The organism is Streptosporangium sp. NPDC051022 (assembly GCF_040683035.1).
GTDB lineage: Bacteria > Actinomycetota > Actinomycetes > Streptosporangiales > Streptosporangiaceae > Streptosporangium.
The window spans coordinates 228,490-269,058 of sequence record NZ_JBFBCF010000009.1 but is presented as its reverse complement, the minus strand read 5'-3'; the positions used below and the strand labels follow the sequence as shown (position 1 = coordinate 269,058).

34 protein-coding genes (1 of these 34 only partly in view) are annotated in these 40,569 nt (G+C 71.2%); 12 read left to right on the top strand and 22 right to left on the bottom strand.

All coding sequences use genetic code 11. The features are described 5' to 3' along the window. Positions 1-419: 419 nt before the first annotated feature. Positions 420-1,499, bottom strand: coding sequence for an ion channel (locus AB0N02_RS18320; protein WP_363947550.1), 1,080 nt, complete (start codon positions 1,497-1,499; stop codon positions 420-422). Between the two features lie 183 nt (positions 1,500-1,682). Here AB0N02_RS18320 and AB0N02_RS18315 point away from each other — a divergent pair, with 183 nt between their 5' ends. Continuing rightward, positions 1,683-2,231 carry a TetR/AcrR family transcriptional regulator gene (locus tag AB0N02_RS18315; protein ID WP_363947547.1) on the top strand — a complete coding sequence of 183 codons (549 nt, stop codon included), beginning with the start codon at positions 1,683-1,685 and terminating at the stop codon, positions 2,229-2,231. Then, the gene (locus AB0N02_RS18310; RefSeq protein ID WP_363947544.1) at positions 2,228-2,764 is read left to right on the top strand and encodes a DUF2867 domain-containing protein; all 537 of its coding nucleotides are present in this window, start codon (positions 2,228-2,230) and stop codon (positions 2,762-2,764) included. The genes AB0N02_RS18315 and AB0N02_RS18310 overlap by 4 nt, the downstream gene beginning before the upstream one ends. Here the strand turns inward: AB0N02_RS18310 and AB0N02_RS18305 are convergent. The 6 genes from AB0N02_RS18305 to AB0N02_RS18280 all read right to left on the bottom strand — a co-directional run bounded on the left by AB0N02_RS18305 (position 2,742) and on the right by AB0N02_RS18280 (position 8,471). After that, complete coding sequence (locus AB0N02_RS18305; RefSeq protein WP_363947542.1) at positions 2,742-3,134, bottom strand: Rrf2 family transcriptional regulator; 393 nt, start codon at positions 3,132-3,134, stop codon at positions 2,742-2,744. The two genes, AB0N02_RS18310 and AB0N02_RS18305, sit on opposite strands and share 23 nt — an antisense overlap. 4 nt (positions 3,135-3,138) lie before the next feature. Beyond that, positions 3,139-4,029, bottom strand: a complete 891-nt coding sequence (locus tag AB0N02_RS18300; protein ID WP_363947540.1) for an ABC transporter permease — start codon at positions 4,027-4,029, stop codon at positions 3,139-3,141. Next, positions 4,019-4,810, bottom strand: a complete 792-nt coding sequence (locus AB0N02_RS18295) for an ABC transporter ATP-binding protein (protein WP_363947537.1) — start codon at positions 4,808-4,810, stop codon at positions 4,019-4,021. Before AB0N02_RS18295 ends, AB0N02_RS18300 begins: the two co-directional genes overlap by 11 nt. A 29-nt stretch (positions 4,811-4,839) precedes the next feature. Then, positions 4,840-5,913 carry an ABC transporter substrate-binding protein gene (locus AB0N02_RS18290; RefSeq protein ID WP_363947534.1) on the bottom strand — a complete coding sequence of 358 codons (1,074 nt, stop codon included), beginning with the start codon at positions 5,911-5,913 and terminating at the stop codon, positions 4,840-4,842. Positions 5,914-6,450: 537 nt separating this feature from the next. Beyond that, positions 6,451-7,014, bottom strand: coding sequence for a hypothetical protein (locus tag AB0N02_RS18285; protein WP_363947531.1), 564 nt, complete (start codon positions 7,012-7,014; stop codon positions 6,451-6,453). Between the two features lie 86 nt (positions 7,015-7,100). Beyond that, positions 7,101-8,471, bottom strand: a complete 1,371-nt coding sequence (locus tag AB0N02_RS18280; protein WP_363947529.1) for an LCP family protein — start codon at positions 8,469-8,471, stop codon at positions 7,101-7,103. 266 nt (positions 8,472-8,737) lie between these two features. On the opposite strand from AB0N02_RS18280, the gene AB0N02_RS18275 reads away from it, so the two are divergent. Next, positions 8,738-9,622: a hypothetical protein gene (locus tag AB0N02_RS18275; RefSeq protein WP_363947527.1), complete on the top strand. Its 885-nt coding sequence runs from the start codon at positions 8,738-8,740 to the stop codon at positions 9,620-9,622. 130 nt (positions 9,623-9,752) lie between these two features. Here AB0N02_RS18275 and AB0N02_RS18270 read toward each other — a convergent pair whose 3' ends face one another. Genes AB0N02_RS18270 through AB0N02_RS18250 form a run of 5 tightly spaced genes read right to left on the bottom strand, consistent with a single transcriptional unit; the run spans position 9,753 to position 15,428 of the window. Next, the gene (locus AB0N02_RS18270; RefSeq protein WP_363947525.1) at positions 9,753-10,670 is read right to left on the bottom strand and encodes an NAD-dependent epimerase/dehydratase family protein; all 918 of its coding nucleotides are present in this window, start codon (positions 10,668-10,670) and stop codon (positions 9,753-9,755) included. Between the two features lie 51 nt (positions 10,671-10,721). Continuing rightward, positions 10,722-12,566, bottom strand: coding sequence for an AMP-binding protein (locus AB0N02_RS18265; protein WP_363947523.1), 1,845 nt, complete (start codon positions 12,564-12,566; stop codon positions 10,722-10,724). Continuing rightward, complete coding sequence (locus AB0N02_RS18260; protein ID WP_363947521.1) at positions 12,563-13,684, bottom strand: cytochrome P450; 1,122 nt, start codon at positions 13,682-13,684, stop codon at positions 12,563-12,565. The genes AB0N02_RS18265 and AB0N02_RS18260 overlap by 4 nt, the downstream gene beginning before the upstream one ends. After that, positions 13,681-14,436, bottom strand: a complete 756-nt coding sequence (locus tag AB0N02_RS18255; protein WP_363947519.1) for a glycosyltransferase — start codon at positions 14,434-14,436, stop codon at positions 13,681-13,683. The genes AB0N02_RS18260 and AB0N02_RS18255 overlap by 4 nt, the downstream gene beginning before the upstream one ends. Before the next feature lie 29 nt (positions 14,437-14,465). Beyond that, positions 14,466-15,428: a ketoacyl-ACP synthase III gene (locus AB0N02_RS18250; protein WP_363947516.1), complete on the bottom strand. Its 963-nt coding sequence runs from the start codon at positions 15,426-15,428 to the stop codon at positions 14,466-14,468. An 845-nt stretch (positions 15,429-16,273) separates the two neighbouring features. Here AB0N02_RS18250 and AB0N02_RS18245 point away from each other — a divergent pair. The 4 genes from AB0N02_RS18245 (at position 16,274) to AB0N02_RS18230 (ending at position 21,521) form a co-directional block, all read left to right on the top strand. Beyond that, entirely contained in the window at positions 16,274-17,461 is a 1,188-nt protein-coding gene (locus AB0N02_RS18245) for a hypothetical protein (RefSeq protein WP_363947513.1), read from the top strand. A gap of 307 nt (positions 17,462-17,768) precedes the next feature. Further along, on the top strand, positions 17,769-18,995 hold the full coding sequence (locus tag AB0N02_RS18240; protein ID WP_363947511.1) for a hypothetical protein: 1,227 nt from the start codon (positions 17,769-17,771) through the stop codon (positions 18,993-18,995). A gap of 445 nt (positions 18,996-19,440) precedes the next feature. Further along, positions 19,441-20,883 carry an MFS transporter gene (locus AB0N02_RS18235; RefSeq protein ID WP_363947508.1) on the top strand — a complete coding sequence of 481 codons (1,443 nt, stop codon included), beginning with the start codon at positions 19,441-19,443 and terminating at the stop codon, positions 20,881-20,883. 332 nt (positions 20,884-21,215) lie between these two features. Continuing rightward, positions 21,216-21,521: a metalloregulator ArsR/SmtB family transcription factor gene (locus tag AB0N02_RS18230; RefSeq protein WP_363947505.1), complete on the top strand. Its 306-nt coding sequence runs from the start codon at positions 21,216-21,218 to the stop codon at positions 21,519-21,521. On the opposite strand, the gene AB0N02_RS18225 is transcribed toward AB0N02_RS18230, so the two are convergent. Continuing rightward, entirely contained in the window at positions 21,493-22,491 is a 999-nt protein-coding gene (locus AB0N02_RS18225; RefSeq protein WP_363947502.1) for a helix-turn-helix domain-containing protein, read from the bottom strand. The genes AB0N02_RS18230 and AB0N02_RS18225 overlap by 29 nt on opposite strands. A gap of 102 nt (positions 22,492-22,593) precedes the next feature. Here AB0N02_RS18225 and AB0N02_RS18220 point away from each other — a divergent pair, with 102 nt between their 5' ends. Further along, positions 22,594-23,814: a peptidoglycan-binding protein gene (locus AB0N02_RS18220; RefSeq protein ID WP_363947499.1), complete on the top strand. Its 1,221-nt coding sequence runs from the start codon at positions 22,594-22,596 to the stop codon at positions 23,812-23,814. Positions 23,815-24,033: 219 nt separating this feature from the next. On the opposite strand, the gene AB0N02_RS18215 is transcribed toward AB0N02_RS18220, so the two are convergent. The 3 genes from AB0N02_RS18215 to AB0N02_RS18205 all read right to left on the bottom strand — a co-directional run bounded on the left by AB0N02_RS18215 (position 24,034) and on the right by AB0N02_RS18205 (position 30,024). Beyond that, positions 24,034-25,332 carry an ATP-binding protein gene (locus tag AB0N02_RS18215; RefSeq protein ID WP_363947496.1) on the bottom strand — a complete coding sequence of 433 codons (1,299 nt, stop codon included), beginning with the start codon at positions 25,330-25,332 and terminating at the stop codon, positions 24,034-24,036. Positions 25,333-25,473: 141 nt separating this feature from the next. Then, complete coding sequence (locus tag AB0N02_RS18210) at positions 25,474-28,440, bottom strand: AAA family ATPase (RefSeq protein ID WP_363947493.1); 2,967 nt, start codon at positions 28,438-28,440, stop codon at positions 25,474-25,476. Positions 28,441-28,611: 171 nt separating this feature from the next. After that, positions 28,612-30,024, bottom strand: coding sequence for an LCP family protein (locus AB0N02_RS18205; RefSeq protein WP_363947490.1), 1,413 nt, complete (start codon positions 30,022-30,024; stop codon positions 28,612-28,614). A gap of 185 nt (positions 30,025-30,209) precedes the next feature. Between AB0N02_RS18205 and AB0N02_RS18200 the strand changes: the two genes are divergently transcribed. Then, positions 30,210-30,728, top strand: a complete 519-nt coding sequence (locus AB0N02_RS18200) for a GNAT family N-acetyltransferase (RefSeq protein ID WP_363947488.1) — start codon at positions 30,210-30,212, stop codon at positions 30,726-30,728. Positions 30,729-30,846: 118 nt separating this feature from the next. Then, positions 30,847-31,416 (top strand): NAD(P)H-dependent oxidoreductase, encoded by a 570-nt coding sequence (locus AB0N02_RS18195; protein ID WP_363947485.1) that lies wholly within the window; start codon positions 30,847-30,849, stop codon positions 31,414-31,416. Positions 31,417-31,527: 111 nt separating this feature from the next. Here AB0N02_RS18195 and AB0N02_RS18190 read toward each other — a convergent pair whose 3' ends face one another. After that, positions 31,528-32,634, bottom strand: a complete 1,107-nt coding sequence (locus tag AB0N02_RS18190; protein ID WP_363947482.1) for a glycoside hydrolase family 16 protein — start codon at positions 32,632-32,634, stop codon at positions 31,528-31,530. On the opposite strand from AB0N02_RS18190, the gene AB0N02_RS18185 reads away from it, so the two are divergent. Both AB0N02_RS18185 and AB0N02_RS18180 read left to right on the top strand, forming a co-directional pair. After that, the gene (locus tag AB0N02_RS18185) at positions 32,617-33,192 is read left to right on the top strand and encodes a hypothetical protein (RefSeq protein WP_363947479.1); all 576 of its coding nucleotides are present in this window, start codon (positions 32,617-32,619) and stop codon (positions 33,190-33,192) included. The genes AB0N02_RS18190 and AB0N02_RS18185 overlap by 18 nt on opposite strands. A gap of 84 nt (positions 33,193-33,276) precedes the next feature. After that, entirely contained in the window at positions 33,277-34,380 is a 1,104-nt protein-coding gene (locus AB0N02_RS18180) for a hypothetical protein (protein ID WP_363947476.1), read from the top strand. Here the strand turns inward: AB0N02_RS18180 and AB0N02_RS18175 are convergent. The 5 genes in view from AB0N02_RS18175 to AB0N02_RS18155 are tightly spaced (at most 59 nt apart) and all read right to left on the bottom strand, a layout consistent with a single transcriptional unit that may run on beyond the window. Then, a complete protein-coding gene (locus AB0N02_RS18175; RefSeq protein WP_363947473.1) occupies positions 34,331-35,092 on the bottom strand; it encodes a hypothetical protein in 762 nt (253 codons plus the stop codon). The two genes, AB0N02_RS18180 and AB0N02_RS18175, sit on opposite strands and share 50 nt — an antisense overlap. After that, positions 35,092-36,084: a MinD/ParA family protein gene (locus AB0N02_RS18170; protein ID WP_363947471.1), complete on the bottom strand. Its 993-nt coding sequence runs from the start codon at positions 36,082-36,084 to the stop codon at positions 35,092-35,094. Before AB0N02_RS18170 ends, AB0N02_RS18175 begins: the two co-directional genes overlap by 1 nt. Positions 36,085-36,143: 59 nt before the next feature. Beyond that, a complete protein-coding gene (locus AB0N02_RS18165; protein WP_363947468.1) occupies positions 36,144-38,213 on the bottom strand; it encodes a hypothetical protein in 2,070 nt (689 codons plus the stop codon). After that, the gene (locus tag AB0N02_RS18160; RefSeq protein WP_363947465.1) at positions 38,210-39,976 is read right to left on the bottom strand and encodes a hypothetical protein; all 1,767 of its coding nucleotides are present in this window, start codon (positions 39,974-39,976) and stop codon (positions 38,210-38,212) included. Before AB0N02_RS18160 ends, AB0N02_RS18165 begins: the two co-directional genes overlap by 4 nt. A 30-nt stretch (positions 39,977-40,006) precedes the next feature. Beyond that, positions 40,007-40,569, bottom strand: partial view of a hypothetical protein gene (locus tag AB0N02_RS18155; RefSeq protein ID WP_363947462.1) — the 3' end only. 859 nt of this gene lie beyond the right edge of the window; only the last 563 of its 1,422 coding nucleotides appear in the window; its start codon lies beyond the right edge, outside the window; its stop codon occupies positions 40,007-40,009.

The following is a 40,569-nucleotide window of genomic DNA, read 5'->3' as shown; positions in this document are numbered from 1 at the left end:
CGACTCGCGACATACCTCGCGAACAACCCCGACAGGGTCGTCTTGCCGCTGCCGCCCTTACCGACGAATGCCACCCTCACGACGACGATCCAATCTGATTATGAAAATCATTGCAAGGACCTGGAAGTGATAATCATGCCACGGCCGATGAGGGGGAGTCGCGGGTATGAACGGGATGGGCGCGGGAGGTTCGGTGATGGCGCGGTCGATAGTGGTGCTTTTTAGTGCTTTATGGTGATTTTCCGGCAGGCGGAGACGGCGTGATCGGGGTGACGGACGCCGGGGTGGATCCGCCCGGCGGGGTCTCGGCGGCGGCCGGGATCTCGGGATCGCCGCTGGTCGCCGCCAGATTCACCGGGTTGGTGGGGTTCCGGGGAGTTCGCCGGGGGGTGTTGGAGTCGCCGGGAAGGTCAGGAGTGTCAGGGGCGCCGAGGACCGTCAGAGGTACCGGGTTCACCAGGAGCACCGGGTTCACCAGGAGCGCCGGGGGCACCGGGGGTGTCGAGGGTGTCGAGGGTGTCGGGCTCGTCGGTGCTGTCGGAGTTGTCGGAGTTGTCGGAGCCGTCGGAGTCGGTGGAGTCGTCGGGTCTGAGGCGCCTGACCGATCGGCGCAGCTCCCGTAGCTCCGCCACCGTGGCGCGCAGTTCCTCCACCGCGCCGCGCAGCAGGCGGAGGGCCTCGGCGCCCGGCGACTCGCCCTCCCGCCTCTGTTTCTCCTCCGGCCCCTGCGCCTCCTCACGCCGGGCCTCCGGGAACTCCTCGCGCCGGGCCTTCTCCGGCGGGACCGCTTCACCGGGGGACTCCTCGCGCGGGCTCTCCCCGGGCGCGGTCTCTCCGCGCGGGGCCGTTTCGCCGGGAGTCTTCGGGCCCGCGAACATGTCGGCCGGAGATCCCGTGCGCGGGCCCCTTTCGTGGAGATCGTCGAAGCGGGAGACGAACCAGGACGCGAAGGAGGCGGTGACCACGCCCAGCAGGCCGATCCCGCCGAACATCAGGACGCCGCCGACCCACCTGCCCTGCCCCGTGACCGGATACAGGTCGCCGTAGCCCACGGTGGTGATCGTGCTGACCGCCCACCACAGGGCGTCGCCGAAGGTCCTGATGGTCGCCCCGGGCGCGCCGCGCTCCAGGCGGAGCACGCCGAGGGACACGGTCAGCCCGAACAGCAGGGATGTGAGCCCGGCGTAGGCCGCGACCTGCGCGTGGAACTCCAGCCGGCGCCGCCGATGCCGGATCGTCGCCCTGCTGATCATGCCGACCGCACGCAACGGGCAGAGCGTGGGAACGGCGAGGGTCACCAGCGCCAGCCAGTTGCCCAGCAGGAACGCCCTCCGGTCGGGGGCGAGCGTCAGCCGTACGGCGATGTCGGCCGCCAGCGCCGCCCAGGTGCCCAGCACGACCGTCCAGCACACCGCGCTCAACGGCCGGGGCATGCCGGGAGCCAGCACGAGCGCCGCGAAGGCGGCCAGGAAGGCCAGGGAGGCGAGGATGAGCGGCACCTCGCTGGCGCGCTCCCAGCGCTCCAGCCGCGAAGGGGCGCTCTCCCGGTGGGGCGGTCGGCGTTTCGTCGGAGACTCCCCCTCCCTCGGTGCTTCTCGTGACGTTCATCGTACGGAGAGTCACCGAAAGATTTCCCCGTGCCCGGGCCAACGACATACCAAACCGTATGGCATGGTGGAGACATGGCCACAGAACAGGACTGGCTGGACGAGGGGCTGGTGATCCTGGCCGCTCACGGAGCTCCGGCGCTGACCATCGAGCTGCTGTGCGAGCGGCTCCGGCTGACCAAGGGATCCTTCTACCACCACTTCCGGGGGATGCCCGCCTACCGCACCGCGCTGCTCGACCACTTCGAGAGACGGTTCACCACGGAGTTCATCGAGACCGTCGAGTCCGGGGCCCACGCTCCGGCCACGATCCGGCTGGAACGGCTCTTCGAGCTGGTCGCGGGCATCGGCGACTCGCCCGACCTGGAGATCGCGGTGCGGGCGTGGGCCCAGCAGGACGAGCAGGCCCGTGCCGTACAGGCGCGGGTGGACCGGCGCAGGATCGACTACCTGCGCATTCTGTGGGAGCAGCACGGCGGCCAGGATCCGCAGACCATGGCGCGGCTGCTTTATCTGATCCTGATCGGCGCGGGCCACCTCGTCCCGTCGCTGACGGCCGGGGAACTGCGCGGGGTCTACGACCTGGCCCTGCGTCCCTACTTACCCGCACGGGAGCGATCGTGACACGAACCGTGGAACCGTCCCCGACCCACGCCCTGCTCCACACCCTGACCGGCGACCTGCCGGGCCTTCGCGAACTGGTCCGCGACGCCGACCACGTGGACGTCAAGACCGTCGAGGGAGACCTCACCCTCAGGGAGTTCCTCCACGGGCTCGTCTCCTGGGATCCGGGCTGGATGCGCTTCCTCTACCGGATCCGCGCCGGGTTCGTGCGCCTGCTCGGCATGCGGCAGCGGGGGATCCCCTCCGCCCCGGACATCCGCCCCGAGGACGTCTCGTTCACCCCCGGTGACAAACTGTCGTTCTTCACCGTGATCGACGCGGAGGAGGACCGCTACCACGTGTCGGGTGTCGCCGAGTCGCACCTCACCGCCTGTCTCGCGGTCGTGGCCGAGCCCGGGCGCTTCCACGTCGTCACGATCGTGAAGTACCACCGCTGGACGGGGCCGGTCTACTTCACCGTGATCCGGCCCTTCCACCATCTCGTGGTCCGCGGCATGGCGAGGGCGGCCGTCAGGGCAGCGCGTTCTTCGTGATGTGGGCGAGGGTGATCTCGCTGAGCAGCGTCTTCTCATACTCGCGCAGCGCGCTCCACACGTCGGCCAGAGGCCCGGCGACCCCCGGATAGTCGGCGCGCTCGGAGTGCTCGGGACTGCCCTCGACGACCACGATCACGTCGGCCAGGGTGATCTTCTCGGCGGGCCGGGCCAGCCAGTAGCCCCCCTCGGGGCCGCGCTGGCTGTGGATGATCCCGGCCCGCCGCAGTTGTAACAGGATGTTGTCGAGGAACCTCCGGGGGATGTTCTGCGCCACCGCGATCTTCTCGGCGGGCACGGGGCCGGGAGGGGCGGCGGCCAGTTCGGCGACGGCTCGCAGCGCGTACTGGGTTCTGGCGGAGATCCGCATGTCGTCAGTTGCGCACCTGCTGGAGGCCCCAGCGGCGGCGCAGCGCGTTGTCCGCCGCCTCGAACAGCAGGTCGATGCCGATGCCGATGACAAGGATCACGATCATCGTGCCGAGCAGGCCGGCCGAGTCGGCCAGCTCGCGGTCGAAGAAGAGCCGCTCGCCCAGCGAGGACTGGTGGGCGATGATGACCACCAGCTCACCGGCCATCAGCGAGCGCCAGGCGAAGGCCCAGCCCTGCTTGAGCCCGGCGAGGAACGACGGCAGCGACGCCGGAAGGATCACGTGGCGGTAGAGCTGCAGGCGGCGGAAGCCGAGCACGTGGCTCGCGCGCAGCAGGATCGGCGGCGTGTAGTCGACGCCGGTGATCAGGCCGTTGGCGATGGACGGAGCCGCGCCGAGGATGACCACGAAGGTGATCGCGCTCTCGGTCAGTCCGAACAGCAGGATGGCCAGCGGGAACCACGCGATCGACGGCATGGTCTGCAGACCGGTGATCAGCGAGCCGAAGGCGGCCCGCAGCACCTTGATCCGGGAGACCAGGGCGCCGATGACCAGTCCGACCAGCACGGACACCGCGAAACCGGTGATCGCGCGGCGCATCGTCACCGAGATGGCGTGCCAGTACTCGGGGTCGGAGAGGCGTTCGCCGAGCCTGCCGAAGGTCTCGGCGGGACCGGCGAAGACGTACTCGGGCCAGCGCCCGCTCCACACGATGGCCTGCCAGATCACCAGCACGATGGCGACCGCGAGGAGCATCGGCCAGAGGCGTCCCCAGAGGCGGACCGCCAGCCCGCTGCTCGTGCCGCCGCCGAGTTCGAGGGCGTCGAGGCCGGCGAGCTGGGCGGCGTGGACGTCGGCCGACCGGCCCGTGGGGGATGCCTGGTCAACGGCCATGGCGAAGAACCTCCTGGCGTAGCCGCTGGGTGATGGTCGAGGCCAGTTCGGCCACCTCCGGCGAATCGGTGAGGCGAGGCCGGTCGATCTCCACCGGGAACTCCTCGGCGACCTTGCCGGGCCTGCTGCTCAGCAGCACGACCCGGTCGCCGAGCCGTACGGCCTCGCGGACGTTGTGGGTGACGAACAGCACGCTGAGCCCGCGCTTCTGCCAGATCCGCTCCAGCTCGTCGTGGAGCAGGTCACGGGTCATCGCGTCCAGCGCGCCGAACGGCTCGTCCATCAGCAGCACGTCGGCCTCCTGGGCGAGCGCGCGGGCCAGGGAGACCCGCTGGCGCATGCCGCCGGACAGCTCGTGCGGGCGCTTGGCGCCGAAACCGCCCAGGTGGACGATCTCCAGGAACTCCGCGGCCCGCTCCCGCCGTTCCTTCTTGGCCACGCCCTGCACCCGCAGCGCCATCTCGACGTTGGCCGCGACGGTGAGCCAGGGGAACAGCGCGGGTTCCTGGAACATCATGGCGATCTTGCGGGTCCCGGTGTCCAGCGTGCCGGCCGTCGGCTTGTCCAGTCCGGCGACCAGGGAGAGCAGTGTGCTCTTGCCGCAACCCGAGGCGCCGAGCAGGCTGACGAACTCGCCGGGGGCGACGGACAGGGAGATGTTGTCGAGAGCCAGGAGCCCGTTCCTGCCCTGGCCGTAGATCTTGGAGACGCCGTCCAGCCGGACCGCGGGCTCGGAGCCCTCGGCCCGGCGGGACGCCCGCTCCGTGAGCGGAGCTGTCACTTGCCCTCCTGGTGATTCGGATCAGGTGGTTACTTGTCGGCTACCTCGGGCTGGCCCTGTGCCTTGAGAACCTCGTTGAGGGGCTTGAGGTCGTAGATGCCGTTCAGGTCGACCGGCTGGAGCAGTCCGACCTTGATCGCGTGGTCCGCGCTGCCGAGCAGGGAGGAGGCGATCGGGTCGTTGGTGAAGGTGATGTTCTTGAACGCGCTGTCCAGGACCTCCTGCTTGAGCGGCTTGCCGCTCAGCTTCTCCAGGGCGGCGTTCACGGTCTTGGCGGCGTCCGCCGGGTCGGCGTTGATCGCGGCGTTGGCCTCGACGTGGCCTTCGAGGAGTTGCTTGACCGCCTCCGGGTGCTGGGCGGCGAACTCCTGGCGGACGATCAGGTGGGTGATCACGAACTGCTTGTTCGGCCAGAGGTCGCGCTCGTCGACGAGGATCTTGCCCTTGCTCTCCTGGACCAGGCGGCTGGCGAACGGCTCGGGGACCCAGGCGCCGTCGATGTCGCCGGTGGCGAAGGTCTGCAGGGTCTGGGAGTTCTCCTGCGGGACGATGTTGACGTCGCCGCCGCCCTTGGTGTCGGTCTTCAGGCCCTTCTCCTGCAGCCAGTACCGCAGGGCCACGTCCTGGGTGTTGCCGAGCTGCGGCGTGGCGATCTTCTTGCCCTTGAGGTCCTCGGCGCTGTTGATCTCGGGCTTGACGACCAGGAAGACGCCACCGGAGGCGGCGCCGGCGATGATCTTGATCGCCTTGCCCTTGGACTTGGCCCAGGCGTTGATGGCCGGGTTGGGGCCGATGTAGGTGGCGTCGATCGCGCCGGAGAAGATCGCCTCGACCGCGGCGGGGCCCGCGTTGAAGGTGGTGGTCGTGAGCTTGGTGCCGCCGAGGTGCTTGGCGAAGAGGCCCTTCTCGACGCCGACCAGCGCAGTGGAGTGAGTGATGTTCGGGAAGTATCCGAGCCGGACCTCCGCGAGTTTGTCACCGCCGGCGGAGGCGCTGCTGCCCGCCGTGCCCGTCCCTCCCGAGCTCCCGCAGGCGGTTGCCAAGGTCGTGAGTGCCAGTGCGGCCAGCGCCGCCACCACCCCGCGAGCCCTGCGAGCGTTCATGACTACTCCCTAATTCCTACTTAATAAGTCGGTTAGGTGCATATAAGAGCCGAGCGGGGGTGGATGTCAAGCCGAAAAGGTAGGGAGGGGGGCACTGTTACCGCTTCGTGTTCTCTCGTGTGGTATCAGTAACCACTTTGGGGTTTAGTGCGATAGATGCGGACTGGTGTCCCTGGTAGGCCCCGGGTGGCCTTCGGTGAGCCGGGTGGCCGGTTGGCGGTGGCGCGCCTGTGGGATCCTGGCCGGCTGGAGCCGCCGGGTTTCGGTCCACGCTCGCCGACCGAAACCCGGAACGCCGGAATCCTGGGGGGCGCGCGCGGAGGGCGCATCGGGCGGCGTGCGCGAGCGATGCGTCGAAGTGGCGTGTCCGGGGAGGCGCGTCGGGCGGCGTGCGTGAGCGGTGTGCCGGGCGGCGTGCGTGAGCGGTGTGCCGGGTGGTGAGCGTGAGCGGTGCGCCGGGGTGGCGTGTCCGGGGGTGCGTCGGGCGGTGTGTGCGGGCAGTGTGCTTTGGGTGGAATGTTCGGTGTGCCGGGTTTGTCAGGTCTCCCGGGAATGACGGTGGCGGCGACGGCGGCGGATCAGGAAGACGATCCCGACCAGGGCGCCGCCCACGACCAGCGAGAGCGGCAGGAGCCACCTCGGTGACCTCTCCTCCTGGATCACCATGGTGTCGATGTCGGTGGCGCACACCAGCACCGGCCCGCCGTCGCCCCGGCGGGCGCACGCGGTCGTCGCCAGGTTCGGCACCTCGTCCGCCGTCGGATCGCCGACCCGGGCGCTCAGGTGGACGACGGTCTCCCGCCCCGCCGGGACGTCCACCGTCCACGAGACCGTCCCGTCCTGGGCACGGCCTCCGGCGTCGGCGCTCACGAAGAACAGCGAGGGGGGCAGCGTCTGGGCGAGGGTGATCCCCTCAAGGGCGGTGTCACCCCGGTTGGAAACGCGCAGCGTGTAGGTGCTCTCGCTGCCGGGGGCGGCCTGCCGTACGCCGTCGTCGAGGATGATGGAGATCGCGGCGGGCGGATCCGCCCAGGCGGGAAGCCCGCCGGGAGCCAGTACGGCGGCGGCGAACAGGGCCGCGCTCGCTGGGGGACACCTCATCCCGGAACCTCCGTGATCACGTTGAGTCACCGATCCATGACATCATCCATGGTGACTCGCGCGCCCTCGCTTCGCCGGGCTTTTGCTCAGCCGCAGACGGTGTCGAGGCTGGTGGGACCGTTTCCGGGGTGCCGCTGGGCGTTCCCGGAGGAACCGGAGGGGGCGGAGGAGCCGGAGGGGGCGGAGGGGGCGTCATCCGACCTCGACAGGATGGCGGCCACCTTGTGCTTGATCAGACCGTAGTCGGGGTTGCCGGTGTCGATCAGCGGGGGTACGAACTGGAAGCTCTTGATATTGGAGCTCTTCACCTTGTCCGAAAGTTCGATGAGGTTCGGCAGCAGTTCCCGTGGAATGTCGGTGGATACCGCGTTCATCGTGGCGTCGGCCAGTTTCTCGAAGCTCCTGAGCACCGTCACCGGATCGGCCTGTTTGGTGATGGCGTTCATCAGGCACTTCTGCCTGCCCATCCGGACATAGTCGTCGCTGTAGGTGCGGGCCCTGCCGAACCAGAGCGCCTCCTCACCCGACAGCCTGCGTGTCCCGGGCTGGATCAGGCCCTCGTTCTGCCTGCCGTACACGATGGGGGCCTTGATGGTGACCTTCACCCCGCCCATCGCATCGATGATCTTCGCGAAGCCGTACATGTCGACCATCACGTAGTTGGATATGTCGAGACCGGTGAAGTCGCTGATCGTCTTCTTCAGCAGCGCCGGCCCGCGCTGGCCCTTGGGGACGCCGGGAACCATCGCGGGGTAGTCCTCGGCGTACTGGAAGATCTCGTTGAGCATGCCCGGGGTGTACGGCGGCTCGCCCCCGAAGCCGAAGGGGAAGCGCTCATGGGCCGGACCCGGGGGCATCGGGACGTTCTCCAGGTTCCTGGGCAGGCCGAACAGCATCGTCGCGCCGGTCCTGGTGTCGATGCTGGCCACGGTCATGCTGTCGGTGCGCACGCCGATGCGGTTGGCCGCGGCGTCCGCGCCGATCAGCAGGATGTTGAGCCGTTCGCGACCCCTCCACGGATCGACCGGGATCGGCGTCGCGCTCGCGCCGAAGACGGAGGTCACCACGCTCCGGGAGAGGTAGGCCAGCCGGGCCGCGTAGGCCATCGGGGCGATCACCAGCGCGCACAGCAGGCCGACGGCGAGGGCCGACAGGTAACGGGCGGGGCCGGACAGCGACTCGGGACGGACCAGCTGGTAGGACCGGACGACCACGGCCACCGTGGCGGCGGCGAACAGGATCCCGCCCAGCGTGAAGGCCCACAGCCAGCCGGGCTGCACGATCAGGGAGAGCAATTCGGCCCCGGCTCCGAAGAGGGCGGCCACCACGGCCGTGACGGCGCTCAGGTAGACGCCCATCAGCAGGGCGCCCGTGACGCGTCTTCCCGTCCACAGATGCGCCAGGCCCCACAGCGCGGCGGAACCCAGCGTGAGAGCCAGGCCTGTCCCGACGCTCAAGCGATCCCTGTTACCTGCCATCTGTCCAACATCTCCCGTCCTCCGGCCCCCCACCTCGCAGGTTAGTAATGGTTTTCGGATAAATGAGCTAGGTACCCCCACGACGCGCAGGGAAGCCTGAGTCAAGATTCGGTGTACGGATTCTCGCTGGTTTTCCCACTCGTTCAGGGGATTGCGGTTTTTCAAATCACGGTCAAAAAGAACGTCTAATGGGTTTTGCCAGATGAATAAGGGGATTCCCGGTTAGGGCGGGTGAGGAGGATGCCGTGCGGAGAGCGATCAGTGTGATCTTCATCGTGCTCGGCTGTGTCGCGGCTCCGCTCGCCCTCGTCGGGCTCTGGGCGACGAGCGAGCTGGGCGACACCGACCGTTACGTCACGGCGGTGACCCCGCTGGCCGGCGACCGGGCGGTCCAGGAGGTCGTCGCGGACCGGGTCACCGCCGTGACCACCAAGCCGTTACGGGAACTGGACGCCTCCCTCTCCGGTGACGTCATCCGCGGGCCGGTGGACTCCGTCGTCGTCGGCGACAGGTTTCCTCCCGTCTGGGAACGGATCAACCGGGTGGCGCACCGGCACCTGTCGGCCGTCCTGTCAGGTCAGGGCTTTCGCGCGAGTGCCGCGGGGGACGGGACGGTCAGCCTCGACCTCACCGCGGTGTACGAGGCCGCCAGGCGGGTGATGGTGGAGTCCGGGGTCGTGGTCGCCGCCCGCCTGCCCGACCTGCACCCGAGGATCGAGCTGTTCTCCACGGCGGCCTTGGTCAGGGCCCGGGCCGTCTACACCTGGCTGACCAGGCTCAAGTGGGTGCTCCCGATCCTCTCGGCCGTCCTGCTGGTGGCGGGGGCGCTGGTCGCCAGGGACCGGTGGCGCGCGTCGATCGGCGTCGGCCTCGGTCTGGCCGCCGGGATGGTCGTGCTGGCCGTGGTCCTGGTCGTCGTCCGGGACGTCTCACTGCCCGGCCTCGCCGGCAACGACGGGGCGTGGACCGCCGCCGCGACCGCGGTCTTCGACGCGCTGACGCGGTCTCTGTGGATCGGCCTGCGCGTGCTGTTCGTCGTCGGCCTGATCCTGGCCGGGGTGGCCTTCGTGGCCCGTCACAGGCGGCTCTCCCGGACCGGCACCGGCTCCCCGGGCACGGGCTCCCCCTGACCGCTCCGCGTCTCCTCGTCGTCTCCTCGTCACCGGCCCGCGGCCCCGGTCCTCGTCGTCCGCCTCACCGCTCACCGGACGGTTCCCCTCTCACCGGTCCGCGTTTCCCCGTCGCCGGCCCGCGGCCCTCTCACCAGTCCGCCGCGCCCGCGAACGACGTCGCCGCTGGGCGGTACCCCAGCCGGTCGCGGGCGGCCGTGATGTCCAGGGTCCGCTCCACGGCCAGATGACCCACCGCGTAGCGGGTGAGCCGGGGCGGACGCGCACGGCCGAGCAGCCGGAACGCGCTCTCGGCGACCACGGCCAGGGGCTCGACGAGAGCGAGGGGCAGGTAGTAGGGCTCGGCGTCGATCCCGCGTTCCCGCAGGATCGCCCGCAGGGCGTCGTCGAGGACGACGGGCTCGGCGTCGGTCACGTTGAAGACTCCCCGCTCGACGGGACCGGCGGCGGCGAGCAGACAGGCCTGGACCAGGTTGTCCACCGAGGTCAGGCTGATCCGCTGCCGCCCGTCTCCCACCGCCAGGAGCCTGCGGCCCCGGACCGCGCCGAGGACCCGGGGGAGCAGGGTCGTGTCGCCCCTGCCGTAGATCGCGTGCGGCCGCAGGACGACCGCCCGGTCCAGGACCCCCTCCGCGGCGGCCTTCGAGGCGCCGTAGGCGTTGACGTACCCGCGGGCGGGAGCCCGGTCCTCGGTGGCCATGACGGTCGGCAGGAACGGGTCGTAGACGCTGGCCGTGCTCACGTGGACGAACCTGGCCTCCGGGAACGCCGCGGCGGCGTTGCGGGTGCCGTCCACGTTGGCCGCCCAGATGGCCGAGGGCGCCCCCCAATCGGTGACGCTCCCGGCGCAGTGGACCACCGCGTCCACCTCGGGCAGGCGAGACCGGTCCCCCAGAAGGTCCCAGGAGGTGTACGGCGCGCCGCCCACGTGCCCCGGTTCGACGGACGGCCGCCTGCCGAAGGCCCGCACCTCCCATCCCCGCTCCACGGCCGCGCGGCAGACCGCCCCGCCCACGAACCCGGAGGCACCCGTCACCCCGAGCCGCACCGCGCCACCCCCTCCTCGCGCCGCCCTTCGGGGACGCCGACCGCGCCGGGTTCAGGCACGGCGGGCGACCAGTTCGCGGAGGGCGGCCCGGTCGAGTTTGTCGGCGCGGCCGGAGCGGGGGAAATCGTCGAGAGGCTCGACGCGGTCGGGGAGCGCGGCGGCGTCCACGATCTCGGGAAGGGCCTTCCTGAGCAGGCCCTCGTCGTAGTCGCCGGTCGGTATGACCGCCAGCACGACCTCCTCGTCCCCCGTCTCGGGGTCGCCGAGCCCGACGATCGCGGCCTCGGCGATCCCGGGCAGGGCGGCGATCGCGGGCTCGTAGAGGCCGGGGTAGATGTTCACCCCGTCACGGAGGATCATGTCCTTCTTCCGGCCGAGCAGTACCAGCCTGCCCTCCTCAAGACGGGCCAGGTCCCCGGTCGCGATCTCCGTCAGCGGCTCCTCGCCGAGGTAACGCCGGGCCAGGTGCGGTCCGGAGACGAACAGCTCGCCGTCGTCCGCGATCCGGACGCCCACCCCGGGAAGGGGCGTCCCGAGGAGGTCTCCCTCGGCCTGCTCCAGCTTCTCCCGCGCCGAGGCGATCGCGATCGGCAGTGCCTCGGTCATCGCGTAGACCGACAGCACCTCCGGTCCGGCCTCGATCGCCCTGCGGAGCACGGCCGCGGGCGCGGGGGCGGCGCCGAGCAGCAGGTAACGCAGCGTCCGGGGAAGCCTGGGCGTCCGGCGGAGCAGCCTGTCCAGGTGAACGGGGACGGCGAAGGTGTGCGTGGCCCTCCTGGCGGCCAATTCCTCGGCGAGGTCCCCGCCTCCGGGCAGCGACCAGGTCGCCCCGGCCATCAGCGCGGGCAGTCCCAGCATCAGCTGGTCGGTGTGCACGACGTCGCCGGGTCCCAGCGGGAAGACGCTGCGGAACAGCTCCAGCCCCGCCGCCAGCGACCCCCTGGTGTGCACCACACCGCGCGGGCGGGCGGTGGTCCCCGAGGTGAAGATCACCGCCGCCGGCTGCCCCGCCGCTCCGCCCTCCCCCCATCCGGCTCCCCGTCCGGCTTCCTGCCCGGTTCCCCGTCCGGTTTCCTGCCCGGTTTCCTGCCCGGTTTCCTGCCCGGTTTCCTGCCCGGTTTCCTGCCCGGTTTCCTGCCCGGTTTCCTGCCCGGTTTCCTGCCCGGTTTCCCGTCCGGCCTCCTGCCTGGCTGGAGCGCGCTCGTCGGGCGCCGGTACGGCGGGCGGTGTCGCGGGCCCGTCCGGCGCCGATGCGCGGTCGGCGACCCGGCGGACGGCGCCTGCCGGGTCCGCCGGACCGGAAGGGCCGGACGCCCTGAGAATCCGGGACAGGCGAAGGGCCCCCCGGGGCACGCCGGGCAGCCAGGGGCCCGTGTGGAGGTGGCGGACGGGCCGTCCGGGAAGCGGGTCGCGGAGGTTCGGCAGCAGCAGGCCGCGACGGCGGGCCGGCCCCTTGAGCGGGCCGCTCAGCGTGTAGAGCAGGGACTCGGCGACCACCCAGCCGGGACGGGTGGCGGTCATGCGGGCGGCGAGGACGTCGGGGGCCAGCCCGGGGTCGGCGAGCACAAGGGTCCCGCCCGCGGCCACGGCCCCCAGCGCGAGCGCCACGGCGTCCACGCCGGGCCGTACCGCGAACAGCACGCCGTTCTCGATCTCCCCGCTCTTCCCGATCTTCTCGGTTTCCCCGGTCTCCCCGGTGCCCCGTTCCCGCGCTCCGGGTTCCCGCGCTCTGGACGGAGAGGTTCCCCCGGGATGGCCGGTCATCGCGTCGCGGACCGCCCTCACCCGGCGGGCCAGCTCGCCGTAGGAGATCTCGCGGCCCCGGCCGTCGATGAGGGCGACCCGGTCCGGTTCCCGTTCGGCCGCGGACAGGATCCCGGTGACGATGTCGTTCATGCCGCCGTGATCCACAGGTGCTCGTAGGTGGGAATGAGGACTCCTCTGGCCGCGCGCCGCCGTACGACGCGCACGTTGTGGGAGAGCAGGACCGAGGCCACCGCCCGGATCTCGGCGAGGGCCAGCGGGTAGCCGATGCAGAAGTGCGGGCCCGCGCCGAACCAGATCCGCCGCAGCTCGGGAGGATGCCTGCGCGCGGGGTCGAACGGGCCGTAGGCGCGGGCGCAGTTGTGCGTCACGATCAGCACCCTGTCGCCGGGCCGTACCGCCACCCGGCCGACCCGGGCCGCCGAGCCGACCGAGCGCAGCATCACCGGCGTCGGCGTGGTGACCCGCATGGCCTCCTCGATCACCCGGTCCAAGTCGTCGACCGGCGTCCGGTGGTCGTGCAGGAGGGCGATCAGCCTGGGGACGAACGTGGCGACCGTCTCGGTACCGGTCAGGAAGAACGCGCCCGCCGCGCCGCGGGACTCGGCGGCGGACAGTCCCTGTGCCCGCATCCGGCCCATGACCGTGGACTCGTCCCCGGCCTCGTAGGCGGCCTGCGCGATGTCCCCGATCCCGTCCAGCACCCGTCCGGCGATCGCCACCTGCCGCTCGTTCAACCGCCGGGAGCGCAGCGAGACCATCGAGACGATCCGCTCCCCGTCCGCGAACAGCTCCCTGGCCCGCGCCTGCGAGACCTCGCCCAGCCCGATCACCCGGCAGATCACCGCCCCGGCCATCGTCCGCATGGAGTCGACCAGGTCGACCGTCTCCCCCCGCTCCAGACGCGCAGAGAGATCGTCGAGCGGCTCCCGCAGCACGTCGGTGACCAGCGCCGAGACGTACGCCGGGGTGAACAGCGGCATCAGCTTCCTGCGCAGCGCCGCGTGACCCGGCCCCTCCATGTTGAGCAGCACCGAGGGGCCGAGCACCGGTGTCCACAGGTCGCCGGGGGATCCGGGGCCGTCCTTGCGGAAGCGCTCGTCGTTCAGCACGGCACGCGCGGTGGCGGCGTCGTTCACCACGACCCCCAGCCCCGGGACCCGGACCACGGGGCCGAGACGGGCCAGCAGCCGCATCAGGGGATAGGCGAAGGGGTGCGCGGCCAGGTGGAGACGGGTCTCGTGGTTCACCGGATGTCGATCACTTCGGGGCGGTAGCGGTGATCGGCGTACCAGGCCAGGGTGCCCGCCAGGCCGTACGCCCGCAGGCGGCGGACCGAACCGTAGACGACGACGTCGCGGCGCGAGCCGTACGCGGAGGTGATCTTTCGGACTCGGTTGACCAGGGCGCGGTCCTCGTGGACCTCCTCGATCGCGGTCCTCGGGAAACCCCCGGCCCGCTCGTACAGCGAGGCCGTGATGGCCATGGCGCAGCCGGGCATCATCACGTAAGGCCCGAGATACTCCGGAGACCGGTTGCCGGGGCGGAAACGGCCGAACGTCGCGGCCACGTCCACCACGAACGGGATGAGCCGCCGCTCCCAGAACCTCAGCGGGAACTCGTCGGTCCTGGGCAGCAGCCTGCCGCCGATCATCTCCAGCCCGTCGCCGAACGCGCGCCGGACGCTGCGCACCCAGTCTGCGCGGGGCAGGCAGTCGGCGTCGGTCCTGGCGATGTGGGTCGCGCCGTTGGCGACGGCGTGGCGCACGCCGGTGTCGGAGGCGGCGCCGGTGCCCTTCCTGGTCTCGGTGATCACCTGGACGCCGTGCCGCCGGACGATCTCGGCGGTCCCGTCGGTGCTGGCGTTGTCCACCACGACGAGCGTGAAGTCGCGGTCGTCCTGGCCGGCCAGCGCCCTGAGCGTCGCCTCGATGCCCGCCGCCTCGTTGTAGGCGGGGACGACCACCCACAGGTTCATCGCGTCCTCGCCGGTGTCGGGCACGGGCCCTCCGATCTCACGCCCGTCCTCGGTCACATCTCCGCCAGCATCACGCCGGTGCTGATCCCGCCGCCCAGGCCGAGCAGCGCCACCCGGTCACCCGGCTTCCACTCGCCCAGCGCGAGCTGCAGCGGCAGCGTGGCGGAGGCGCAGTTGCCGTGCTCGGGGAGGCTGACCACGAGCCTGTTCTCGGGGATGCCGAGCGCCGTGGCCAGATAGTCGAGGTACGGCACCGCCACCTGGTGCACGGCCACGACGGCGAAGTCGTCCCAGCCCAGGCCGGTGCGCTTGAGCGCGTTGAGGAAGATGTCCGGCCCGGCCAGTGCGAACGCCTCCTTCAGCCGCCGCCCGTCACCCCGGAAGTAGGAGTACTCCGGGTCGCGGGGGTGCACCGAACCACCGCCGGGCAGGGTGCCGATCGCCCAGGCCGTCGAGTCCGCCGCGAAGTCGCGGTAGAAGATCCCGCGTTCGGCGTCGGCGGTCACCAGCACGGCGGCTCCGCTGTCCGACAGCGTGTATCCGGCGAAGGAGTCGACGAACTGCGCGTGGTCCCGCACCCGCCAGCGGATCGCCCGCGACGGCACCTCGCCGGAGCAGACCAGCACCTTGCGGTGCGCTCCCGTCAGAATCAATGCCTCGGCCACCTGGATCCCGTTGAGGACGCTGTTGCAGGCGTTCTTGACGTCGAAGACCGGGCACGACATCCCGAGTTTGGCCGCCACGATGTGCGCGGTCGCGGGCTCGACCATGTCCTGCGAGGCGGAGGCGAAGATCAGGAGGTCGGCGTCCGCGTGGTCGCCGAGGCGGCGGACGGCCCCCACCGCCAGGTCGGAGGCCTGCTGGTCGTCGTCGGCGACGTGGCGCGACCGGATGCCGGTCAGTCGCTCGATGACACCTCGGTGGGGGATATATCCCTCGATCCGCCGTTCGACCTCCGCGCTGGTCATGATCCGTTGCGGCAGATACGTCGCGACGCCCGTGATCCGGGCCTTCATCGCTCCCCCTAGCTGGCAGTACCTCGCCTCACCCAATATCCGCGCAATGTACCGAAAAGGTGGGCATATTGTCCCGGTTGCCCGAGGCGGGGAGTCTTGACCGCCCTGGAACGGGGAATTCCGGCTGTCCGGGAGGGGGGATCCGGGCTGTCTGGGGCGGGAGATCCCGGCTGACCGGGGTGGGGGGCCGTACCGGCCACAGGGGGCTGTGGCCGGTACGGGCGGCGTCCTCGCGAACACGCGTCCGGCGGTGCCGTACGGGTGTGTTCTCCGCAAGTGCGAGGAGGCCGCGTCGGAGTGCGGCCTGGGCCTCTCCTTCCCGAGCCGCACGTCGTACGGCGCGGCGGTGGACGCCGGGGAAGGGCCGCCGCCGCGCCCGCTCGTCGGCCGTCGGCCGTCGGCCGTGTCCCACGCGACGGCGCGCAGGGCGGCCTCCTCCTGCTGGAGGATCTCGGCTCGCAACTCGTCAAGGGTGTCGGCGTCCACGGTCCGGTACGGCGGGCCGTCCCACTCGCAGCCGTCAAGGAAGGGCTGTCTCCGGGACGGGGGACGCGGTGCCGGGGGCCGGTCACGGTGCAGGGGCCTTTCCGGTCGGAGTTTCGTGGCCGGCGGACGGATCCACCGTTTCCCGGGGCTTTTCGCCTCGCGGATGTAATAGTGGAAGAGATTTGGATTTCCTCGAAGGGAAACGTCATTGGGGTGCCATTGGGGGCGGTGCCCCAACGGCACCGTCAAGCGGAGCGGACATGCCATACACCTCTCACCTCGTTGATCCGCAGGAATCCCCGTGGCATCTTCTGGGTGCTTTGATGCGCCATTGGCGGGAAGAAGTCAGAGGCGTCTCAATGCGAGAAGTCTCCCAAAAGGCATATGTCGACAATGGTGAGCTGTCGCGCTGGGAGCGCGGCCTCGCCCGTCCACACGCCGACCACGTACGGGCGATTGACGAGGTTCTCGGAGCCAACGGTCAGCTTGTGGCAATTCGCGCTCTTGTGGTTGATATGGAAAGGCTGGCCGGGAGTACCATCGAAAACGAACCCTCGATCCGCAACGAGGAGGACGCCGTGGAGCGTCGTCGACTTCTGCGACTCGCGGTAGCCGGAATCGGAACGCTCGGCATTTCCGGTGAGCCGATCCGTCGCCTTCTTGATTTGTCCCTCGACGAAGGTTTCCGCAGCGTGGAGGACTGGAACCTGGCCTGCGCCGACCATCTGCACGCGCTGCGGACACGCCCTCCCGAGCAGGTGGCGGCCGACCTAGTCGTCGACCTGTTCACGCTGCGGCGTCAGCTGGAGGGCTCGGCCCCCGCCGAGGCGCCGGGACTGCAACGGGTCATCGCCGTGCTCTCCAACCTTCAGGCCAACAGGATGACCTGCCTGGGCCAGCACGGATCCGCCATCCGCTGGTCGCAGACGGCCCGCCGGGCGGCCGACGCCTCCGGGGATCTGGAGACGCGCGTGCTGGTCCGCGCGGAGGAAGCGGCAGGCGGTCTCTACGGACAGCGCACCGAGAAGACGATCCTGCACCTTCTCGGCGAGGCCGAACGGCTCGCGGGTAAGCCCTCTCTCACCCTGCTGGCCACTCGGGCGAAGGCGCTGTCTCTGTCCGGCAGACACGACGAGGCGCGTCAGACGCTGAACGCCCTTCTCGACCTCGCAGAAAAGGGGGTATCAGGGGATTCATTCGGTTTCTGGACGGCGAGCCAGGTCCATTTCGCAGAAAGCTGGGTCTACGCTGGCGCGGGCGACGAAACCAAAGCGGACACCGCCCGAGACAACACCCTCAGGATCACTGGAAGCCATCAATATCAGATGAATGTCAGGCTTCACGAGGCACTGTGCGCGGTTGTCAACGGAGGCGTGGAAGAGGGAATGCGCCGAGCGGTAGCGGTGATCGATTCCCTGCCCGCCGACCGTCGCGACACCTACATCATTGAAACCGGACAGATGGTACTGCGTGCCGTACCCTTCGAGCGGCGGAATCGTCCTGTCGTCGGTGAGTTTCGCAAGGTGCTGGGGGCCGGAGTTCTGTAGGACACTGGGATCCGTCCACCGCTCGTGTCGCGCACAAAATACGAATTAATCGAAATGCCGGACTCGTATAGATCTTTGTCGGAAGACAGATTGAAAACAATCTTGTCACCGGAGTTGCCGAGTCCCGCCGACCGCGCTGGAGCCCGTCGTCCTTATGGCCCACCCGTACCCCACGCCCTCGCCACTGCCGACGGCCTCCCCGCCCCCTCGGCCGTCCCTGGCCGCTCGACGTCCCGCCCAGCCGCCGGCATCCCCCGCCGCTCCGCCCTCACCCATGCCGCACCCCTCCTCGACCACGCTCCCGGGTGTGGACGGTGAGTACTCGGGGATCGATCCGGCCGCGATGGACGAGCTCGAACGAGGGCTCGGCATGGCGGAGGAGATCCTCGGCCGCAACGAGCCACGGGTCCGTGGCACCCTGCAGAAACTCGACCTGGACACCTCCGGCCTGAACGCCCTGCGCGAGGTCCGGAGCTGGATCGGCACCAGCCGCCCCGACCTACGCCGCCGCAGCGAGACCATCCGCGCCGAACACACCGCGTGGGGAGCCTCCGCCACCGTCCCCGCCGGCCTGGCCGCCTTCGACGAAACCCTGTACGGCAAGGCCGCCCACGACCCCGACGTCTACGCCGCGACCCTCAAACTGACCGAGGCCGCCGAGAACGGCGAGGTCGACGAGAAGACCGTGGCCGAGCTGGAAAAGCGCACGGGAAACACGACGTTCGCCACGGGGCTGATGAACGCACTGGGCGCGACGAGGTTCCGCGAACTGATGACGAAGGCGGTGGAACGGGGAGAAGACAAGAAGGCGACGCGGCTCCAGGTCGCCCTCGGCAAGACACTGGGCACGGCGAGCTCGAAGCTGAGCGACGCCTGGCGTGACGAACTCGCTTCCAGGCCCGCTCTCGGCTGGCCGGGCAACGAGTACCAGGCGGTCGCGCTGGCACTCGAGCACGGCACCTTCGCCTCCCCGTTCCTTTTGGCGCTCGCCAAGAAGATCGACGCGTGGGATCGGGAGCCGTTCCCTCCCGGTGTGAAGTCGAAGGTCATGGTGCCTCTCATGGAGGCACTCGGTAAGAACCCCGCAGCGGCCCAGGACTTCTTCGCCGGCGATCCCACCGCCCTGAAGCACTTCCTGACCGACTGGAGTATGAGCGACGGCGGAGAGGCACTGGGCAAGGCACTGGAAGCCGCGACGCTCGTCTTCCGCGACCACGACAGCTCACCGCAGAACCCGTCGCGGGGCTACCTGTCGGCGAAACTGGCCTCCGAGTTCGTGCATCTAGGAGCCGAACAGCTCAAGGCAGGCGACTCCCTAACGACAGAGGCGCCCTTCCGGGCTCTCCAGTCCGGCGCGGTGTGGTCGGGACCGGCCGCCAAACGTTTCGACGGGCAGTTCACCCAGTACCGTACGCGTCTGCGTGGTTCGGCGGACCGGATCGTTTCCGACCTGCGTCAGGTGCTGGCTCGCACGCCGCGTCAGGTGTCCAAGGAGGAGGCCGAGGCGATCAGGAAAAAGTACGGCCTGCCCTGAAGGCCCACTCCGGTCAGGAAAATTCTCCCGGCCGGGAACCCGCCCGGTCGTCGCAGGGGTCAGACGGGGTCCGGGGGTTCCAGACGGATTCGTCGTTTCGCTTCACGGATGCCATGGTGCACGACAGCCGGCGTCCTCGGCAGGGAAACCTCGTTGGGAGACCGTTCCCAACATCTCCCATCATCTTTCGTCGACGCCCGGCACGCGGAACGGAAGGAGTCCCCGTTCCCCTGGGGGCCGGGCACGAGAGGACTCCGGGAACCGTGCGCCCTTCGCTGACCGGCGTCGGCGGGCGACGGGGACGGGCCGTCCGGTGTCCTCCGGGGGCGTCGTGACATCGCCCCTACGGCTTCGCGATCCGATCGCGGAGCCGTACGACCATGTTGACCTGTGACAAGGGGATCGCCGGGAATGGGGGGATCCCCCAGGGGTAGCCGGTCGCGTCATGAGCGACGTTGAGACGGGGACGGTGACCACGAAGGTCCCCGCGCGGTTGGATCGGCTGCCCTGGTCACGGTGGCACTGGATGATCATCATCGGTCTCGGAACCGTCTGGATCCTCGACGGTCTCGAAGTGACCATCATCGGCAACCTCTCCGCCCAGCTCGCCAAGCCCGGTAGTGGCCTGGAGATCACCCAGACCCAGGTGGCCGGTACGGCGGCCGCCCTCTACGTGGCCGGGGCATGCCTCGGGGCGCTGTTCTTCGGTCACCTCACCGACAGGTTCGGCCGCAAAAGACTGTTCATCATCACGATGGTCGTCTACCTGGTCGCCACCGCCGCGACCGCGCTGTCGTTCTCGGCGTGGTGGTTCTTCCTGTTCCGCTTCCTGACCGGCTTCGGCATCGGCGGCGAGTACGCGGCGATCAACTCCGCCGTCGACGAGCTCATCCCCAGCCGTCACCGCGGCCGGATCGACATCGTCATCAACGGCAGCTACTGGCTCGGCGCCGCGGGCGGAGCCCTGCTGACCGTGCCGTTGCTCGGCGGCTTCGCGGCGAACATCGGCTGGCGCATCGCCTTCGGCCTGGGCGTCGTTCTCGGTCTGGGCATCCTGCTCGTACGGCGGCACGTGCCGGAGAGCCCACGCTGGCTGTTCATCCACGGCCGGGACCGGGAGGCCGAGGAACTGGTCGACGACATCGAGGCGCGGATCGAGCGGGAGAAGGGGGTGCGTCTCGACGAGCCCGAGCGGTCCATGACCATCCACCAGCGCGGATCCATCGGCTTCGGGCGGATCGCCCACACCATGGTCGCCCGCTATCCCAGGCGTACGATCCTCGGTTTCTCCCTCTTCGTCGGGCAGGCGTTCCTCTACAACGCCATCACCTTCGGATACGCGCAGATCCTGTCGACCTTCTTCAAGATAGACACCACCACCGGCTACTTCTTCGCCGTCATCGCGGTCGGAAACTTCCTCGGCCCCCTGCTGCTCGGGCACCTGTTCGACACCGTCGGCCGCGTTCCCATGATCTCCGCCACCTACGTCGGCTCGGGGGTGTTGCTGCTCGGCACGGCCTGGCTGTTCGACCAGGGGATGCTGACCGCCTTCACGCTGACCGCCTGCTGGTGCGTGGTGCTCTTCTTCGCCTCGGCCGGGGCGAGCGCGGCCTACCTGACGGTCAGCGAGATCTTCCCGATGGAGACGCGGGCCATGGCCATCGCCTTCTTCTACGCGGTCGGCACCTTCGTCGGCGGCATCGCCGGTCCGCTGGTCTTCGCCAACCTCGTGGAGAGCGGCAGGCCGGGTGATACGGCGCTGGCCTTCTGCGTCGGCGCCATCCTCATGATCGCCGCGGGGGTGGTCGAGATGTTCCTCGGCGTCAAGGCGGAGGGCAGGAGCCTGGAGGACATCGCGGAGCCGCTGAGCGCCGCCCCTGCCGCCTGACGGCCTTCTGCCGGCTCCGTCGACCGTGCCGAACGACTGTGCCGAACGACTGTGCTGGACGACCGCGCCGGATGACCGTCGGCGGTGACGGCGTCAGACGACGGCAGGTGACGGCAGGTGACGGTGGCGGGTGACGGCGGGGGCCTTGACACGAGTGGGAGGCGTGGTTCGCGCGTTCCGTAAAACCGGATGGAGAACGTTCCATAACCCGGATGGAGAACTTGATATGATAGTGATTATCATTTGAGCATCTGTTCAGGAGTTCGCCCATGGATGCCGCCACCGCACTCGACACACGCGCTCCCGCGGAGTCTGACGAAACCGAGCCGGCAGTGACACAAGACGGGCTCGTCACCGCGGAGGAGGCGACCCAGCTCGCCGACCTGTTCCGGCTGCTGGGTGACCCGACCAGGGCCCGGCTTCTGTACGCCCTGCTCGAAGCCGGTGAGCTGTGTGTCTACGACCTGACGGAAACGGTCCAGGTCAGTGACACCGCCGTCTCGCACGCGCTCAGGCTGCTGCGGACCGCGGGCATCGTGGCCAGCCGCCGGGCGGGGCGGATGATCTACTACCGCCTCGCCGACGTCCACGTCCGGATGCTGCTCGATCTCAGCCGCGAGCACCTGCGCCACGGCTGACCGGCTGGTCGGCCGACGGCCGGAACGTACGGCGGTAGGCCATCGGTGAGACGCCGACGGTCGCCTGCAGATGCTGCCGCAGTGAGGCGGCGGTGCCGAACCCCGCCTGCTCGGCGACGTCGTCCACGGGGAGGTCGCTGGTCTCCAGCAGGCGGCGGGCCAGTTCGAGCCGCTGGAGGGTGAGCCACTGGCCAGGGCTGAGGCCGACCTCGTCGCGGAAACGCCGGGTGAAGGTGCGGCGGCTCATCCGGGCATGGGCGGCCAGTTCGGCGAGGGAGAGCGGCCGGTTCAGGCGTTCCAGCGCCCAGGTCCTGGTCGCGGCGGTCGCGGCCGTGGGCTGTTCGGGGATCGGGCGTTCGATGAACTGGGCCTGGCCGCCGTCACGCCACGGCGGTACGACACAGCGCCTGGCCACGTGGTTGGCCACCTCGCTGCCGTGGTCGCGGCGGACGATGTGCAGGCAGAGGTCGATCCCGGCGGCGACCCCCGCCGAGGTCAGCACGTCCCCGTCGTCGACGAACAGCACGTCGGGGTTGACCTTGACCTCGGGGAACAGTTTCTGGAACGCCTCCGTGCTGCTCCAGTGCGTGGTGGCGGGGCGGCCGTCGAGCAGCCCGGCCGCCGCGAGCACGTAGGCGGCGGTGCAGATCGAGACCAGCCGGGCGCCCGGCCTGATGCGGCCGATCGCCTCGGCCAGCGGTTCCGGAAGCCTTCCCTCCCGGGAGATCGGGCCGAGCCTGTGGGTGGCGGGGAGCACCACGGTGTCGGCGGTGGCCAGTGCCTCGGCTCCGTGGTCGACCGAGACCGAGAAGTCGGCGTCGGTGCGGACCGGGCCGCCGTCCACGGTGCAGGTGACGACCTCGTAGAGCCGTTCGCGGGCCGCTCCCCTGGCCAGGCCGAAGATCCGCGCCGGAATGCCCAGTTCGAAGGGGATGACGCCGTCCAGAGCGAGCACCACGACTCTGTGCATGGCCCAATTTTTGCACACGAACGGCTCGGGCCATCACGGGCTGGGCGATTCTTTGCGATCCCCGCCACGGCGGCCTTCGACCGAGAGGGTAATTATCGCCATGTGATCAAGTACCTGGCGGGAACAGTGGCTGTGTCCCTCGGGGTGCTGGGGTTCGCGGCCCCGGTGCCGACCGGAGGCAGGCACCTGCGTCCCGGTGACTACAGCCAGCCCGTGGAGCGGCTACAGCGCAGGCTGCAGAAGCTGAGGTTCGCACCGGGCCTGGTGAACGGCTACTACGGCGCGGAGACCCAGTCCGCCGTCTGGGCCTTCCAGAAGTCCCAGGGACTCGAACTCCGGGACGGGGTCGGGCAGGAGACCTGGCGGGCCCTCGCCCGGCCGCGAACGCTGCCGCCGCTCATTCCCGACGGGGAGCCCCGGCGGGTGGAGATCGACCTGGACCGTCAGCTCCTCATCGTCTACCGGGAGCGCCGCCCGATGCTGATCTCCCACGTCACCGTCGGTGACGGGGCCTCCTTCTGCCAGTACGGCGGAAGCACGGCGGCGACCACCCCGGTCGGCGACTTCAGCGTCGTCAGGCGTGTCCCGCACCTAGGCACGGATCCACTGGCCTCGGTGTACGAGACGTTCTCCTTCGAGAGCGGTCCCCGGGCAGGGCTCCCCGGTGCCACCGGAAACGAGGCGCGGGGTGGCGGTCCCACGGGAGAAACGACCTCCGCGGGGTCCGCCAGGTCCGCGGGATCCGCCGGGGCGGCCGGTTTCACCGGGGCCACCGGGCCCGCCGGATCCGCAGGTTCCGTCGGTGAGGCAGGGCGGGCGTCTGTCTCCCCCACCCCGGCTCCCCTGAGCGGTTCCCCCTCTCCGGCTCCCCTGGGCGGGCCGGCCCACCCGGTCCGACCGGCGCGTCCCATCCTTCTGAAGCTTCCGGTCAAGCCGGTGCGCTGGGTGAAGGAGCCCGTGTACGCTCTGCCGCCCGTCGAGCCCGCCGACCCGCCACGGTCCACCGGCCTTTCCCCCTCCTTCGGTCCGGTCCGTCATTCCGGCCGCTCCCACCCGGTCGGACCGGCTCCGGCGATCGGCCCCGCTTCCACGGGTGCCTCCCCCCTGTTCGGAGGCTCCGGCCACGCGCCCACGTCCAGGCCGTCCGGCGGCTCCGGCCTCCCGGCCGGTGTGATCCCCACAACCGGGCCCGGTTCCTACGCCGTGCCGTCTCCGGCCGGCCGCCCCGCCTACGGATGTGTCAGAGTTCCCTCGCACGTCGCCGAGCGGATCTTCCGCCTGGTCGAGGTCGGCGACCCGGTCCACGTCCGGCGCGACGACTGAGGCTCACGCCTGCGATCCGGTCGCCGGGACCGGGGCGTGCCCAGAGCGGAAACGCACCAGGAGCGGGGGTACCCGGCGGGTTGCGCGCCGTTTCCGGCGCCGGACGTCTTCGTGACGCTGCTCGCCGTACCGGTGCCCGGGGGCCTCTCGGGAGAGGACAGCGGTGGGAGGGGCTTGAGGACGGGGGCGGCAGGAGGGAATTGAGGATGGGGGGTCGGGTCAGAGGGGGGACAGGGGGAGGCGTAGGACGAGACGGGCGCCGTGGCCGGTTCTGCTGTCGGTGGCGTACAGGCTGCCCTGGTGAGCCGAGGCGATGTCCCTGGCGATGGGCAGGCCGAGTCCGGTTCCCCCCGCGTCGCGGCTGCGGGCAGAGTCGAGGCGGGTGAAGCGCTGGAAGATCCGCTCGCGGTCCTCCGGGGCGATGCCCTGGCCGTCGTCCGCGACCTCCACGACGGCGTCGCGGCCCTCCCTGCCGACGTGGACCGCGACCTTGTTCACCGCGTGACGGTCGGCGTTGGCGAGCAGGTTGGTCAGTAGCCGGGAGAGCTGGATCCTGTTGCCCCGGACGACCACGTCGCGGTCCAGGTCGGTGAGCACCTCGTGCCGGGCCGGCCGTCGTTTCACCTCGCCCGAGACCAGTTCGGCGAGGTCGATCCGCTCCGGTTCGGCGTTCACCCCGGCGTCGAGGCGGGCGAGCAGTAGCAGGTCGTTCACGATGGCCTGGAGGCGCTCGGCGTCGGCCAGCGCGGAGCGCATCGTGCTGACCGGGTTCTCGACGTCGGGGTCGGCCAGCGCGAGTTCGAGCTTGGTGCGCAGTCCGGTCAGCGGGGTGCGCAGTTCGTGCGAGGCGTCGGAGGCGAAGCGGCGCTGCTGCTGCACGGCCCGGTCGAGCCGTTCGAGGGTCGCGTTTATGGTCCGGGTGAGTTCCGTGATCTCGTCGTCTCCGTCGGAGACGGACATCCGGCGGCTGAGGTCGGAGGCGGTGATCTCGGACATCTCCCTGCGGATCCGCTCCACCGGTTCCAGAGTCCTGCCGACCGCCTGCCAGGTGCCCCACCCCAGCAGCGCGAGGAGTGCGGCGGATAGGCCGAACAGCCCGATCTCCAGGGTGTGGCCGGTGAGCAGTGGCGGTTCGGGCGTCGCCGCGTAGACCATGACGTCGCCGTAGGGGGCCTCGAGGCCCCGGAAGCCCACGACGATGAGACACGACTGCCTGCCCTGGGCGGACGTGGTGCAGGATCTCGTCTCCACCCGGGTGTCGCCTTCGGGCGGCCACACGCGGCTGATCGCGGGCTGTCCCTCCAGTGCCGGACTGGCCGCGACGACCCGCCCGTCGCGGGTGACGATCTGCAGGCGGTCGACCTGCTGGGTCGGGAGGAGGCCGTCGATCCTGTGGTCTATCTGGTGGATCTGCCGGGCGGCCCGGGCCACGGTCTCGGTCGTCCGGTTCAGCACGCTGGCGCGCACGCCCAGTGAGGTCGCGATTGAGCCGATCGCCAACACCACCGCGAAGATCATGATTGTGGTGAGTGTCGCTCGGGCTCGGATCGAGCGAGGTCCTCGCCGTGACGCCACCGTTCCCCCCGAGAAGCCCTTTTCCCCTTTATAGGTGCCGGGTCTTCATCGGTATGCAAAGGCGAAATAAGCTCTTATGTTCTTTTAGTCGGACAAGGTAATCGAGCCCAATTCGCCGCGGGAGGCGACTCCGAGCTTGGGATACGCCTTGTAGAGGTGGTAGCCGACCGTCCGCGGGCTGAGGAAGAGCTGGGCGGCGATGTCGCGGTTCGACAGGCCCTGCGCGGCCAGCCGTACGATCTGCAGTTCCTGTGAGGTGAGCCGGGCCAGGATGCCCGGCGCCGACGTCGCGGGGGCGGCGGAGCCGGTGGCGTTCAGCTCCGCCCGCGCCCGTCCCGCCCACGGCGTGGCCTCAAGTCGCTCGAACACCTCCAGCGCGGCGCGCAGGTGAGTGCGGGCGTCGGCCTTCCTGCGGGTACGGCGCAGCCACTCCCCGTAGAGCAGCTCGGTCCTGGCCCGTTCGAAGGGCCGTCCTCCGAGTCCCAGCGCCGAGACGAAGTACTCCTCCGAGTCCTCCAGCAGGGCCCGGCAGCGCAGCACCAGGGCCTCGGCCCACGGCTGTCGCGTTTCACCGGCCCACTTCCGGTAGAGGTCGAAGGGCCCGGTGGCGCGTTCCGGGACGCCGAGCCGTACGGCCGCCTCCACCAGGTCCGGCACGCACCGGGTTTCGGCCACCTGATATCCGCCGGCCCTGGGCTCAAGGCGGGACAGTGCGGCCTCTACCCGGCCGTGCCCGAGGTCGAGGACGCCCAGCGCCCACATGGTCCATCCGCTTCCGGCCGAACCGGAGGCGAGCGCCTCGTCCACGAGCCGGTGGCAGCGCTCGTCGTCGCCTCCCAGCGCGGCGAGGTAGGCCAGGAAACCGTTCATCTGGCCCGCCCACTGCAGTTGACCGGTGTCCCGCGCGATGCGCAGGCTCTCGGTCGCGGTGACCAGCGCGTCGCGGTGCAGCCCGCCGAACAGTTCGGTCTCGGAGAGGAAGAACAGCAGCGTCGGCAGCACCCCGATGTCGCCCAGCGTCCTGGCCTCGGCGACCAGCGTCCTGGCCGTTTCGCGGACCTCGTCGTCCTGTCCGGCGGCCAGCCCGGCACCGCAGACCTGGACTAGGTCGCGGGGACTGTCCGCGCCCGCTCGCCGGGCCGCGGCGACCACCTCACTCAGCGAAAGCGGCGCCTCCCCTGCGCCGCCTCCGCCGTGCTCTCGCCCGTGTCGCTGCCCCTTGGGGGCGCCGGTACGGCGAGCGGTGGAGTCGAGCGGATCGGCGCCGGTGAACGGCGTCCGGCCCGGCGGACGTTCTTGGCCGTGCCACTGGCTCGACGGCAGTGTCGTCGTGATGAACGCGACGATCGGCGCCAGTGGATCCCCGCCGGGCAGGGACAGCGCGCGGAGCCTGGCGACGGTGCGGTCGAGCTCCGGCGCACCGATGTACCAGGCGGTGTGCAGAGCCTGGAGCAGCATGCGCGCCGCCCGCGTGCTCTCGGCCGCCGCGGCGCCGTCGAGCAGCGCCTCGTGCGCGGTGTGCGGTGCCCCCCGCAGGAAGTCGGCCGTCGCGCGGGCGTGCGTCAAACGGGCCAGGAGCTCCGCGTGTCCCGTGCCCTCGGCGTGTTCGGCCTCGGAACGTCCCGCGCCGTGGGTGTGCTCGGCTTCGTGATGTCCCGTGCCTTCGACGTGCTCGGCCTCGGGACGTCCCGCGCCTCCGGCGTGTTCGGCCTCGGGGCGTCCGGGGCCACCGGCCTGCTCGGGACGTCCCGGGCCGCCGGCCTGCCTCGTGTCCTGGGGGCGCTCGGCCGTGGTGAGCGTGGCGAGTCGGCGGGCGGCCTGTTCGGCGAGGACCCCCGCGCGCTCCAGCTCCCCGGCCCACGCCGCCGTCTCCGCGGCGAGCGTGAGCCGCCGCGCCTGGCTGCCGGGCCGCGTGCTGAGCCGGGCCGCGCGCTCGTAGGCGGTGGCCGCGGCGGCGTAACCGTTGCGGTCGTTCGCCCGTACGGCGGTGCGCTCCAGCTCGGCGGCCACCTCCTCGTCGGGGCCGGTCGCGGCCATGGCCAGGTGCCAGGCGCGCCGGTCGGCGTCGTCCGGCCCGTCCAGCGCCTCCGCCAGCGCCCTGTGCACGGCGAGGCGGAGACTGGGCGGGATCCCCTGGTAGACGGCGGCCCTGACCAGGGGATGCCGGAAGATCACGGTGCCCGCGTTGACCCGGACCAGGTCCGCGCTCTCCGCGGGATGGAGGTCCTCCAGGTGGTCGCCGAACCCGGCCGCGGCCCGCAGTACGATCTCCAGGTCGCCGGTGTCCTCCGCGGAGGCTACGGCGAGCAGTCCCTGCGTCGCCTCGGGCAGTCGCTTGACCTGTCCGAGGAAGGCGTCCTGGACCCGGCCGGTGAGCGGTAGCGCGGTGCCGTCTCCGAGCGCCGCCTTGGGCAGTTCGATCAGCGCCAGCGGGTTGCCGCGTGCCTCGGCCAGCACGCGGTAGCGGACGACGGGGCTGACCTCGCCGCCCAGCAGCGCCGCGGCCGCCGTGGCGTCGAGCCCTTCGAGCGGGAGCTCGGCGATGCCCTGGGCGGCGAACGGCTCGCGTGCGGCGAGAAGCAGCGCGATCCCCTCCGCGTCCAGCCGTCGTGCCGCGAACAGCAGCGCGTCGGTCGAGGCCCGGTCGAGCCACTGGGCGTCGTCGATCAGCATCAGCAGTGGGCCGTCCTCGGCCAGCTCGGACAGCAGGGACAGCACCGCGAGACCGACGAGCAGCCGATCTCCGGCCTGTACCGAGGCCAGCCCGAAGGCGGCCCGCAGGGCCCGCTTCTGCTGTTCGGGCAGCGCGTCCGCCCGGTCGAGCACCGGGCGCAGCAGCAGGTGCAGCCCGGCGAACGGCAGCTCGGCCTCCCACTCGACCCCGGTGCCGCGGATCACCCGCATCTCTCCCGAGGAGGCGGCGTAGTCCAGCAGCGCCGTCTTGCCGATGCCCGGTTCGCCCCGGACGAGCAGGGCGCCGCTGCGGCCCGCCCGGGCGTCCGCAAGCAGCCGATCGATCACGGCCTGTTCGGCGGCCCGCCCGTGCAACATGCTTCGCACCCTACTCAATGGGGACGATCGGCCCTCGGCCTCAATGAAGACGATCGGTCCTCGGCGCGCGACAGGGCCGTCCGTGCCCGGCGGTGACAACCGTCCGTGCCCGGCGGTGACAACCGTCCGTGCCCGGTGGTGACGGCCGGGCGTGGCCGGTCCCGGTGACGGTCAGGCGTCCGCGCAGGAGTCGTGGGTCGCGTCGAATCCCTTCAGGCTGTCGACGTCGTTCTGCTTGGGCGGCCTGAGCCCTCTCCAGTCGTCGCCGATGGTCAGGATGAGCCTGGGCGTGGTCGCCGACTGGACGAGCTTGCCGGTGGACTTGAGCACGTCGCGGGTCAGCGTCGGTGCCGCGGGCGCGCCCTTCGGCGAGTACGCGATCGTGGTCTTCGGGTACGGCTTGTGCGGAGCGTCGGCGATCTTGGCGATGTGGTAGCCCCGCTCCTCGAGCTGTACGGCCACCAGCCCGCCGAGGCCCTTCCGCGCGGTGCCGTTGCGCACCTCGACCTGGATCTTCGACCTGGGCACCCTGGACTGGCCGCCCTTGACCCCGGAACCGGTGACCGACGTGTCCTTGGCGACGATCTGGAAGAGCTTCTTGCTCTGCGGCTCGACCCACTCGACCCGGCCCGGGTAGGTGACGGAGTAGCGCCAGGGGGTGGTGATGAAGTGGATCTGCCCGGCGGCCAGGCCCTGGGCGCTGGTCGCCAGGTCCTTCATGACCGTCGGGGTGAGGGCGGGGTCGGTGGTGACCGACTTGGTGGCCGCGTCGAGGAAGCCGAAGAGCCTGGCCGGGTCGGTGAGCGTCTCGCCGCTCATCACCTTTTTGATCATCGAGGCGATGAACATCTGCTGACGCTGGATGCGCCCGATGTCGGAGCCGTCGCCCAGGCTGTAGCGGGCCCTGACGTAGCCCAGGGCCTGCTCGCCCTTGAGCGTCTGCCTGCCCGCGGGAAGGGTGAGCAGGGCCTTCTTGTCGTGGATCGGTTCGGGGATGCAGACCTCGACCCCGCCGACCGCGTCGACCATGTCCTTGAAGCCGGTGAAGTCGACCTTCACGAAGTGGTCGATGTGGATGCCGGTGAGCGACTCGATGGTCTTCCAGGTGCAGCCGATCCCGCCGGAGTTGAACGACTCGTTGATCATGCCCAGGTGCGCCTTCTGGCCTGGCAGTCCCTGCCTGGCCCGGCACTCGGGAAGCTGGACCATCGAGTCCCTGGGGAAGCTGACGACCATCGCGTTGTCCCGCTTGGGGGAGATGTGCGCGAGCATGATCGTGTCGGTGCGCTCGCCGGGGAACTTGCCGTACTTGGCGTTCTTGCCGCTGCGCTGGTCCGATCCGACGACCAGGACGTTCATCGCCTTGGTCGCGACCTTGACGGGGCGGGCACCCAGATCCTCGTCGGGCACGTCGATGTGCTTGACGTTGCCGCTCAGCTTGAAATAGGCGCCTGTCACCGTCGCCCCCACCAGGAGGACGACGGTGGTGACGGCGGCCACGAGCCACCACAGCCATCTGCGACGCCGCCGGGGCGAGGCCTTGTCCGACGGCTTCGTGGGCGCGCCGATCAACCCGCTACTCACGTGTCTCCTGGGGGAGGATGGGCCGGGGCGTTACGCGCCCGCGACCGTGGAGCCGGAATCCGGCCGTCGCCGAGTGTACTGATCCTCCGTAAGAGGGGGATAAGAAACGTGAATCAGCCAGTGTGACCAGAAGTAACCATTAAATTGGCAGATCTTGGTGTATGGGCTCCTGTTACGATCCGCGGATGAGGATCCGTGACGGAAACGGCGGCGACGTCCCGGCTGTGCTGGGCATGTTCGACGGCGCCGTTGCGTGGCTGACGGCGCGGGGCCGTACCGGCCAGTGGGGCAGCCGGCCGTTCTCCGCGGATCCCGCCCGGGTGGAGCGGGTCACCTCCTGGGCCGCCTCGGGCGGAATGCGCATCGCCGAGATCGACGGGGAGCCCACCGGATGCGCCGTGCTCGGCTCCCCGATGGACTACGTCGCCCCGGCCCCCGAGCCCGAGCTGTACGTCCAGGCCCTGGTCATCGACCAGCGCTTCCGCGGTCACGGTGTCGGCTCCGAGCTGCTGGCACGCGCCCGGTCGGAGGCGGCCGAGCGGGGGGTCTCGCTCCTGCGGGTCGACTGCTACGCCGGTGACGACGGCCGCCTCGTGGCCTACTACGAGAGCCAGGGCTTCACCAGGACCGAGTCCCTGACGGTCGGAGAGTGGCCGGGACAACTGCTGGAACTGCGTCTGCCGGACCCCGCCGGCCGGGTGTGACGGAGCCGGCGCCGGATCCCGCCCGCGTGCCTGACCGGGCGGGCGGGAGGGCGGTTGACCTCAACCGAACTTGAGGTTGCACGGTGATCGTAGTGGCCCGTCGACCAGGGAGAACACCGTGCTGGACATCGCAGTGATCATCGCGAGCACCCGGGAGGGCAGCCTCGGGGCGACGGTCGGCCGGTGGTTCCTCGACCAGGCGGGGCGGCGGAGCGATCTGCGCCTGGACGTGATGGACCTGGCCCGGACCCCGCTTCCCCCGCTCCAGCCCGGCCCCTCCGGAGACCCCGGGCACGAGGCCCGCGCGCTCGCCGCCAGGGTCGGCGCCGCCGACGGCTTCGTGGTGGTCACCCCGGAGTACAACCGCGGCTATCCCGCCATCCTGAAACTGGCCATCGACGCGGCCCGCCACGAGTGGGCGGCCAAGCCGGTCTGCTTCGTCTCGTACGGCGGGCACTCGGGAGGCCTGCGCGCCGTGGAGCAGCTCCGCCTCGTCTTCGCCGAACTGCACGTGGTGTCCCTGCGCGACACCGTGAGCTTCCACCGGGTCACCGACCGGTTCGACGAGTCGGGCAGGCTGATCGAGCCCGACGGGGCGAACGGCGCGGCCAAGGTCATGCTCGACCAGCTCATCTGGTGGGGGACCACCCTGAGGGAGGGGCGCGAGGCTCGGCCGTACGCGCTCTGAGCGGGGCGGCGGGTCGCGCGGGGCGGGTGGGGCCGGGAGCCCGGAAACGGCGAAGGGGGCGCGGGATCCGTGTCCCGCGCCCCCCTGGATCCTCCGTGGTCCCGGACGGCCTCACCCAGCGCCGCTGGAACCGCCGGTGAAGTCGTCGAAGCCGTTGCCGGGGTCGATGTCGGAACCGTTGTCCGAACCGCCGCTGAAGCCGATGCCGGGGTCGTCGTTGGAACTCCCGTCGAAGCCGCTGTTGGGGGCGTCGTTGAACCCCCCGTTGGGGTCGTTGCCGAGACCGCCGTTCGGGTTGTCGCCGGGGCCCCCGTTGGGTGCGCCGTTCCGGTTGTCGGCCGGGGCGTTGTTCGGGGGGGTGTTGGGGGTGCTGCCGGACCCGTTACCGGTCCCGCCGCCGGAACCACCGGACCCGTTCCCCGACCCGCCGGAGCCGTTACCGGAACCGCCGCCGGAGTTCAGGGAGTAGATGTGCAGCCAGTCGACCTCCATCCACGCGTCCCCCGAGTCACCCTGCCCGGGGAACCAGTCCAGCTGCAGGCAGGCCGACATCGGGCTGTGGGTGGCGTTGGCCGAGCGGAACCACTCTTTCCCGTCGAGGTAGCCGACGACCCCGTTGGCGGTGTTCTCCACGGCGTAGGTGTGCCAGGCGGTCATGTCGACGGCGGCGTTCGCCTGCTCCTGACCCTGCGGGGTGTGCAGGAAGAAGTTGGGGCGCTGCCTGCCCGGGTCGTTGATGACCTCCAGGAAGTCGATCTCCTCACCCGTGGCGCTCTTCACGTTCCCCCCGCCCTCCTGCGGCCACAGCAGGGCGACGGGGTGGTAGGAGCCGGCTCCCTGATAGAGCCGGATGCGGGTCTCCCAGCGGCCGTAGGTCTGGCTGTGGCGGCTGGCGAGCCCGGCGGTCGTGCCGTCCGCGCGGCCGTACAGGTAGAGCGCCCCGTTGCCCTGCAGGAGCTGTCCGGGGGAGCGGCGGCCGTTGCCCGCGTGTCCGGGCGAGTCGTAGACCACCCAGTCGGCCGAATTGAGCGCGCCGTTGAACTCCGCGCACCAGGCCGGCGTCCCCCAGCCGAGGGCTTCGGCGGCGGTGGACTGGCCGGTCGGGGACGTGCAGGCCTCGCCGGAGCGCACCTGGCCCTGGGCGGCGGTGAGGCTGCTGACGGCCAGCGCGGCCACCGCGCTGAGTACGGCTAATCGGACATGGGATCGAGACATCATGATCGCTGCTCCCAGGGTCTGGCGCAGAGCGCGGACGGGCTGAAGCTCCAGCAGCCGGCCACGTTCGGCGTCCAGGTGGCCGATCCGCTGGGGGCCGGGGTGACCTGGCCGGGCGGCGAGAAGGCCCACTGGGGCGCCACCCACGAGGACTGCTGGTCGGTGTTCGGTGTCACCGGGGCGAACTCGGCGGTACGGCTACGCCAGGGCGCGAGGCTCCAGCACGCCGCGATCTGCTGCGGCCCGCAGTCACTCGCGACGATGGAGTGCCGCAGCGGCGGCAGCGGCACGACGTTCCGCGACCACGGAGACGGCGGGAACGGTACGGCGGTCGGCCGGACCCCCGGCTCCCCGGTCGGCGCTCCCGTGGACTCCTCGGCGGGCACGGTGGGAACGGCGGTCGCGGTGGGGCTCCCGGTGGGACTCGCGGTGGGGCTGGCGGTGGGCGTCTGCTGCGGCGGGGCGGGGCTGTGGGTGGCGGCGCCCGTCGGCGTGGTCACCGGGCTGGGGGTGGGCGCCGGTACGGTCGTGTCCTCTTCGCTCGGGGGCGTCGTCTCCTGAGGCGGCGCAGGCTTCGACGTCTCCTTCGACGTCTCCTTCGACGTCTCCTTCGTCTCCTTTGGCGCCTCCTTCGGTGGGGCGGGTTTGGAGGTCGCGCTCGCCGAGGACTTCGGCTTCGGCGTCTTCTTCGGGGGCTTCGGCGTGTCCTTCGGCGGCGCGGGCTTGGCGGTCCCGGTCGGGCTCGGGGTCGCGGTCGGGCTCGGCGTGTCCGAGGGCGCGGGAGCGGCCGTGGACGTCGTGGCCGGGGTCGCGGTCGGGGCGGGCGTCGCGGTGGGGGCGTCGCTCTGTCCCGTGGCCGGCGTCTGGGTGCCTTGCACCGGGGCCGGTGTCTCAGCGGGCGCGGGGGACTGCTTGGTCTCCGGCTTGTCGGCCGGGTCCGGGGCGGACTTGACCTTCGTCGCCTCCACGGCGGCCTTACTCCTCGAAGGCGACGCGGAAGTCTTGGCGGAGCGGGACTGGCTGGTCGTGGCCGGGGCCTGCCGCGCCGCGGTCCTCCCGGTCCCGGACGAGCCGGTCTTGGACGAGCCGGTCTTGGAGGAACCGCTCTCGGAGGAGGAGGTTTTCCGGGCGGTCCTCCTGGTGGGCGGAGCCTCGTCCGAGGAGTCCGGCTCGTCCGAGGAGTCCTCGGAGTCCGAGGAGTCGACGTCGGCTGAGGGCTCCTCGGCGGGATCACCGCCGGAGCGGCGCTCGCGGGTCGCCGTCTGGGATTGCCGCGCGGTGGAGGCCTCGACGTCGGACGAGGGGTCTCTCCTGGGAGCGGAGTTCCTGGTGACCGACGGCTCGTCCGAGGAACGGGAGGAGCGGGAGGAACCGGAGGAGCCGGAGGGGGCGGAGCCGCTCTCCCGCGAGTTCCGCTCCGAGGCGGAGGAGCGGGTGTCCGACGAGCTTCCGCCGGAAACCGACGAACCCTCGGACTCCGAGCGCGGGGGCAGGCCGGACTGCGCGGGCGGGGGGGCGTCGGACGCGGCCTGGCGGGTGAACGCGGGGGTCGTGGTGTCGACCCCGGGTTCGGCCAGGGCGCTCCAGGGTTGGGCGATGATCGCGCTGGTCGTGGCGGACACCCCGGCCAGGAGAAGTCCTGACACCAGGGTGGCGCGCCGGGACGGGCTGCGTGGGGGCATGAATGGGCTTCCTCGATCTAGGGGGTGGGATCGGGGCCGGACAGGGGCTTCCAGCCCGCGGCGGTGAACTCGGGGGTACCGGGTAGGGCGACCTGGGGCACGGCGGCGGAGACGGGGTCGGGGATGTTGACCCAGTCGCCGTTGTTCGGGCCGCGCATGGTGGGGTTCCAAGTCATGAGCAGGTTCATGGCGTACGGGCTGGAGTAGGTCGGGCCGGTGTCCTGGATGCCCTTGGTCGCGGTCACCTGGACCAGGACGGAGACCTGGATCAGGTCCTTGGAGCGGGGGCGCCACTGGATCCCGATCGTCTTCGTCCGCATGGCGGCCCCTTCGGGAAGGGGGCCGGTCTTGGGAAGGCCGAGGGTCTCGCGCCATCCGGCGACCGCGGCCCGCGCGCCCGCCCGGGCCGCCTCCTGCTGCTCGGGCGGGGCGTAGAGGACCGCGGCGTGCTCGGCCTGGCCGACGTCCAGCGTCCACGCCGCCTCCAGCGCGGCCGCCGCAGCCGAGGCCGCTCCCAGCTCCGTGTGCGGGAACCCGATGGGGTAGCCGGCCTCGCTCTCGTAGGCGGAGGGCGGGGCGAGCACCACGCCCTCGGGGACGACCTTCGCGGTCGAGAGGGACGAGGGCTCGGATCCCCCTCCCAGCAGGTGCCACCCACCGATCGCCACCAGGATCGCTCCCACGATCGAGACGACGACAACGATCATTCGGCGGTTGTTGCGCGACGGGGGACCCAGATCCCAGTCCAGGTCACGGTCGTCGGCGATCGGGGGACGCACTAGTGGCTCCGCTCCTGACGCAGGTTGAACGCCTGGCCCGCGGCGGCGGCCAGACGCAGGTAGGCCCCCCGGGTGGTCGGCCGCAGGCGGACCAGGTCCACCTCGGCGCCTTCCTTGAGGTGCGGGTCGTACGGCACGCGGATCACCGCGCGGCACCGTGAGGCGAAGTGGCGCTCCAGCAGGGTCACGTCCACGTCGGACTTGGGCTCGACCGCGTTCAGCACGACGATGGCGTTCCTGACCAGGTCGGCGTGCCCGTGGGCGGTCAGCCAGTCCAGCGTCGCCGCGGCGGAGTTGGCCCCGTCGACCGCGACCAGGCTGACCAGCACGATCTGGTCGGCGAGCTCCAGCGTCGCCCCCATGGCGCCGTGCAGCAGCCCGGTCCCGCAGTCGGTGATGCAGATCGAGTAGTAACGCTCGATGAGCCCGGCGACCGTGCGGTAGTCCCCGGCGTTGAACGCCTCGCTCACGGCGGGGTCGGTGTCGGAGGCGAGGACCTCCAGGCGCGCGGAGGACTGGGAGGTGAAGGCGCGCGCGTCGGCGTAGCGGAGGATGTGGGGGGCCTCGGCGAGCATGGTGCGGATGGTCGCGGCGGTCTCGGACTTGACCTTGAGGCCGAGGGTGCCCCGGTCGGGGTTGGCGTCGATCGCGATCACCCGGTCTCCCCGCAGGGAGGCCAGGGTGTTGCCCAGGGCGACGGTCGTCGTGGTCTTGCCGACGCCGCCCTTGAGGCTCATCACCGCGATCCGGTGGTGGCCGCTGGCCACCGGGGTCTGGGCCTGGGCTATCAGGGTGCGGCGCTCCAGCTCCGCGGTGGACTCCGCGGGGGTGATCCTCCCGCCGGACAGCTGCCACACCAGGCGGCGCCATCCACCGGTCGGCTCGGGGCGCCGGTTGATGAGCAGGTGTTCGGCGGTGAGGGGGACCGTCTCCTGGAACCGCTCGCCCTGTGGGGGCGGCGAGGCCTGGATCTGGGGGGACGTCTCCGTCATGGCCTGGGTCCTTTCACAGGTGACTTTCAACTTCGCGAAGATCAGGTGAGGCGGGGCGGTCAGCAGGTCTGCCAGCGAACCGTCGTGGTGATCGAGTCGTCGGGTCCGTAGACGGTCAGCGGGGTGGTGGCCTGGAAGGGGGTGCCGCACCAGTGACGGATGCGGAGGGCCCGCAGCACGATCACATCCGGGTGTCCCGCCCTCGACGTCCCGCTGGACGGGGTCACGGTCAGCCCGGGAGCCGTTATCCGCCATCGCAGGTCGGCTCCCCCGGTCACGGTGAGCATCATGTTTCCCTGGCCGAACTCGTCGAGCGTCACCACGGGAGGTATCCGCACCCGCCCGGCGAGCCCGTTCGGGTCGGCGGGCGTGGTCTCGGCGGGCGAGGTCCTGGGCGGAGCCACGGAGGACACGGCCTCGGGGAAGGGCGTCTCGGCCGGCGCGGCCTCGTCGGGCGTCTCACGGGGTGCGGTCTCCTGGGAGGCGGTCGACCGCAGGGAACCGGTCGCTCCGGTGCCGGCCGCCGGGGCGAAGAGGTTCATCCCCGTCAGGGTGCCCGCCGCTCCCGCGACCACGATGATCACGATCTTCACGGTGGTGCTCTTGACCCGCGCCCCGGCCCACGCGAGTGCTTCGAGGACGCGGAGCCCGGGGCCGAAGTGCGCCTCGGCTGGCTCGCCGTACGCCCTGGACACGGAGGCGCGCCTGTCACCGGGAGCGCCCCCGGCGGCGCGGCCCGCGGCGGACGGGACGGACGGCAGGGAGGGCATCGTCGCGGTCAGGTCGCCGGTGCGTGTGGCGGCCTCACGCGCCAGCTTCTGGGAGAACAGCGCGTCGTAGAGGGGGGTGTCCTGCCCCGAGGCCGGCGTCGCGAGCGACGGGCCGGTCGGGGCGGGCAGCACGGGCAGGGACGGCAGCGTCGGGCGGTCCTGGAGGGCCGGGCCGTACGGGAGCCTGGAGCGGTCCGGGCGCCTGGGACGCTCGCCGGGCTCCTGGGAGGCCGGATGCTCCGGGTGGTCGGGACGCTCCGAACGCCCGGGGTGGTCAGGGCGTTCGGGACGGCCGGAGCGCTCCGGAGGGTCGGAGCGGACGGGCTGGTAGGGGAGTGTGGAGCGGTCCTGTCTGGTGCGGCGCACCGGACGGGCGGACGGGTCCTCCTCCGCCGAGGCCGGGCCCGGACCGGACGCGGCGGGCGCGGGAGCCCCAGGAGACGCGGCGGGCGCGACGCCGCCGGTGCTCCCGGCGCTCCTGGCGCTTTCGGTGCTCCCGGTGGGGCCGGTGGGTGCCTCGGGGGTCACGGCGACCGTGGCCGTTGCCGGCGCTGTGGGCGTGGCGGTCGTGGCGGCCGTGGCGGGAGTCTTGGGCTTGACGCGCTTGGGCGCGGGCCGGGCCGCCTCGGGCGGCAGGGACGCCAGGAGCCGTCGCCTGTTCTCGGCGGTCAGGGAGCGGATCCGCGGGTGGGAGATCATCTGCGGAACCGTGTAGCGGATGTTGATCGGCCGCGCGCACACGGAGCACTTGAGTACGTGGGACAGCAGGTTCGCCCGCGCGTCCTCCCCGCCCTGGGGCACGGTCCTGTCGTCGTCGAACTCGTCGGGGAAGAGCGTTTCGACCAGCGGCGCGAGCTCCGGGCAGGTGCGGCGCCCGTTGGCGAGCGCGTCCAGCCCGCTGGCCAGGATCTCGATCAGGTCCTGGGTCCGGGTGGCGAGCCTGACGGCGTCGTCGGCGGGCATCGCCAGCGCGTGGGCGAGGTCCTCCACGGTGAGTTCGTGGCGATACATGAGCCTGAGCGTCTCGGTGTCCAGCGGGTCGACGAGCGCCCAGACGCGCTCGGTCACCTCCTCGTCCGGCATGCCGGGGCCGGAGTCCGGTACGTACCGCTCCCGGTGACCGGGAGCGGTGAGGCAGTCACGCCGAAGTGCGGCCAGCAGATGTCCCCGGGCGCTGACGCCCTCGGGGGCCGGCTCGGCCAGGCAGGCGGTCAGCACGGAGGCGACCGCCGGCAGTGCCCGGCCGGGGGCGAGATGGTAGGTGGCGTAGTCCATCAGGTGCGCGCCGTGCTCGCTCACCCATGCCGCCCCCCGGCCGGTGCCGGGCACGTCACGCCCGGCACCGGATGACGCGTTCACGGGCCCCTGTACCCGTCCTGCTCCGGCTCGATCTGGCCGGGGCCAGGGTTGATGTGGCCGGAGCCACGCCGGTCGGGACGGGAGGGCTGCGCGGGGGGAAGGTCGCCGGACGGCCGGTCGGACTGGTTCGACCTGGTGGACTGGGCGGGGTCGGAGCCGCCGTACCGCACGGGCGGTTCCTGGTCGTACGGCGTGGGCACGGCGGGGGCGAGGTCGCCCGACCGCGCGGGCGGGACGGACTGCGCGGGGCCGGACCGACCGGACCGGTCGGGCTGGCCGGACTGACCGGGCTGGCCGGGCTGGTCGGCCGGGTTGGGCTGGGCCGGGGCCGGGTCCGTCACCACGAAGTCCAGGTTCCGCTCGGGCAGACCGGTGAACTTGGTCCAGTTGCTGACCTCACCCGGAGCGGGCTCGGCGTAGAGCCAGCGGACGAAGGCGGGCCACAGACACGAGTCGCGCGGGATGATCGGGTTCTGCTCGGTGGAGCCCAGCTCGCGAAGCTCGTCGGTGGAGTAGTCACGGCACGGCGGGGTGCCCGGCGGGGCGATGTTGAGGTCCCACACGCCGTTCTCGTCCGTGTACCGCATGTTCTTGTCGAGCCCCAGGGCCTCCTGGGCCCGCCGGAGAAGCGCCGGGTCCTTGAAGACCGGCAGGGAGTCCGCGCCCTCGGGGAGGGTGCCGTTCTGCGTGGGGGGATCGGCCGGCCTGAGCACGGTCCCGTCGGCGGGCTGCCGCCTGTCGGGGGTGGGAAGCGTGGGGTCGGCGGTGGGCGGGGCGGGGTTGAGCGTGCTGTGCGGCGTGGGGGCGGCGTTCCGCTGCGGCGACCTGTGCCTGCCGGGAGACCTGGGCGTCGCGGTGGGAACCGGCCGCCTGGCCGTGCCCGAGGGCTTCGGAGTGGCCCGGGGAGTGGTGGGCTTGGCGGTCTCCGACGGCTCGGTGGGCTTGGCGGTGCTCGTGGGCACGGCGGGCTTGAGGGTGCCCGAGGGGGCCGACTGCTTGGTCCCCTGGCCGCCGGTGTCCTTCGGCTGGGCGGGGACCCCGACGTCGACCTTCGGCTTCTCGGCGAGCACGGCGGGGCCCTTGTCGATCTGGCTGCCGCTGTCGGAGATGTTGCCGCTGACCTTCTTCGTCGGTGCGGGATCGGGGGCGGTTTTGCGCGTCGTGGTCGTCGTCGGCGGCTGGACCGGCGCCGGATTCGGGGCCTTCTGCGTGCCCCCGCCGCCGCCACCCCCGCCGCCTCCGCCGTTTCCGTTGCTCCCGCTGTTTCCGTTGCTCTTCTGGGAGGAGGTGTTCTTGACGGGCTCGACCGCGGCCGTGCTGTTCGGCTGCGGCACCGGGTCCTTGGTCGCCGTGCCCCTGGGATTGCCGGGCCGCTGCAGGGGGGCGATGGCGCTCGCCAGGACGGGAAGGGCCAGGCACCCTCCGCCGCCGCCGGAGACGGCGCGCCCGTCGGCGGTCGCGGTCAGGCAGACCTTCGCGCCCGTGGAACCCTGGCCGGCTCCCTTGTTGCCGATCGCGCCGCCCCCGTTGGCGCCGGAGAGCGGAAGGGGGGCGTTGCCGTCTCCCACCTTCCCGGCCGTCCACGCCTGCGCGCCGGCGTCCAGGTGGTAGGTGCCCGCGGCCAGGCGTATGACCTGCTCCTGGGCGGGCTGCCCGGAACGGGCTGCGATGACGGTTCCCAGCCCGGCGCCCGCCCCGAACACGCCGATCGCGATACTCGCGGTGATCACCGTCGCGCGTGAGGGCTTACGTGATGGTGTCATGATGGGTGTTCCTCTTCTTCCAGTGGGACCTCAGTCGCCGTGGCTCTCCAGGACCTCGCTCCACTCGCCCAGCACGCGGACGGGCTCGGAGGATCCGGCGGGGGGGATATAGGTGACGTATATTCGTCCGTAGGTCGCGCTCGCCGAGTGGGCGAACGCCTTGTGCCCGGTGCGGACAGCGGCCGGCCCCTTCAGGCTGACCTTCGCGCCCTTGCGCTCGGCCAGGCGGCTGTCGGTCGATCGTGCGGCGTACCAGAGCAGGGCGCCTCCGTCGGCGGTCCGCAGCGCCCGCACCGGCCCTTCGGGCCGGTAGGACAGGCTGAGAATCCATCCGGCGTCCTCGAGCTGGGCGCGTTCATGCTGCCAGAACTGCACGGTCTCGCTGGTCCACGGCCCGTCCTCGAACCTCGGGTCGGGCTTGGCGCTCTCCAGGCTCGTCAGGTGGGCGGTGGCGACCTCGCGCGGGGTCGCGACCAGGCCGGTGGCGTTCTCCGGCAGGCTCGCGGCGTATCCCTCGGCGTCGGTGGCGATCCTGGGGAAGCTGCCGGGGGTGGCCCGGGTGTCGGCGCCGGACGCCGTCAGGCGCCAGCCGG

Excerpts from the sequence above, each read along its gene's own strand:
- AB0N02_RS18315 (WP_363947547.1), top strand. The coding sequence starts at position 1,683 with ATGGCCACAGAACAGGACTGGCTGGACGAGGGGCTGGTGATCCTGGCC.
- AB0N02_RS18305 (WP_363947542.1), bottom strand. The coding sequence starts at position 3,134 with ATGCGGATCTCCGCCAGAACCCAGTACGCGCTGCGAGCCGTCGCCGAA.
- AB0N02_RS18300 (WP_363947540.1), bottom strand. The coding sequence starts at position 4,029 with ATGGCCGTTGACCAGGCATCCCCCACGGGCCGGTCGGCCGACGTCCAC.
- AB0N02_RS18290 (WP_363947534.1), bottom strand. The coding sequence starts at position 5,913 with ATGAACGCTCGCAGGGCTCGCGGGGTGGTGGCGGCGCTGGCCGCACTG.
- AB0N02_RS18285 (WP_363947531.1), bottom strand. The coding sequence starts at position 7,014 with ATGAGGTGTCCCCCAGCGAGCGCGGCCCTGTTCGCCGCCGCCGTACTG.
- AB0N02_RS18265 (WP_363947523.1), bottom strand. The coding sequence starts at position 12,566 with ATGAACGACATCGTCACCGGGATCCTGTCCGCGGCCGAACGGGAACCG.
- AB0N02_RS18250 (WP_363947516.1), bottom strand. The coding sequence starts at position 15,428 with ATGAAGGCCCGGATCACGGGCGTCGCGACGTATCTGCCGCAACGGATC.
- AB0N02_RS18245 (WP_363947513.1), top strand. The coding sequence starts at position 16,274 with ATGCGAGAAGTCTCCCAAAAGGCATATGTCGACAATGGTGAGCTGTCG.
- AB0N02_RS18235 (WP_363947508.1), top strand. The coding sequence starts at position 19,441 with ATGAGCGACGTTGAGACGGGGACGGTGACCACGAAGGTCCCCGCGCGG.
- AB0N02_RS18225 (WP_363947502.1), bottom strand. The coding sequence starts at position 22,491 with ATGCACAGAGTCGTGGTGCTCGCTCTGGACGGCGTCATCCCCTTCGAA.
- AB0N02_RS18215 (WP_363947496.1), bottom strand. The coding sequence starts at position 25,332 with ATGATCTTCGCGGTGGTGTTGGCGATCGGCTCAATCGCGACCTCACTG.
- AB0N02_RS18210 (WP_363947493.1), bottom strand. The coding sequence starts at position 28,440 with ATGTTGCACGGGCGGGCCGCCGAACAGGCCGTGATCGATCGGCTGCTT.
- AB0N02_RS18200 (WP_363947488.1), top strand. The coding sequence starts at position 30,210 with ATGAGGATCCGTGACGGAAACGGCGGCGACGTCCCGGCTGTGCTGGGC.
- AB0N02_RS18185 (WP_363947479.1), top strand. The coding sequence starts at position 32,617 with ATGGGATCGAGACATCATGATCGCTGCTCCCAGGGTCTGGCGCAGAGC.
- AB0N02_RS18190 (WP_363947482.1), bottom strand. The coding sequence starts at position 32,634 with ATGATGTCTCGATCCCATGTCCGATTAGCCGTACTCAGCGCGGTGGCC.
- AB0N02_RS18170 (WP_363947471.1), bottom strand. The coding sequence starts at position 36,084 with ATGACGGAGACGTCCCCCCAGATCCAGGCCTCGCCGCCCCCACAGGGC.
- AB0N02_RS18160 (WP_363947465.1), bottom strand. The coding sequence starts at position 39,976 with ATGACACCATCACGTAAGCCCTCACGCGCGACGGTGATCACCGCGAGT.